This is a genomic window from Tepidamorphus gemmatus, from assembly GCF_004346195.1.
Classification (GTDB): domain Bacteria; phylum Pseudomonadota; class Alphaproteobacteria; order Rhizobiales; family Tepidamorphaceae; genus Tepidamorphus; species Tepidamorphus gemmatus.
Window position 1 is genome coordinate 1 of record NZ_SMAK01000015.1, and the last position, 56,606, is coordinate 56,606.

46 protein-coding genes, 2 tRNA genes, 4 pseudogenes and 1 CRISPR repeat array are annotated in these 56,606 nt (G+C 66.1%); of the genes and pseudogenes, 37 read left to right on the top strand and 15 right to left on the bottom strand.

The annotated features are described in order from the left end of the window. The 9 genes and pseudogenes from EDC22_RS16515 to EDC22_RS16550 all read left to right on the top strand — a co-directional run. Window positions 1–556 (top strand): hypothetical protein (locus tag EDC22_RS16515; RefSeq protein WP_342635151.1); only part of this gene is annotated, 556 nt, incomplete at its 5' end. Further along, complete coding sequence (locus EDC22_RS16520; RefSeq protein WP_132807786.1) at window positions 553–1,227, top strand: hypothetical protein; 675 nt, start codon at window positions 553–555, stop codon at window positions 1,225–1,227. The genes EDC22_RS16515 and EDC22_RS16520, both read left to right, overlap by 4 nt. After that, window positions 1,163–1,342: pseudogene (locus EDC22_RS18240) on the top strand (HGGxSTG domain-containing protein); the annotation flags it as partial. The gene EDC22_RS16520 and the pseudogene EDC22_RS18240, both read left to right, overlap by 65 nt. A gap of 352 nt (window positions 1,343–1,694) precedes the next feature. Beyond that, window positions 1,695–4,139 (top strand): EcoAI/FtnUII family type I restriction enzme subunit R, encoded by a 2,445-nt coding sequence (gene hsdR, locus EDC22_RS16525; protein WP_132807787.1) that lies wholly within the window; start codon window positions 1,695–1,697, stop codon window positions 4,137–4,139. A gap of 3 nt (window positions 4,140–4,142) precedes the next feature. Next, window positions 4,143–5,600, top strand: coding sequence for a type I restriction-modification system subunit M (locus EDC22_RS16530; protein ID WP_132807788.1), 1,458 nt, complete (start codon window positions 4,143–4,145; stop codon window positions 5,598–5,600). Continuing rightward, on the top strand, window positions 5,597–7,291 hold the full coding sequence (locus EDC22_RS16535) for a restriction endonuclease subunit S (RefSeq protein ID WP_132807789.1): 1,695 nt from the start codon (window positions 5,597–5,599) through the stop codon (window positions 7,289–7,291). Before EDC22_RS16530 ends, EDC22_RS16535 begins: the two co-directional genes overlap by 4 nt. Then, complete coding sequence (locus tag EDC22_RS16540) at window positions 7,288–8,007, top strand: DUF3800 domain-containing protein (RefSeq protein WP_132807790.1); 720 nt, start codon at window positions 7,288–7,290, stop codon at window positions 8,005–8,007. The genes EDC22_RS16535 and EDC22_RS16540 overlap by 4 nt, the downstream gene beginning before the upstream one ends. Beyond that, on the top strand, window positions 8,004–8,498 hold the full coding sequence (locus EDC22_RS16545; protein ID WP_132807791.1) for a hypothetical protein: 495 nt from the start codon (window positions 8,004–8,006) through the stop codon (window positions 8,496–8,498). The genes EDC22_RS16540 and EDC22_RS16545 overlap by 4 nt, the downstream gene beginning before the upstream one ends. Window positions 8,499–8,749: 251 nt before the next feature. Further along, window positions 8,750–10,333, top strand: coding sequence for a recombinase family protein (locus EDC22_RS16550; RefSeq protein WP_207903810.1), 1,584 nt, complete (start codon window positions 8,750–8,752; stop codon window positions 10,331–10,333). Here EDC22_RS16550 and EDC22_RS16555 read toward each other — a convergent pair. After that, window positions 10,301–10,374, bottom strand: a tRNA-Gln gene (locus EDC22_RS16555). The two genes, EDC22_RS16550 and EDC22_RS16555, sit on opposite strands and share 33 nt — an antisense overlap. Window positions 10,375–10,688: 314 nt before the next feature. On the opposite strand from EDC22_RS16555, the gene EDC22_RS16560 reads away from it, so the two are divergent. From EDC22_RS16560 to EDC22_RS16570, 3 genes are all read left to right on the top strand, one after another. After that, window positions 10,689–11,555 (top strand): MBL fold metallo-hydrolase, encoded by an 867-nt coding sequence (locus tag EDC22_RS16560; RefSeq protein ID WP_132807792.1) that lies wholly within the window; start codon window positions 10,689–10,691, stop codon window positions 11,553–11,555. 146 nt (window positions 11,556–11,701) lie between these two features. Continuing rightward, complete coding sequence (locus tag EDC22_RS16565; protein WP_245499812.1) at window positions 11,702–12,871, top strand: Ppx/GppA phosphatase family protein; 1,170 nt, start codon at window positions 11,702–11,704, stop codon at window positions 12,869–12,871. Next, window positions 12,868–13,599, top strand: a complete 732-nt coding sequence (locus EDC22_RS16570) for an RlmE family RNA methyltransferase (protein ID WP_132807794.1) — start codon at window positions 12,868–12,870, stop codon at window positions 13,597–13,599. Before EDC22_RS16565 ends, EDC22_RS16570 begins: the two co-directional genes overlap by 4 nt. A gap of 7 nt (window positions 13,600–13,606) precedes the next feature. On the opposite strand, the gene EDC22_RS16575 is transcribed toward EDC22_RS16570, so the two are convergent. Further along, on the bottom strand, window positions 13,607–15,031 hold the full coding sequence (locus EDC22_RS16575) for a DHA2 family efflux MFS transporter permease subunit (RefSeq protein ID WP_132807795.1): 1,425 nt from the start codon (window positions 15,029–15,031) through the stop codon (window positions 13,607–13,609). A gap of 612 nt (window positions 15,032–15,643) precedes the next feature. Here EDC22_RS16575 and EDC22_RS16580 point away from each other — a divergent pair. The 11 genes from EDC22_RS16580 (at window position 15,644) to guaA (ending at window position 25,640) form a co-directional block, all read left to right on the top strand. Continuing rightward, window positions 15,644–16,570 (top strand): ABC transporter ATP-binding protein, encoded by a 927-nt coding sequence (locus EDC22_RS16580; protein ID WP_132807796.1) that lies wholly within the window; start codon window positions 15,644–15,646, stop codon window positions 16,568–16,570. Next, the gene (locus tag EDC22_RS16585) at window positions 16,567–17,328 is read left to right on the top strand and encodes an ABC transporter permease (RefSeq protein ID WP_132807797.1); all 762 of its coding nucleotides are present in this window, start codon (window positions 16,567–16,569) and stop codon (window positions 17,326–17,328) included. The genes EDC22_RS16580 and EDC22_RS16585 overlap by 4 nt, the downstream gene beginning before the upstream one ends. Window positions 17,329–17,429: 101 nt before the next feature. Next, a complete protein-coding gene (locus EDC22_RS16590) occupies window positions 17,430–17,702 on the top strand; it encodes a hypothetical protein (RefSeq protein ID WP_245499813.1) in 273 nt (90 codons plus the stop codon). A gap of 69 nt (window positions 17,703–17,771) precedes the next feature. After that, window positions 17,772–18,596: a class I SAM-dependent methyltransferase gene (locus EDC22_RS16595; RefSeq protein WP_132807798.1), complete on the top strand. Its 825-nt coding sequence runs from the start codon at window positions 17,772–17,774 to the stop codon at window positions 18,594–18,596. A gap of 72 nt (window positions 18,597–18,668) precedes the next feature. Further along, on the top strand, window positions 18,669–19,193 hold the full coding sequence (locus EDC22_RS16600) for a hypothetical protein (protein ID WP_132807799.1): 525 nt from the start codon (window positions 18,669–18,671) through the stop codon (window positions 19,191–19,193). Window positions 19,194–19,647: 454 nt separating this feature from the next. Beyond that, entirely contained in the window at window positions 19,648–21,144 is a 1,497-nt protein-coding gene (gene guaB / locus EDC22_RS16605) for an IMP dehydrogenase (RefSeq protein WP_132807827.1), read from the top strand. Beyond that, window positions 21,144–21,575, top strand: a complete 432-nt coding sequence (locus EDC22_RS16610) for an MAPEG family protein (RefSeq protein WP_132807800.1) — start codon at window positions 21,144–21,146, stop codon at window positions 21,573–21,575. Before guaB ends, EDC22_RS16610 begins: the two co-directional genes overlap by 1 nt. 10 nt (window positions 21,576–21,585) lie before the next feature. Beyond that, complete coding sequence (locus tag EDC22_RS16615) at window positions 21,586–22,893, top strand: RsmB/NOP family class I SAM-dependent RNA methyltransferase (RefSeq protein WP_132807801.1); 1,308 nt, start codon at window positions 21,586–21,588, stop codon at window positions 22,891–22,893. A 162-nt stretch (window positions 22,894–23,055) separates the two neighbouring features. Next, entirely contained in the window at window positions 23,056–23,433 is a 378-nt protein-coding gene (locus EDC22_RS16620; RefSeq protein WP_132807802.1) for a hypothetical protein, read from the top strand. Window positions 23,434–23,440: 7 nt separating this feature from the next. Next, window positions 23,441–23,803, top strand: coding sequence for a hypothetical protein (locus tag EDC22_RS16625; RefSeq protein WP_132807803.1), 363 nt, complete (start codon window positions 23,441–23,443; stop codon window positions 23,801–23,803). A 262-nt stretch (window positions 23,804–24,065) separates the two neighbouring features. Continuing rightward, window positions 24,066–25,640 (top strand): glutamine-hydrolyzing GMP synthase, encoded by a 1,575-nt coding sequence (gene guaA / locus EDC22_RS16630; protein ID WP_132807804.1) that lies wholly within the window; start codon window positions 24,066–24,068, stop codon window positions 25,638–25,640. A gap of 22 nt (window positions 25,641–25,662) precedes the next feature. Here the strand turns inward: guaA and EDC22_RS18145 are convergent. Continuing rightward, a pseudogene (locus tag EDC22_RS18145) lies at window positions 25,663–26,223 on the bottom strand (transposase); the annotation flags it as partial. 483 nt (window positions 26,224–26,706) lie between these two features. Between EDC22_RS18145 and cas4g/cas1g the strand changes: the two are divergent. Together cas4g/cas1g and cas2 are read left to right on the top strand one after the other, a co-directional pair. Further along, window positions 26,707–28,449, top strand: coding sequence for a CRISPR-associated endonuclease Cas4g/Cas1g (gene cas4g/cas1g, locus EDC22_RS16640; RefSeq protein WP_245499814.1), 1,743 nt, complete (start codon window positions 26,707–26,709; stop codon window positions 28,447–28,449). 9 nt (window positions 28,450–28,458) lie between these two features. Beyond that, a complete protein-coding gene (cas2, locus tag EDC22_RS16645) occupies window positions 28,459–28,752 on the top strand; it encodes a CRISPR-associated endonuclease Cas2 (RefSeq protein WP_132807807.1) in 294 nt (97 codons plus the stop codon). A 268-nt stretch (window positions 28,753–29,020) separates the two neighbouring features. Further along, window positions 29,021–32,257: direct repeats of the CRISPR family, unit length 36 nt; unit sequence GCATCCGAGGCGCCCGCGCCTCGGCCTCATTGAAGC. 18 nt (window positions 32,258–32,275) lie between these two features. On the opposite strand, the gene doeB is transcribed toward cas2, so the two are convergent. The 10 genes from doeB to ehuR all read right to left on the bottom strand — a co-directional run bounded on the left by doeB (window position 32,276) and on the right by ehuR (window position 42,436). Further along, window positions 32,276–33,283, bottom strand: a complete 1,008-nt coding sequence (gene doeB, locus EDC22_RS16650) for a N(2)-acetyl-L-2,4-diaminobutanoate deacetylase DoeB (RefSeq protein WP_132807808.1) — start codon at window positions 33,281–33,283, stop codon at window positions 32,276–32,278. 8 nt (window positions 33,284–33,291) lie between these two features. Then, window positions 33,292–34,485 (bottom strand): ectoine hydrolase DoeA, encoded by a 1,194-nt coding sequence (gene doeA, locus EDC22_RS16655; protein ID WP_132807809.1) that lies wholly within the window; start codon window positions 34,483–34,485, stop codon window positions 33,292–33,294. Between the two features lie 39 nt (window positions 34,486–34,524). After that, window positions 34,525–35,517, bottom strand: a complete 993-nt coding sequence (gene eutC, locus EDC22_RS16660; RefSeq protein ID WP_132807810.1) for an ectoine utilization protein EutC — start codon at window positions 35,515–35,517, stop codon at window positions 34,525–34,527. Then, window positions 35,514–36,521 carry a hydroxyectoine utilization dehydratase EutB gene (gene eutB / locus EDC22_RS16665; protein WP_207903812.1) on the bottom strand — a complete coding sequence of 336 codons (1,008 nt, stop codon included), beginning with the start codon at window positions 36,519–36,521 and terminating at the stop codon, window positions 35,514–35,516. Before eutB ends, eutC begins: the two co-directional genes overlap by 4 nt. Before the next feature lie 10 nt (window positions 36,522–36,531). Next, on the bottom strand, window positions 36,532–37,311 hold the full coding sequence (gene eutA, locus EDC22_RS16670; protein WP_132807811.1) for an ectoine utilization protein EutA: 780 nt from the start codon (window positions 37,309–37,311) through the stop codon (window positions 36,532–36,534). A 34-nt stretch (window positions 37,312–37,345) separates the two neighbouring features. Beyond that, window positions 37,346–37,786: a universal stress protein gene (locus tag EDC22_RS16675; RefSeq protein WP_132807812.1), complete on the bottom strand. Its 441-nt coding sequence runs from the start codon at window positions 37,784–37,786 to the stop codon at window positions 37,346–37,348. Between the two features lie 25 nt (window positions 37,787–37,811). Then, complete coding sequence (locus EDC22_RS16680) at window positions 37,812–39,095, bottom strand: TRAP transporter large permease (RefSeq protein ID WP_132807813.1); 1,284 nt, start codon at window positions 39,093–39,095, stop codon at window positions 37,812–37,814. A gap of 12 nt (window positions 39,096–39,107) precedes the next feature. Then, a complete protein-coding gene (locus tag EDC22_RS16685; RefSeq protein WP_245499815.1) occupies window positions 39,108–39,689 on the bottom strand; it encodes a TRAP transporter small permease in 582 nt (193 codons plus the stop codon). Between the two features lie 67 nt (window positions 39,690–39,756). Next, window positions 39,757–40,773, bottom strand: coding sequence for a TRAP transporter substrate-binding protein (locus EDC22_RS16690; RefSeq protein ID WP_132807814.1), 1,017 nt, complete (start codon window positions 40,771–40,773; stop codon window positions 39,757–39,759). Window positions 40,774–41,050: 277 nt separating this feature from the next. Beyond that, window positions 41,051–42,436 (bottom strand): MocR-like ectoine utilization transcription factor EhuR, encoded by a 1,386-nt coding sequence (gene ehuR, locus EDC22_RS16695; protein WP_132807815.1) that lies wholly within the window; start codon window positions 42,434–42,436, stop codon window positions 41,051–41,053. Window positions 42,437–42,501: 65 nt separating this feature from the next. Here ehuR and EDC22_RS16700 point away from each other — a divergent pair, with 65 nt between their 5' ends. From EDC22_RS16700 to EDC22_RS16710, 3 genes are all read left to right on the top strand, one after another. Next, on the top strand, window positions 42,502–43,008 hold the full coding sequence (locus EDC22_RS16700) for an Lrp/AsnC family transcriptional regulator (protein WP_132807816.1): 507 nt from the start codon (window positions 42,502–42,504) through the stop codon (window positions 43,006–43,008). Window positions 43,009–43,148: 140 nt separating this feature from the next. Beyond that, window positions 43,149–44,642: an NAD-dependent succinate-semialdehyde dehydrogenase gene (locus EDC22_RS16705; RefSeq protein ID WP_132807817.1), complete on the top strand. Its 1,494-nt coding sequence runs from the start codon at window positions 43,149–43,151 to the stop codon at window positions 44,640–44,642. A gap of 17 nt (window positions 44,643–44,659) precedes the next feature. Next, on the top strand, window positions 44,660–46,036 hold the full coding sequence (locus EDC22_RS16710; protein WP_132807818.1) for an aspartate aminotransferase family protein: 1,377 nt from the start codon (window positions 44,660–44,662) through the stop codon (window positions 46,034–46,036). 43 nt (window positions 46,037–46,079) lie between these two features. On the opposite strand, the gene EDC22_RS16715 is transcribed toward EDC22_RS16710, so the two are convergent. Next, on the bottom strand, window positions 46,080–46,499 hold the full coding sequence (locus tag EDC22_RS16715) for an I78 family peptidase inhibitor (RefSeq protein ID WP_207903814.1): 420 nt from the start codon (window positions 46,497–46,499) through the stop codon (window positions 46,080–46,082). Window positions 46,500–46,652: 153 nt separating this feature from the next. Here EDC22_RS16715 and EDC22_RS16720 point away from each other — a divergent pair, with 153 nt between their 5' ends. From EDC22_RS16720 to EDC22_RS16745, 6 genes are all read left to right on the top strand, one after another. After that, window positions 46,653–47,231, top strand: a complete 579-nt coding sequence (locus EDC22_RS16720) for an NnrU family protein (protein ID WP_132807819.1) — start codon at window positions 46,653–46,655, stop codon at window positions 47,229–47,231. Between the two features lie 109 nt (window positions 47,232–47,340). Next, on the top strand, window positions 47,341–49,449 hold the full coding sequence (locus EDC22_RS16725; RefSeq protein WP_165926950.1) for a methyl-accepting chemotaxis protein: 2,109 nt from the start codon (window positions 47,341–47,343) through the stop codon (window positions 49,447–49,449). A gap of 121 nt (window positions 49,450–49,570) precedes the next feature. Next, window positions 49,571–51,052 carry an Asp-tRNA(Asn)/Glu-tRNA(Gln) amidotransferase subunit GatB gene (gene gatB / locus EDC22_RS16730; RefSeq protein ID WP_207903815.1) on the top strand — a complete coding sequence of 494 codons (1,482 nt, stop codon included), beginning with the start codon at window positions 49,571–49,573 and terminating at the stop codon, window positions 51,050–51,052. 148 nt (window positions 51,053–51,200) lie between these two features. Then, the gene (locus tag EDC22_RS16735; RefSeq protein WP_132807821.1) at window positions 51,201–51,896 is read left to right on the top strand and encodes a glutathione S-transferase N-terminal domain-containing protein; all 696 of its coding nucleotides are present in this window, start codon (window positions 51,201–51,203) and stop codon (window positions 51,894–51,896) included. Between the two features lie 507 nt (window positions 51,897–52,403). Next, window positions 52,404–52,673 carry an SEL1-like repeat protein gene (locus EDC22_RS16740; protein ID WP_132807822.1) on the top strand — a complete coding sequence of 90 codons (270 nt, stop codon included), beginning with the start codon at window positions 52,404–52,406 and terminating at the stop codon, window positions 52,671–52,673. Between the two features lie 597 nt (window positions 52,674–53,270). Beyond that, window positions 53,271–53,362, top strand: a tRNA-Ser gene (locus EDC22_RS16745). A 4-nt stretch (window positions 53,363–53,366) separates the two neighbouring features. On the opposite strand, the pseudogene EDC22_RS16750 reads toward EDC22_RS16745, so the two are convergent. Then, window positions 53,367–53,888: pseudogene (locus tag EDC22_RS16750) on the bottom strand (integrase core domain-containing protein); the annotation flags it as partial. Between EDC22_RS16750 and EDC22_RS16755 the strand changes: the two are divergent. From EDC22_RS16755 to EDC22_RS16765, 3 genes and pseudogenes are all read left to right on the top strand, one after another. Then, window positions 53,881–54,402, top strand: a pseudogene (locus EDC22_RS16755) (DDE-type integrase/transposase/recombinase); the annotation flags it as partial. The pseudogenes EDC22_RS16750 and EDC22_RS16755 sit on opposite strands and share 8 nt — an antisense overlap. A gap of 213 nt (window positions 54,403–54,615) precedes the next feature. Beyond that, window positions 54,616–55,503: an SMP-30/gluconolactonase/LRE family protein gene (locus tag EDC22_RS16760; RefSeq protein ID WP_132807824.1), complete on the top strand. Its 888-nt coding sequence runs from the start codon at window positions 54,616–54,618 to the stop codon at window positions 55,501–55,503. A 28-nt stretch (window positions 55,504–55,531) separates the two neighbouring features. Continuing rightward, window positions 55,532–56,518, top strand: a complete 987-nt coding sequence (locus EDC22_RS16765) for a sialic acid TRAP transporter substrate-binding protein SiaP (protein ID WP_165926952.1) — start codon at window positions 55,532–55,534, stop codon at window positions 56,516–56,518. The last annotated feature ends 88 nt before the right edge of the window (window positions 56,519–56,606 follow it).

Consider the following 56,606-nt stretch of genomic DNA (forward strand, 5'->3'; position numbering starts at 1 on the left):
CGCCGCATCGGTGTCGACCTCGGTTCGGAAAAGCCGACACCCCATGAATCATACAGGAGTCGCCCTGGGAATCCCCCTTCTCAAACACGCTCTGAGGCTCGGGATCGATGGCGATGCGCTCATGCTTGAAGCCGCTACCGCGCCGCCGCCAAGGGTGCTCGACCTGTTGGGCCGGCATAAGGCCGGCGTCATTGCCCTGCTGCGGCCAGCGAATGACGGCTGGTCGGGCGAGGACTGGCTCGCCTTCTTCGACGAGCGGGCCGGCATCGCCGAGTTCGATGGTGGCCTATCCCGCGAACAAGCGGAGGTCCGCGCCTTCGATTGCTGCGTCGTCGAATGGCTCAACCGCAATCCGGTGCGCTCGCCGTCCGGCCGCTGCGTCGGCTGCGGCGGAAGCGAACACGCGAACGACAAGCTGCTGCCGTTTGGCACCGAACCGACGGGACATGCTTGGCTGCATTCGCGCTGCTGGCCGGCGTGGCACGCCGCGCGCCAGGCCGAGGCGATTGCCGCACTGGCAGCCATGGGAATCGACCAACTGAGGACGAACCAATGACCGGAAAAAAGTCTGCCAAGGAAGCCATGCCGGCGACGGTGGTTGCCAACGATCCCGACGATCTGAAGGGAACTCTGAAGAATATCGGCGGCTCGCGTTCCGACCATTGGAACAACATCCTCGCCAACCAGACCGTCCAGGCCCTTTGGCTGAAGCATTCCGACCCGGCGACGCGAGATAAGCAATACAGCGCCACCATCGCCGCGCTGGTCGGGATCGGACCGAAGGATGAGCTGGAGGGCATGATGGCGGCGCAACTGATCGCCGCCCACAACGCCGCGATGGAATGCTACCGCCGCGCCATGATCGGCGAGCAGACCTTCGAGGGCCGGCGTGAAAACCTCGCCCAAGCAAACAAACTCTCGCGCACCTACGCCACGCTGCTCGAAGCCCTCAACCGCCACCGCGGCAAGGGCCAGCAGAAGGTGACGGTCGAGCACGTCCACGTCCATTCCGGCGGGCAAGCGGTGGTGGGCGTGGTCGAGCCGGCGGGGGGTGGGGATCGCACGAAATCGGAGGATCAACCCCATGCAAAGCCAATTGCCCATGCACCGGAGCCGGCGATGCGGCGCCCGGACGAGGGCCGGGAGGCCGTGCCGGTCGCCGGCGATGCCGAACGGTCGCTGCCGGCTGCACGGCGGGCTGTCGCCGGGCGCGCCGAAGGGCAATAGGAACGCGCTCAAGCACGGCCGCTATACCGCCGAGGCACTCGCACGTCGGCGCGAGGTCGCGGCCCTCGTCCGCGCCATGCGCGCGCTTGCCGGCGCCGCCGAGGAGGGGGAATAATTTTCAAGCGATCGGGCGCCCGAACCGCACGGGGTCTCATGCGCAGCGTTTTTTTTCGGGGTTCTTCCTGCCTATTGGAAGGCAGCGGCCCAGAGCCTAGGGCGGCCATAGGTTCTTTCCGGCGGTCGGCGTATGCGGGCGGCAAAGGCCCGATCAAGCCCTAGCGGCAGAGACGAAAAAGTGGTTCGCGGTTCGCGGGTGCGCACCTCTGGTAAATTCTTGAATTTATTAAACGATTTCAAGATGCGGGCGCGTTTGGCTCGTAGGTGCGCAGTTCGCGGGTGCGCACCTGTTCAACTCGCGGCTATAGTTCGGCCAGATTGTGGGAAACCAAGGATTCGCGTGCGGGGGAATGGACAAACGCGCCTTAAGCGAACGTGACATCTGCACCAAGTTCATCACGCCCGCCCTGCGGCAGGCCGGGTGGGACGAGATGCTGCAAATTCGCGAGGAGGTCGGCTTCACCAAGGGCCGGATCATCGTGCGCGGCAAGCTGGTCACGCGCGGGCAGGCCAAACGCGCCGACTACATCCTCTATTACAAGCCGAATATCCCGCTCGCCCTGATCGAGGCCAAGGACAATTCCCACAGCGTCGGCGACGGGATGCAGCAGGCGCTCGACTACGCCAATACCCTCGACATTCCCTTCGTGTTCTCCTCGAACGGTGACGGCTTCGTTTTCCACGACCGCACCGGCGCCAGCACGCCAAGGGAGGCCAATCTCGGCCTCGACGCCTTCCCGTCCCCGGCCGATCTGTGGGCGCGCTATCGGGCCTGGAAGGGCCTCGATGCTGAAGCCGAGCAGGTTGTGCTTCAGGACTACTATGGTGACGGCGGCGACAAGGCCCCGCGCTACTACCAGGTCAACGCCGTCAACGCCGCGATCGAGGCGATCGCCAAGGGTTGCAACCGCGTGCTGCTCGTCATGGCGACCGGCACCGGCAAGACCTACACCGCCTTTCAGATCATCTGGCGGCTGTGGAAGGCGGGCCGCGCCAAGCGCGTCCTCTACCTCGCCGACCGCAACGTGCTGATCGACCAGACGATGGTCAATGACTTCCGCCCCTTCGGCGGCACGATGGCGAAACTTTCGACCCGGTCGAAGACCATCGAGCGGGACGACGGCACCCGCATCGCCATCACCACCGCGATGGACTCCCGCCGGCGGATCGATACGGCCTACGAAATCTATCTCGGGCTCTATCAGGCGATTACCGGGCCGGACGAACGGCAGAAAATCTATCGCGAGTTCTCGCGCGAGTTCTTCGATTTGATCGTGATCGACGAGTGCCACCGCGGCAGCGCCGCCGAAGATTCGGCCTGGCGTGAAATCCTCGAATACTTCTCGGGCGCGACGCAGATCGGCATGACCGCGACGCCGAAGGAAACCAAATACATCTCCAACATCGCCTATTTCGGCGCGCCGGTTTACTCCTATTCGCTCAAGCAGGGCATCCGCGACGGCTTCCTCGCGCCCTACAAGGTGGTCAAGGTCCATATCGACCGCGACGTGGAAGGCTACCGTCCGGAGAAGGGCCAACTCGACCGCGAGGGCGAGGAGGTCGAGGACCGCATCTACAACGTCAAGGACTTCGACCGCACGCTGGTGCTGGACGAGCGCACCAAGCTTGTTGCCCGCAAGATTACCGAGTTCCTGAAGGAGAGCGGTGACCGGTTCCAGAAGACCATCGTCTTCTGTGTCGATCAGGAGCACGCCGCGCGCATGCGCCAGGCGCTCATCAACGAGAATGCCGATCTGGTCGCCGAGAATCACCGCTATGTCATGCGCATCACCGGCGGCGATCAGGAAGGCCAGGCCGAACTCGGCAATTTCATTGACCCGGAATCGAAATATCCGGTGCTGGTGACAACCTCGCGGCTGCTTTCGACCGGCGTGGACGTTCAGACCTGCCGGGTGATCGCGCTCGATCGCGAAGTCAATTCGATGACCGAGTTCAAGCAGATCGTCGGCCGCGGCACCCGCGTGCACGAGGACACGCATAAATTCTATTTCACGCTGATCGACTTTCGCGGCGCCACCACGCATTTCGCCGATTCGGCCTTCGACGGCGAGCCGGTGCAGATTTACGAGCCGGGCGAGGGCGATCCCGTCGCGCCGCCCGACGACGTGCTGCCGACCGACGAGGACGGCGCACCGCTGCCCGAAACGCCCGGCGCGGACGAAACCATCGTCGATCAGCCCGGCCTGCCGCTGCCGCCGGGCGGCCCGCAGAAAAAGGTCTATGTCGATGGCGTCGGCGCCACCATCATTGCCGAGCGCGTCGAATATCTCGATGAGCACGGCAAGCTCGTCACGGAATCCCTGCGCGATTTCACCAAGAGGGCGCTCAAGAAGCGCTTCGCCAGCCTCGACGATTTCCTGAGGCGCTGGAAGGCGGCGGATCGCAAGCAAGCGATCGTCGAAGAACTGGAGGCCGAGGGCCTGCCACTCGATCCGATCGCCGAGGAATTGGGCAAGAACCTCGACCCGTTCGACCTCATCTGCCACGTCGCCTTCGACAAGAAGCCGCTGACCCGGCGCGAGCGTGCCGACAACGTCAAGAAGCACGACGTATTCACGAAATACGAGGGCCAGGCGCGCGCCGTGCTCGATGCCTTGCTCGCCAAATACGCCGACGAAGGCGTGCTCAATCTCGACGACGCCAACGTGCTGAAAATTCCGCCCTTAAGCTCGCTCGGCACGCCGGTTCAGCTCATCAAGGCATTCGGCGGCAAGGAGCAATTCGTCGCCGCCGTCCACGAAATGCAATCCGCGCTTTATCAGGAGACCGCCTGACCGATGATCGTCCGCACCACCGTCAAATCCATTCAGGACATCATGCGCCAGGACGTGGGAGTCGATGGCGATGCCCAGCGCATCAGCCAGTTGTGCTGGATGTTCTTCCTCAAGATCATCGACGATCAGGACCAGGAACTCGAACTCACCAAGGACGGCTACCGCTCGCCGATCCCGAAGAAATACCAATGGCGCAACTGGGCGGCCGACCCCGAGGGCATCACCGGTGAGGAGCTGCTCGCCTTCGTCAACGACGAGCTTTTCCCGGCGCTGAAGAACCTCACCATCTCCAACAAGCCCGGCGACCGCCGACGCGTGGTGCGCGACGTGTTCGAGGACGCCTACAACTACATGAAATCCGGCCAGTTGATGCGGCAGGTCATCAACCGCATCAACGAGGTGGATTTCAACGACTTGAAAGAGCGTCGCGACTTCGGCGAGTTCTACGAGCAGCTCCTGAACGATCTGCAATCTGCCGGCAACGCCGGCGAATATTACACGCCGCGCGCCGTCACCGCCTTCATGACGCAGATGATCGATCCGAAGCCCGGCGAAATCCTGCTCGATCCGGCCTGCGGCACCGGCGGCTTCTTGACCGGCGCCATCAATCACATGCGCAAAGCTTACGTGAAGCGTCCCGAGCACGAAGCGAAAATGCAGGCGAGCCTGCGCGCGGTCGAGAAAAAGCAGCTTCCGCACATGCTCTGCGTCACCAACATGCTGCTGCACGGCATCGAGGACCCGAGCTTCGTGCGCCACGACAACACGCTGGCGCGGCCCTATATCAGCTACACAGCCTCCGACCGCGTGGACATCGTGCTCACCAATCCGCCGTTCGGCGGGCGCGAGGAGGACGGCATCGAGCAGAACTTCCCGCAGCATTTCCGCACGCGCGAGACGGCCGATCTGTTCCTCGCTCTGATTATCCGCCTGCTCAAGCCCGGCGGGCGTGCCGCGGTGGTGCTGCCGGACGGCACGCTGTTCGGCGAAGGCGTCAAGACGCGGCTGAAAGAGCACCTGATGGCGGAATGCAACCTGCACACCATCGTTCGCCTGCCCAATTCGGTGTTCAAGCCCTACGCCTCGATCGGCACCAATTTGCTGTTCTTCGAGAAGGGGGAGCCCACGAAGGAGATCTGGTTCTGGGAGCACCGCGTGCCGGAAGGCCAGAAAGCCTATTCGATGACCAAGCCGATCCGCTTCGAGCATTTCAATGACTGCATCGAGTGGTGGGGCGGCAAGAGCCGCAAAGGGCGCACGGAAGGCCCGCTCGCCTGGAAGGTGAGCGCCGAGGAGGTGAAGGCCCGCGGCTACAATCTCGACATCAAGAACCCGAATACGGCGTCGGAAGATCACGGAGACCCGGAAGAGCTGCTGGCGAAGCTCACCGCGGCCGAAGCCGAGACGGCGCGCCTGCGCGATGAGTTGAAGGCGATCCTTGCCGAGGCGCTGCTCCGATGAATCCTGAGCGCCTGCTTGCCCATTACGAGACGATCGCCGACGCGCCCGATGCCATCCCGCGCCTGCGCCGCTTCGTGCTCGATCTGGCGGTGCGCGGCAAGCTCGTGCCGCAGGACCCGAACGATGAACCGGCGTCGGAACTGTTGAAGCGGATCGCGGCCGAGAAGGCGCGGCTGGTGAAGGCGGGGGAGATCAAGCGCGAGAAATCTGTGGCTCGTACCAGCGCCGACGATCTTAGTTTCGATTTGCCCGCCGGATGGTCATTTGCTTCTTTGTCGGAAGTCGCGGCCTGCCTTGACCATCGCCGAATCCCGGTCAACAGCACCGAGCGGGAAGCGCGGATCGCGAGCAAGTCGCGGGAAGAGCTTTTTCCTTACTATGGAGCTACGCAGCAACAGGGCTGGATCGACGACTACCTGTTTGACGGCGAGTTCATATTGCTCGGCGAGGATGGTGTGCCATTTGGCGATCCGTTCCGAACGAAGGCGTATCTCATTAGCGGCAAATCCTGGGTGAATAATCACGCCCATGTTTTTCAAGCCATCCTCACGTCGCCTCAGTTCTTGGTTCATTATCTGAACGTGTTCGATTACTCTGGACGGGTCGTAGGCACGACACGCGCCAAGCTAAATCAAGCGCAGGCCGTCACGATACCTTGTCCCATTCCACCGCTCGCCGAGCAGCACCGCATCGTCGCCAAGGTCGATGAGTTGATGGCGCTCATCGACCGGCTGGAGGCCGCGCGCGCCGAACGGGAGGCGACGCGCGACAGGCTCACGGCGGCGAGCCTTGCCCGACTCAACGCGCCCGATCCCGAAACCTTCCGCGACGACGCCCGCTTCGCGCTCGACGCCCTGCCGGCGCTCACCGCGCGCGCCGACCAGATCAAGCAGTTTCGCCAGACCATCCTCAACCTCGCTGTGCGCGGCAAACTCGTGCCGCAAGACCCGAACGACGAGCCGGCCTCGGAACTCTTGAAGCGGATCGCGGCCGAGAAGGCGCGGCTGGTGAAGGATGGGAAGATTAGGACGCCAAGAGCGATCCCGGCGCTTCCTGAACTGCCGTACCCAATCCCTGCGAATTGGCGATGGTCGCAACTTGCAGAAATTGGCGTGTTGAGCCCGCGCAACGAAGCGCCCGATGCTTTGGAGGCTTCATTCGTCCCGATGTCGTTGATCCCGGCTGAGTATGGCGTCGCCAACCACCACGAAGTCCGCCGCTGGGGTGAGATCAAGAAGGGCTACACACATCTTGCCGAGGGCGATGTTGGCCTCGCCAAGATCACACCGTGCTTTGAGAACGGCAAATCAGCCGTATTCCGCAATCTGACCGGCGGGATCGGCGCGGGCACCACTGAGTTGCATGTCGTGCGTCCGCTGTTTGTCGATCAGGATTACATTCTGCTTTTTCTCAAAAGCCCGCATTTCATCGAAACCGGCATTCCGAAGATGACTGGCACGGCCGGGCAGAAGCGTGTGCCATTCGAGTACTTCGCCTATTCGCCCTTTCCCCTCCCGCCGCTCGCCGAGCAGCGCCGCATCGTCGCCAAGGTCGATGAGCTGATGGCGCTGTGTGACCGGCTGGAGACGAGCCTCGCCACCGCCGACGACACCCGCCGCCGCTTGCTCGAGGCGCTCCTCGCCGAGGCGCTCGCGCCGGCCGAGGATCGCGAATTGGAGGCGGCGGAATGACCGCGCCGCGCACCTTCAACGTCTATTGCGACGAAAGCTGCCACCTGGAGCACGACCGCATTCCGGTGATGGCTTGGGGTGCCGTTTCCTGTCCGGCCGAGGATGCGCGCGCCATTGCCGAGGCGGTGCGGGCGCTCAGGGCCGAGCACGGGCTTGCGGCAGACTTCGAGACGAAATGGAGCAAGGTCTCTCCCGCCAAGGCGGCGTTCTATCTCGCGCTCGTCGATCTGTTTCTTAACGACGAGCGGCTGCGCTTCCGCGGGCTCGTCGTGCCCGACAAGGGCAAGCTCGATCACGTGCGCTTCGGCCAGTCACACGACGATTGGTATTACAAGATGTATTTCACGATGCTGCGCCCGATCTTCACCGCGCCGCATCGCTACCGCATCTATCTCGACGTGAAGGATACGCGCGGCGGGCCGAAAACGCGCAAGCTTCACGAGGTGCTCGCCAACAGCCTCTACGACTTCGACCGCGAATGCATCGAGCGCGTGCAGCAGGTGCGCAGCCATGAAAGCGAGCTGTTGCAGCTCGCCGATCTGTTGATCGGCGCGCTGACCTACGCCAACCGCGGATTGACCACGAGCACCGCCAAGACCGCCATCGTGGAACGCTTGCGCGCGAGGCTTGGGCGAGAGGCGCTCACGCGCACATCGGCCTTCGCCGCCGTCAAGTTCAACATTCTGGTCTGGCGGGCGCAGGAGGCGGCCGGATGACGCCGCCGGACCTCTTGCTGTTGGCGGCGTTTGACGGCGATTGGCAGGCTTACGAGGCCGAACTCTACCGCATTTTCCTGATCGAGATCGCGAAGGCCAAGCTTCAATTTCGCGGCTGGCCGGTGAATTGCCGGCGCATCCCCGAGGCACACGGGCGCTGGGCCTCGTTCTGGCATCTCGTGCAGGAAGGCCCGATCGAGGACGACCGCCTGCCCGATCTGCGGCGCTGCGAGCGCATCCGCTGGGTGCGCTGGGTGATTGAGAATGCGGCCACGCATCCCGAGATCGATGAGTGGCAAGAAATTCGCGGCAACGCCGTCGATACGCTCCTCTGGTATCGGGAGGAGTACCTGGTCGTGCTTGCAAAGCGCCGCGATTATTGGCTGCTCAAGACCGCCTATTGCACGACTCAGCGCGGGCGGATCGAAAAGAAGCGCCGGGAGCGCGATGCCTATCTGGCCAAGATCAAAAAGGGAGCCCAAAATAGCTGAAGCCGCCCAAGCAAGCCGGGGCGGCCTCGAACGCTCCTCCTACACATGGCAGGTGAGACGCCGCTTATATGTCGCCGGAAGGCCGAAATGTCAAGGAAAACCGGCATCTGCCTCGTTACGCGTTGCCTTCTTTGGCTCGAAAAGGCTCTGCAATGCAATCGGTTAGCGGGATAAAGGCTCACTCGAAGTCAAATCGACCGGGCATCGCGGCGGCTTGTCAATCGAGTATGTTTAGATTACACTAAACAATCATGAAGAGGCCAACGCAACCCGCCGATCCCACCCGCCGCCAGGCGGTGATCTATGCCCGCGTTTCCTCCAAGGAGCAGGAGAAGGAAGGCTTCTCGATCCCGGCGCAATTGAAGCTGCTCAAGGAATATGCCGCCGCCAACGGCTTTGCGGTGGCGCAGGAATATGTGGACGTGGAAACGGCCAAGCAGACCGGCCGCGCCGCCTTCGGCGAGATGGTCGCCTATCTCAAGGCGCATCCCTCGGTTCGGGTGATGCTCGTCGAGAAGACCGACCGGCTTTACCGGAATCTCAAGGATTGGGTGACGGTGGACGAACTCGACGTGGAACTGCACTTCCCCAAGGAAGGCGTGGTGCTGTCGCGCGAGTCGCGCTCGTCGGAAAAGTTCATGCACGGCATCAAGGTGCTGATGGCGAAGAACTATATCGACAACCTGTCCGAGGAAGCGCGCAAAGGGATGCAGGAGAAGGCCGAACAGGGCATCTGGCCGACCAAATGCCCGCTCGGCTATCGCAACGTCACCGGGCCGGACGGCAAGAAGATCATCGCCACCGATCCGGCGATCGCGCCGCTCATCGTCAAGCTGTTCGAATGGTACGCACGCGGCGACATTTCGCTCAAGGAAGTGGCGCGCAAGGCGCACGCGGCGGGCCTCGTATACCCTAAGACCGGCGCCAAGGTGCCGATGAGCACCATCCACACCATCCTGCGCAACCGGCTCTATACGGGATGGTTCGAATGGAACGGCAAGCTGATAAAGGGTCGGCACGAGGCGTTGATCCCGGTCGAGCTATGGGAGCGCGTGCAAGGCGTGCTCGACGGCCGCTTCGCCAAGAAGACTAAGCGCGGCAAGCATGACTTCGCCTTCTCGGGCCTAATCCAATGCGCGCAATGCGGCTGCGCGGTGGTCGGCGAGATCAAGAAGCAGCGCTACGTCTACTACCATTGCACGGGCTACGCCGATAAGTGCCGGGGCAATCCGGCTTCCTGCCGGCGCAAGCACGTGCGCGAGGAGGCGCTCGAAGCGCAGTTCACCCAGCTTCTTGGGCGGTTACGGTTCGACGACGAGGTGCTCGAATGGGTGCGCGAGGCGCTCCACGCCAGCCACGCCGACGAACGCCGCGAGCACGAGGAGGCGATCCGGCGCCATCAGGCGGAGTACAAGCGGCTCGATGAGCGCATTCACGCGATGTACGTGGACAAGCTCGATGGCCTCGTCGATGCGGCGTTCTTCGAGCGCATGTCGAACCAGTGGCGTGAGGAGCAGAACCGCTGTCTGCGGGAGATCGAACGCCTGCAAGCGGCCGACCGTTCCTACATGGACGAGGGCGTGCAACTTCTCGAACTAGCCCGCAACGCGCAGAGGCTATTCGCAAAGCAGAAGCCGCGCGAAAAACGCCGCCTGCTCAATTTCCTGCTATCGAACTGCACCTGGGAGGATGGCAAAGTGATTGCCACCTTCCGCCAACCGTTTGATCTGTTGGCGGAAACCGCTCTGACTGCGGCGCGCGCCGCAGCCGCTGGGACGCCGAGAAAGGCCAAAACTGAGATTTGGCTGGGGGACCTGGATTCGAACCAGGACTAGCGGAGTCAGAGTCCGCGGTTCTACCGTTAAACTATCCCCCAGCGGGGACGAGCGTTCAGATAGCCCACCTCTTCCGCTTTCTCAACCCCCTCGCTCGACTTTGCCGCAGCGTTCGTCCGGACGCAGCGATTGCGGCGCTGCGGCGCGTTGAACGCGGCGGTAGGGGGTGCTAGAGCGGTTGATCGTTAACGGGTTCGATGATCCGCCCCGACGATCTATCCTGCAGCAATTCCTGACGGAAGGCCGGGGTCCACGTCGCCGCGAATTGCGCGAGGCAAAGCGCGATGGGACTGGGCATGGCCGGTGGCGGCTTGCCTGCGGCGGTGCGATCCGGTCGAGCGGGGAGGCGCGTACGATGACGATCAGCCGTCCGGAGGTCACCGGCTTCTTCCACGAGCCAACCTGCTCGATCGCCTATCTGGTGGTCGATCCGGCGACCGCGCGGGCGGCGATCATCGATCCAGTCCTCGACTTCGACGAATGCGCCGGCAGGGTATCAACCCACTCGGCCGACGCGATGCTCCACGAGGTGGACCGCCGCGGCCTGGTCGTCGACTGGATCCTCGATAGCCATCCTCATGCCGACCACTTCTCGGCGGCCGCCTATCTGAAGGAGCGGCTCGGCGCTCCCACCGCGATCGGCGAGCACGTCGTCGAGGTCCAGAAGCTGTGGAAGGACTTCTACAATCTGCCCGACTTCCCGGCCGACGGCTCGCAGTGGGACAGACTGTTCGCCGACGGGGACATGTTCCGGATCGGCAACCTCGAGGCGCGGGTCATGTTCTCGCCGGGACATACGCTTGCCTCGATCACCTATCTGATCGGCGATACCGCCTTCGTCCATGACACGCTGTTCCAGCCGGATTTCGGAACCGCCCGCGCGGATTTCCCGGGCGGCAACGCGGCCATGCTGTACCGGTCGATCAGGGCGATCCTGGCATTGCCCGATGAGACCCGCCTGTTCACCGGACACGACTATATGCCCGGCGGGCGCCCGCTCGCCTATGAATCGACGGTTGCCGAGCAGAAGCGCGCCAATATTCATCTGAAGGACGATCCCGACGAGGCGACCTTCGTCGCCCGACGCCAGGCACGAGACCGGACATTGCCGATGCCGAGGCTGATCCTGCAGGCGTTGCAGGTGAACATGCGCGGCGGCCGTCTACCGGAACCGGAAGACAATGGGCGAGCCTATCTGAAGATCCCGCTCGGACTTCTGTAGGGATCGGCGCGCCGCGCCTGCGATCCAGGGCTATGCGCGCCCATTGCGCTGAGCGCGCAGCTTGATAACCTGTCGCCAACTTGGGCATCAGTCCGCACCGGGCGCGCCGGCATATGCGCGACCTGCGGCGATACGGGACCGGGACATTGGACAGGAACGGCAGCGGTGCCGGCGTGGTCGCACGTGGCCCGACGACGGGCCCTCCTTCGGGCGCCCGCGGCTCCCGGCGGGCAGCGCGAGACGGGCAGGGCGCCCAGATCTACGCGGCGCTTGATCTCGGCACCAACAACTGCCGCCTTCTCGTCGCCGAGCCGACCCGGCGGGCCTTCCGCGTCGTCGATGCGTTCTCGCGCATCGTCCGTCTGGGGGAAGGCGTCAGCCACAGCGGCCGGTTGGCGGACGATGCGATGCGCCGAGCCGTCGACGCGCTTGCGGTGTGCCGCGACAAGATGCTCGCGCGGGGTGTAACCCGGCATCGGCTGATCGCCACCGAGGCATGCCGCATCGCGGAAAACGGCGCCGAATTCCTGGCGCGGGTGCGTGAGGCGACGGGCCTCGAGCTGGAGATCGTCAACCGCGAGACCGAGGCGCGCCTCGCGGTCTCGGGCTGCGCTTCGCTGGTCGATCCCGCCGCCCGCAGCGTCATCGTCTTCGACATCGGCGGCGGCTCGACCGAACTGGTTCTGCTGCAATCGGGGGAGGGCGGATTCGGCAGTCCGTTCACGGTACAGCGTCACGTCGCGGAGTGGACCTCCCTGCCGATCGGAGTCGTCACGCTGTCTGAGCGCTTCGGCGGCGTCGAGGTCGACCGCGACACGTTCGAGGCCATGGTGGAACATGTGCATACGGCGCTGACGCCATTTGCCGCGCGGGTCGCCCACCATGCCCGGTTCGACCATGAGGCCGTCCACCTGCTCGGTACCTCCGGGACGGTCACCACGATCTGCGGCGTCCATCTCGGGCTCGACCGCTACGACCGGCGGCGCGTGGACGGTTCGTGGATGCGCCGCGCCGATGTCATCGCCGTCACCGAGAGGCTGCTGGCGATGAGCTATCGCGAGCGGGTCAGCAATCCCTGCATCGGTGCCGACCGTGCTGACCTGGTGCTGGCGGGATGCGCGATCTTCGAGGCGATCCGCAGGTGCTGGCCGTGCGAACGCGTCCGTGTCGCCGACCGCGGTCTGCGCGAGGGCATCCTGATAACGCTGATGACCGATGATGGCGTCTGGCGCCACTTTCGCCGCGGGCGCGGATATCGCGGACGCAATGCCGCGGCGCGCGTTGGCCAAGGCGGGCTGCGTGGGAGCCGCCCGTGACCCGGAGCGGTGGTTCGGGGCGGACCGGACGCATCAAGGTCCGTGTCAGGACGGCCAGGCGTCGCTCGACCTCCTCGACGCGCTGGCTCGAGCGGCAGCTGAACGATCCCTATGTGGAGAAGGCTCGTGCCGAGGGCTACCGGTCGCGCGCCGCCTACAAGCTGATCGAGCTGGACGACCGCTTCCATTTGCTGAAGCCCGGCGCGCGCGTCGTCGATCTCGGCGCGGCACCCGGCGGCTGGTCCCAGGTCGTGGCTGCCCGGGTCGGATCGCCCGGCGGCAAGGGCAGAGTGGTGGCGATCGACATCCTCGAGATGGCTGCCATTCCCGGCGTCGAGGTGCTGCACCTCGACTTCCTGGACGCTGCGGCGCCGGAACGGCTGACGGCAGCGCTCGGCGGCCCGGCGGACGTGGTGCTGTCCGACATGGCGCCGGCCACCACCGGCCACCGCCAGACCGACCACATGCGTATCATGGCTCTGTGCGAGGCCGCGCTCGAATTTGCCCGCCAGGTGCTGGTGCCCGGCGGCGCATTTCTCGCGAAGGTCCTGCGCGGCGGCACCGAAGGCGCCCTGCTCGCCGACATGAAGCGCGACTTCGCTGCCGTCCGCCACGTCAAGCCCCCGGCGAGCCGGGCCGATTCCGCCGAGCTCTATGTGCTGGCGACGGGATTCCGGGGAAAGGGAATCCGGCCCGTCGCCGGACCTGCCGTTGCAGATGACGATTGAGCCGCGCTCACCGCTCGCGTGCTGTCGTCACCGGATCGGCGGGCAGCTTGCGACGGTGGCCGCTGACCTCCTGACCCGCATCCTTCGGCAGGGTAACGAAGATCAGGACTGAGGCGGCGGTCGCCAGGCCGACGACGATGAAGGCGGCGGAGAAGTCGGCGACGGCGAGCGCGCCTCCGCCGCGCGCCAGCCGGCTGAATTCCAGCGTCATCGCCGCCACCGAGATGCCGACCGAGATGGACAGCTGCTGCACGACGCTGGTCATCGAGGTCGCCTTGCTCATGCGGTCCGGTTCGATGTCGGCGATGGCCAGGCTGTTCGATCCGGTGAACTGCAGCGAGCGGAAGAAGCCACCGATCAGGAGAACGAGCGTGAACATCGCCACCGGCGTCGACAGGTCGAACAGCGCCGGCAGTCCGATGAACAGCGCACAGATCAGCCCGTTGACGGTGAGGATGGTGCGGAAGCCGAGGCGCCGGAGCACCGGAGGCGCAGCGAACTTCATCGCGATCGCCCCGATCGCCGCGACGAATGTGGTCATGCCCGAGGCGAACGGCGTCAGTCCGTAGAGCAACTGCAGCATCAGCGGTATCAGGAACGGCGTCGCCCCGACCCCGATGCGGAACAGGGCGCCGCCCAGCACGCCGGCGCGGAAGGTCGGGATCGAGAACAGGCCGAGATCGAGGATCGGCGCGGGGTGATTCCGGGCGTGGACCCAATAGCCGGCGAGCAACAGCCCGCCGATGCCGAGCATTGCCAGGATGACCGGCCCCGGCAGCACTGCGAGGCCGAGATTGGTTGCGCCGGTGACGACGAGCGCAAGTCCCAGTCCCGACATCAGGAACCCGGTCAGATCGAACCGGACCCGCATCGCGCCACGCACGTCGGGAATGTAAAGGGTCGCGAAGATCAGCCCCAGCGCGCCGATCGGGACGTTCACCCAGAAGATCCAGCGCCAATGGAAATAGGTTGTGATGAAGCCGCCGAGCGGCGGTCCGAGTACCGGCCCGGTCAGCGCGGGAACCGTCAGCCAGGCCATGGCCCCGATAAGCTCGGCCTTCGGTATCGTCCGCATCACCACCAGCCGGCCCACCGGCACCATCATCGCGCCGCCCATGCCCTGAACGACACGGGCGACCACGATCTCGGGAACCGACTGCGACAGGCCGCAGGCGATCGAGCCGAGCGTGAACACCAGGATCGCCAGCCGGAACACGAGGCGTGTGCCGAAACGGTCGGCGAGCCAGCCACTGGCCGGGATGAAGATGGCGAGGCTGATCAGATACGAGGTCAGCGCCAGCTTCAGGCGGATCGGATCCTCGCCGAAATCTGCCGCGATCGCCGGAAGCGCCGTCGAGAGAACCGTCGAATCGAGATTCTCCATGAACAGCGCACAGGCGACGACGAGCAGGACGAGGGTGCGAGGCTGCATGGGCGATCCCAGACCGGGAGCAATGACCGGAGGCGTGGAAACCGGTTCTCCGTCAGGCCTTGCGACAAGGCAGCGAGCCGGATCGGATCATCGAGTCCCTGAGACGACGATCCGCTCTAACAGACCCTGTGCAGCGAGGCGACCCCGGCGAGGGTGTCGTTCGGCCCGAAACCTTGAGAACCGGGTCGGCCGATCCGAAGATCAGCGTCAGGCGGATCACCGTCATGGCGAGCCCGCGCAACGCGCCGCTGCCGCAGAACCTTGGAACATGTCAGCGGGCAGGCGGCCATCGGTCGCTGTCCGGTACACTGCAACAGGTCGCAGCAGACGGAGGATTTGCCGTTCGGCCTGAATGCGCGCATCGAGAGGCGTCGCGACGCGGCGCTGGCCGGAACCATGTGATGGGGGGGGCGCTTGCGAAGCGGACTGCGTCCCGGCTTTGCGTCGGCGGCGCGCTGCGATCCGGCACATGCCGGCCTTGCCGCCGCTTCCGCCCGCACCAGATATCCGCTGCCTCCAGTCCCGAGCCCTTCCGCATTCCGCCGGCGTGTGCCGGTCGAGGGGCCCGACGACCCGCCCACGTCCCAAGGATCTCCAGCCCTGCGTCCGATCATGCAGCCGATCATCTCCGTCTCCGGTCTGACGAAGACCTATGCCAACGGATTCCAGGCGCTCAAGCGCGTCGATCTCGACATTCGGCGGGGCGAGATCTTCGCCCTGCTCGGACCCAATGGCGCGGGCAAGACGACGCTGATTTCGATCGTCTGCGGCATTGTCACACCTACCGGCGGGCGCGTCAGCGTCGGTGGCCACGACATCATCGAGGATTACCGCGCGGCCCGCTCGATGATCGGGCTGGTGCCGCAGGAACTGACCACCGATGCCTTCGAGACGGTTTGGGCGACGGTTTCGTTCAGCCGTGGGCTGTTCGGCCGCCGGGCCGATCCCGCCCATATCGAGAAGGTCCTCCGGCAGCTGTCGCTGTGGGACAAGAAGGACCAGAAAATCATGACGCTGTCGGGCGGCATGAAGCGACGAGTGATGATTGCCAAGGCGCTGTCACACGAGCCGCAGATCCTGTTCCTCGACGAGCCGACGGCGGGCGTGGACGTGGAACTGCGGCGCGACATGTGGAACCTCGTGCGCGAACTGCGCCGGGGCGGCGTCACCGTGATCCTGACCACCCACTATATCGAAGAGGCCGAGGAGATGGCCGATCGGGTCGGCGTGGTGAACCGGGGCGAGCTGATCCTCGTCGAGGAGAAGGCCGAACTGATGCGCAAGCTCGGCAGGAAGGAACTGGTCCTGCACCTGTTCGAACCGCTGACGGCGATTCCGCCGGACCTCGCCGCCTACGGGCTGGTGCTGTCGGACGACGGCACCGCACTGACCTACCGCTACGACACCCGGGCCGAGCGCACCGGCATCACCTCGCTCTTGCGCGATCTCGCCGCAGCCGGCATCCGATTCCGCGATCTCCACACGAGCCAGAGCTCGCTCGAGGAGATCTTTGTCAGTCTTGTGAGCAAACGGCAATGAACCTCGTCGCGATCCGCACGATCTACCGGTTCGAGATGGCGCGCATGCGCCGCACGTTGTTGCAGAGCGTCGTCTCTCCGGTGATTTCCACCTCGCTCTATTTCGTCGTGTTCGGCGCGGCGATCGGTTCGCGCATCACCGAGATCGACGGGGTCAGCTACGGCGCCTTCATCGTGCCGGGTCTGATCATGCTGATGCTGTTCACCCAGAGCCTGTCGAACGCCTCGTTCGGCATCTATTTCCCGCGCTTTGTCGGGACGATCTACGAGATCCTGTCGGCGCCGGTCTCGTATCTCGAGATCGTTATCGCCTATGTCGGCGCGGCGGCCACCAAGTCGATCATTCTCGGCCTGATCATCCTGGCGACCGCCAGCCTGTTCGTACCGCTGCACATCGAGCATCCGGTCTGGATGCTGGTGTTCCTGGTGCTGACTGCGGTCACCTTCAGCCTGTTCGGTTTCATCATCGGCATCTGGGCGGAGAATTTCGAGCAGCTCCAGCTCGTGCCGCTGCTGATCGTCACGCCGTTGGCCTTCCTCGGCGGGACCTTTTATTCGATCGAGATGCTGCCGCCGGTCTGGCAGCAGATCTCGCTCGCCAATCCGGTCGTCTATCTGGTGTCCGGCTTCCGGTGGAGCTTCTACGACATGTCGGATGTCAGCTTCGGGGTGAGCCTCGCCATGACCCTCGTGTTTCTCGCGATAGGACTTGCGATCGTGGCCTGGATCTTCAGAAGCGGCTACAAGCTCAAGCAATGAGCCGTCGATCGATTCAGAGGTTGATCGCTTCAGAGATTGCCTCGGGCGGCCGCATTGGCCACGCTGGGCCATTGCCAGATCCGGAATCCTGGGAGATCGCGATGCCCATATACGCTGTAACGGGCCTTGGCCTGGCGCTGTGCGCCTTTGGCCTCGCAATGCCCGCGCTTGCACAGGGCGCAGACACGCCGCCGGGCATCGTTGCCGACCAGATCCGCAGTCAGGGCTTTACCTGCGACACCGTCGAAGGCGCCAGCCGCGACGGGGCCGACACGACGCCGGGCGAACAGGCCTGGATCCTGACCTGCTCCAATGCGATCTACCGCGTGAAGTTCGTTCCCGACCAGGCAGCGCATGTCGAGCAGATCGACTGACGCTGGTCGGGCGCCGACGGCCGCGGCGGCCCGATCCGCGCAGCGAAGCGAACAACAGCGAAAAGCGCGATGATCAGCCTTCAGACCTTCTACGACGAGCACCCGATCAACGCGAGCGAGATTATCGAGAAGGTCGAGGCAGACGGCATCGCCCCTGACCAGATCCGGCCCGAGCATCTGTCGCGCCACGACCAGGATCACTACGGCGGAACGGCGGCCACCGACATGCTCGTCGCGGCGCTGCGCATCATGCCAGGCATGCGCGTGCTCGACATATGCTCGGGGCTCGGCGGCACCAGCCGCTATCTTGCCTACCGGCACGGGGTGAGCGTCCACGGGATTGACCTGACCGAGTCCCGTGTCCTCGGCGCGCAGCGGCTGACCGAGATGGTCGGGCTCGGCGACAGGGTGACATTCAGCGTCGGTGATGCCACCCGACTCGACCTCGGCGAGGCCCGCTTCGACCGGGCGATCAGCCAGGAAGCGTTCCTGCATATCGCCGACCGGGAGAGCCTGTTCGCCGGCTGCTTCCGGGTGCTCAAGCCCGGCGGCGCCCTCGGCTTCACGGATTGGACCGCGACGGAGACGCTCGGGCCGGATGCGCGCGCCTTCTTCGCCGAGACCTTTGCGGCGCCCAAGCTCGTCAGTCTGTTCGACTATGTGGAGCTTATGAAGGGCGCAGGCTTCGTCGACGTGCAGGCCACGGACCTGTCGGCGGAATGGCGGGGCATTCTCGTCGAGCGGCTCGAGATGTTCCGCTCGCTCGAGCGCGAGACCGTGGCCCGCTTTGGCCGGGAGCGTTTCGACACCTATATCCGCAACTACGAGTTCTTCGTCGAGGCGATCGGCTCCGGCGTGCTCGGGGGAGGCCGGCTGATCGGCTGGAAGCGCTGAAGCGAACCTGACCCGCCCCTGCGCGTTTGCCGAGGACGACGGGATCATCAACCACAGGAGGACCGGCAGACGATGGCGATATCGCAGAAGGTTGAGGCGCGGGCGCTCAGCGCGGACGAGCGTGAACTCGTCGAGAAATCCCACCACCCGATGCTGCAGGAGATTCCCGACGCCGAACTGGCAAGCCTCGTGAAGCTGGTGCGCGAGCGCCGCGACAAGGCACAGGCGCAGGCGAACCGGCGCCGCCGCGAGATGCGCGGAAAGGGGGCGCCGAAGGGCGCCACGGCATCGGCCGTCGACGATGGGTCCAGGCTGAAGTTCGCCGTGCTGGCGAGCACGGTGCGCAGGCTGAACAGCGAGGTCGAGCGGCGCCGGCGCCTTGCCGCGCGCGCCGAGCTCGCCGACAATGCCCGCAAGGCGCTCATGATGAAGCGCGCCGCCGCGGCCGATCAGGGTCCGGACTTCAACCGCCGCCATGCCCGCGAGGGCATGCGCAACATCGCCAATCGGCGCGCCGAGAGCCTCGTCAATCCGATGGAGCGCGGCCGCCAGCGCAAGGCCGGGGCTGTCGCCCAGGCAAGGCGCGACGCGAGGTAGAATTGCCGGGGTGCGGCGCGCGGTGCGCTCCGGAACAAACAGGGGAGGGGCTTCAGTGAGACCGCGATAGCAGGGCGGTCGGGGTGCTTGTTTCGGCGCGGCTGGGACGTGGATTGCCGACAGACAGCATCTCGCCCCGGCCATCCTGCCGACGTTGCGGGATCGCGATGCCAGATCGGCGTCGCCGTCCGCGATGACCTGCGGAGAGCAGGTTCTTTGCTGACCGCGATCAGGCCTCGGAGCCGGGAACGGTGCAGCAACCGACGGGCGCTGAATTGACGCGCACCACGCCCATTCGGGAATGCGACGCCCTTCCGCCCGCGCCGTCGACGTGCTAATCACCGGCGCCAATCTTTTCCGACACGATCCGACTCGCCCCCGGCAGGTACCTGCCGAGGCCGCCGGGTCCCGCTTTCCGGAGTTGGCGATGATCGACACTGGCCCGACGGATCCGATGCGGGGGCTTGCGACCCACGCTTTCGGCAACGTGGCGCTCACCTTCGATGACGTGCTGCTGCGGCCGGGGCATTCGACCGTGATGCCCGGCGAGGTGGACACCTCGACCCGGCTGACGCGCACGATCCGGCTCAACATTCCCGTCCTGTCCGCAGCGATGGACACGGTGACCGAAGCGCGGCTTGCCATCGCCATGGCACAGGCCGGCGGCATCGGCGTCATCCACCGCAATCTCGATCCCGAACGGCAGGCCGAGGAAGTCCGCCAGGTCAAGAAGTTCGAGTCGGGGATGGTGGTGAACCCGCTCACCATCACGCCCGACGCGACCTTGGCCGACGCGCTGGCGCTGATGCGCGACCATGGCATTTCAGGCATCCCGGTGGTCGAGCGCAACGGCAACGGCGAGCAGACTCGCCTTGTCGGCATCCTGACGAACCGCGACGTGCGATTCGCCACCAATCCCGACCAGCCGGTGTCCGAACTGATGACCCGGGAGCGACTGGTCACCGTCCGCGAGACGGTCAGCCAGGAGGAGGCGAAGCGTCTGCTGCACCAGCATCGCATCGAGAAGCTTCTGGTGGTTGACGAGCACTATCGCTGCATCGGTCTCGTCACGGTCAAGGACATCGAGAAGGCGCGGCTGCATCCCAATTCGGCAAAGGACGAGCAGGGGCGGCTGCGGGTTGCGGCCGCGACAACCGTCGGCGACAGCGGTTTCGCCCGCTCGGAGATGCTGATCGACGCCGGCGTCGACGTCATCGTCGTCGATACCGCACACGGCCATTCGCAGAGCGTGCTCGACACGGTCGGCCGCATCAAGCGGCTGTCCAACGCCGTCCAAGTGATTGCGGGCAATGTCGCAACCGGCGAGGGCACGCAGGCTCTGATCGACGCCGGCGCCGACGCCGTGAAGGTCGGCATCGGCCCCGGCTCGATCTGCACGACCCGCATCGTCGCGGGCGTCGGCGTGCCGCAGCTCACCGCGATCCTCGAGGCGGTCGAGGTCGCCCGCAAGGCCGACATCCCGGTGATCGCCGACGGCGGCATCAAGTATTCGGGCGACCTCGCCAAGGCGATCGCGGCGGGCGCCGAATGCGCCATGATCGGCTCGCTGTTCGCCGGCACCGAAGAGAGCCCCGGCGAGGTGTTTCTCTATCAGGGCCGCAGCTACAAGGCCTATCGCGGCATGGGCTCGGTCGGCGCCATGGCGCGCGGTTCGGCCGACCGGTATTTCCAGCAGGAAGTCAAGGATTCGCTGAAGCTCGTGCCGGAAGGCGTCGAGGGCCAGGTGCCTTACAAGGGGCCGTTGGCGAGTGTCATCCACCAGCTGGTCGGCGGCCTGCGCGCGGCGATGGGCTATACCGGATCGGCCACCATCGCCGAGTTCCATGCCCGCGCCAGGTTCCTGCGCATTTCGCCGTCGGCGCTGCGTGAAAGCCACGCCCACGACGTCACCATCACCCGCGAGAGCCCGAACTATCCGGGCGCGATCTGATGCCGCTCAACACGACCCTCATCCTGTCTGCGCTGCTCGCCCAGGTCATCCTGACCATCGTCGTCTATGCTGTGCTGGTGCGCGCGCGGTACGCGGCGGCGCGGCGTGGCGAGGTGACGGTCTCGCAGTATGTCGTGGTCAGGGACGAACCGGAGTACCTCGGTCGCATCACCCGCAACGTCGCCAATCAGTTCGAGTTGCCGGTCCTGTTCTATGCGCTGGTGCTGATGCTGGTCGCGGTCAACCGGGTGACGATGTTCGATGTCATCGTCGCCTGGGCCTTCGTGGCGGTTCGGGTCGTCCACGCGGCCGTCCACATCCGCACCTCGGATGTCATGCTTCGGTTGCGCGTGTTCGGGGTCGGTCTCGTCCTGATCGGCCTGCTGACGGCGCACGGTGTGCTGATCGTCCTCGGCAGCCTTGCCCGATGAGATGCCGGAGATGAAACACGGCGGCATCATCGCGGCGGCGATCGACGTCCTCACCGATATTGAGACCCACCACCGTCCCGCCTCCGAGGCGCTGAGGGACTGGGGCACCAGCCACCGCTTCGCCGGGTCCGGCGATCGCGCCGCGCTCGGCAGCCTCGTCTTCGACGCGTTGCGCCGCCGCGCCTCGATCGCTTGGCGCATGGGCGAGGACACGCCCCGCGCGCTGGTGCTCGGCGCCTATCGCTTCGTTTGGGATGTGAACCCCGATCGGCTGGACGTGGTCCTTGCATCCGACCGCCACTCCCCGCAGCCCCTGACCGACCGCGAGCGCGTGGCACTGCGTACCGCGACGCTCGAGGGTGCGCCGGATTGGGTGCGGGGCGACTACCCGGAGTGGTTGGCACCCGCCTTCGCCCAGGCCTTCGGCGGCGAGGCTGCCGCTGAAGGCGCGGCGCTCGCGGCAAGGGCGCCGGTCGATCTGCGCGTCAATACGCTGAAGGCCGATCGCGCCAAGGTCGTGAAGGCGCTCGCCCGCTTGGCGCCGGCGCAGACTCCGCTGTCGCCGGTCGGGCTGAGACTGGAGCCCGGGTCGGGGCCGTCGCGCCAACCCCATGTTGAAGCGGAGGCCGGCTACCGCAAGGGCTGGTTCGAACTTCAGGACGAGGGATCGCAATTGGCCGCGCTGCTTGCGGGCGCTGCGCCCGGTCTGCAGGTCGCCGACATCTGCGCAGGCGCCGGCGGCAAGACCCTGGCGATGGCAGCCGCCATGCAGAACAAGGGGCAGGTCTACGCCTGGGACAGCGACCGCCGTCGTCTCGCCGGCATTCACGAGCGCCTGCAGCGGGCGGGCGTACGCAACGCCCAGGTGCGCGAGGCGGGTGATCCGGCAGTTCTCGGCGACCTTGTCGGCCGGATGGACGTGGTGCTCGTCGATGCCCCGTGCACCGGAACCGGTGTCTGGCGGCGGCGGCCGGATTCGAAATGGCGGGTCGGCGAGACGGCGCTCGCGATGCGACTCGCCGAGCAGGACGCGACGCTGGCAACCGCAGCGCCGTTGCCGAAGCCGGGCGGCATTCTGGTGTATGTCACCTGTTCCGTGCTGCCAGTCGAGAACGACGGACGCATCGAGGCGTTTCTGGCCGGCCATCCCGACTTCTCGGTCGTGCCTCCGCTCGATCTGGTCGCAGCTGCAACACTTTCCGACGCGGGACGAGCCCGGTTCGCCGACCCTTCGCTGGCCACCCGCCACGGCCTGCAGATGACACCGCGGCGCACCGGTACGGACGGATTCTACGTCGCCGCCTTGCGCCGCAGCTGAGCGCGCCGGCCGGCGCCGCGCATGCCGATCAGGCTTGCAAGGCGCGTCGCCAACCGGCTGAATCCGTCTGCGAGAAACCTGTGGCAAGCCGGCACGCCGATTCGCTTTGCCGGACCTGCCGCAGCTGCAATGGCTGTTGACTCGTTACAGGAAGGAGGCGCCATGCCATTTCCCCGCTTCGCCTTCGCCGCAGCGCTCTGGATCGGCGTGGTGCCGGCTCTCGCGCATGGGCCCTTCGACGGTTTCTGGGCATTCGACCCCGAAATCTGCGGCAATGAGCGCGGCACCACCGACCTGGTGCCGATCATGATCGACTTCCCCCACATCGAGGGTTACGAGAGCCAGTGCACCTTCGACGCGATGGAGCGGATCGGCGAGGGTGATGCCTGGCGTGTCGAGCTGACCTGCTCGGGTGAGGGCGAATCCTCGACCCGCAAGGCGATGTTCGCCCTTGACCGCGATGTCGAGGGGAACATCCGCCGCCTGATTGAGATCGACCTCGACGACGGGCTCGTGATGGTGTTCGAGCGGTGCGACTGATCCGGCCATGAGCGCCCTGCGCCCCGGCCGCATCCACTGGCCGTCACGGCTGCTCTGGCCTCTTGCCGCGACTGTGCTGCTGGCGGCCGCGACATTTCTCGTCTCGGCGCTGCCGGGGACCCTTCTGTTCCTTCTGGTGAGCCATGCGCTGTCCGGGCTCGGCTACCTGCTGGCTCCGCCGGAGAGCTGGTGGCTGCCAGCGGCACTGGCGAACCTCGCCATGGCGGCGGCGATCCTGCCGTCGTCACTGCTGCTCACCTTCGCCTGCCCGACGCTGCGCCTCTGGCTGCATGTGGCGATCGTCGCGGCGGTGGCCGCTGCGGCAGGGACGGCCGCCGCACTTGGCGCCTATGCCTGGTGGTTCGCCTGAATGCTCAGCATATGGTCGGCGGGGGAACCGGTTCGCAGGCCGATGCCGAGCCGGTACGGTGGCCGCCGCGAGTCCGGCGGCGATTGGTTGCTGTCCATGCGATGATGACCGTCATGGCTGTCGTCTCGTCGCCGTGACGGGCCGGACCACCGCCGGTCGGTCCCGAGGTCGGCGCCAGTCGGCGTGATCGAGCATGCCGCTGCCGATCTCAATACCTTCGCAACGGCTGGACAGCGTGCCAGGTCCGTAATATGTGCCCGCGATGGCGAAACATTCCCACGATTCCATCCTGATCGTCGATTTCGGCAGCCAGGTCACGCAGCTGATCGCAAGGCGCGTGCGCGAGGCCGGGGTCTACTGCGAGATCCATCCGTTTCAGAGCGCGGCGGCGGCCTTCGAGCGGATGCGGCCGAAGGGCGTGATCCTGTCCGGCGGACCGGCCTCGGTGCTGGACGCCAATGCGCCGGCCGCGCCACCGGAGATCTTCGCGGCCGGATTGCCGATCCTAGGCATCTGCTACGGACAGCAGACGACGGCAAAGCAGCTCGGTGGCACTGTCGAAGGCGGTCATGCCGCCGAATTCGGCCGCGCCTTCGTCGAGATAAGGGAGCCTTCGGCGCTCTACGAGGGAATCTGGAACGTCGGCGAGCGCCATCAGGTCTGGATGAGTCACGGCGACCGGGTGACACGCTTGCCGGACGGCTTCGGCGTGCGTGCGGTCTCCGAGAACGCGCCTTTCGCGGTGGCCACCGACGAGACGCGCCGCATCTACACCACCATGTTCCATCCCGAGGTCTCCCACACGCCGGACGGCGGGCGACTGCTTGCCCGTTTCGTGGTTGACATCTGTGGCTGCCGTCCGGACTGGACCATGGCCGCCTATCGCGACGAGGCGATCGCCCGCATCCGCGAGCAGGTCGGCGAGGGCAGGGTGATCTGCGGCCTGTCGGGGGGCGTCGATTCCTCCGTCGCGGCCGTTCTCATCCACGAGGCAATCGGCGACCGGCTTACCTGCGTCTTCGTCGATCACGGGCTGATGAGGCAGGACGAGGCGCGCCAGGTGGTCGACCTGTTCCGCGGCCACTACAATATTCCGCTCGTGCATGTCGATGCCTCCGACACCTTTCTCGCCGCGCTCGAGGGCGTCACCGATCCGGAAACCAAGCGCAAGACCATCGGCCGGCTGTTCATCGACGTGTTCGAGGCGGAGGCCCGCAAGATTGCCGCGGACGGCAAGGGTCCGCCCGAATTCCTCGCCCAGGGCACGCTCTATCCCGACGTGATCGAATCCGTCTCCTTCATGGGCGGACCTTCGGTCACCATCAAGTCGCATCACAATGTGGGTGGCCTGCCCGAACGCATGAACCTGAAGCTCGTCGAGCCGCTGCGCGAGCTGTTCAAGGACGAGGTGAGGGCGCTCGGCCGCGAGCTCGGCCTGCCCGAGGCCTTCGTCGGCCGGCATCCCTTCCCGGGCCCGGGCCTTGCCATCCGCTGTCCCGGCGCGATCAGCCGCGAGAAGCTCGACATCCTCCGCAAGGCCGATGCGATCTATCTCGACGAGATCCGCAAGGCCGGCCTCTATGACGCGATCTGGCAGGCCTTTGCCGTGCTGCTGCCGGTCCAGAGCGTGGGCGTGATGGGCGACGGCCGCACCTACGACTTCGTGCTGGCCCTGCGCGCGGTCACCTCGGTCGACGGCATGACGGCGGATTTCTATCCCTTCGACATGACGTTCCTCAGCCGCACGGCGACGCGGATCATCAACGAGGTCAAGGGCGTGAACCGGGTCGTCTACGACGTCACATCAAAGCCGCCTGGCACGATCGAGTGGGAGTGATTCAGCTCCCGCCCAGGCTGGTCCGCGTGCGGCGGCGCCGGCGCTTCACCGCCAGCCCTTCCTCCCGGTAGAGCCGCCTCAGCTTCCCGTGGTTCAGGCGCGCACCTTCCAGCTCGAGCAGCAACCGATCCGGCGGTAGCCGAAGCGCCGCCGCTCGGCTGCGATCTCGCGCATGCGCGCACGGATCTCCAGGCGGTCTGAAACCCACTCACGTCGCACCGTCTTCCGATCGACGCCGACCAGCCGGCAGGCACGGCGCTGGGTGACAGCGAACCTCGATATCGCTTCAGCGCCGCGTCCTGCCTCTCCAGGGGCGTCGTCAGCCGTTTCCCGGGAGGTCCTTCAGGACCGTCTTGTCCGCCTCGGCCTCCGCCAGGAGCCGCTTGAGCCGGGCGTTCTCCGTCTCCAGCGTCTTCAGCTTGCGCGCGTCCGACACGTCCAGACCGCCGGACTTCGCCTTCCACGTGTAGAAGGTCGCCGAGCTGATCCCGTGGCGACGGCACACCTGCGCCGTCGCCATCCCGCGTTCCTGCCCAGCGAGGTTCGCGATGAACGGTTCCTCGGTGAGCCTGCTCTTCCGCATCGCCCGTCTCCCTTCTCGTTTGACGGACACCACAGTCAAATGAGGGCCACCACGGGGCTCGGACCACAGTCGCGCCAGCCATTGCGCATCGGTCAACGCGTGACGCGGCGCCAACCGTTACCTCCAGCCAGCATCAGGTTGCGGACCCCGGAACGAGCAGGCCGGATGGCGTCAATCCCGGATGTCGATCGGCCCGGCGCAGGCAGTCTGTTCGACGCCGCACGCCGTATGCGCGCTGCCGCGCCAATGGTCTCTCGCGGTGCAGAGCGGATGCGCAACTGTCGCGTGCATTACGGTTCGGAGGCGCTACTATTCGAGGGCGTTCCCTCCTTCGAACGTGGTCATCACCGGTGCGGAGGAGGTGTCGGGGCGGATCGTTGTCGGCGCCAGCCGCCAGATCGGCCTCGGGAGGCTTGCTGCTTTGGACTGATGAATCCCGGGCGTGCCTTGCCGGTGTCTCGAACTTGCGGGGAGGCGCTGAGATTGCCGACCGATGCACAGCTGGAACTTCACCTTCCCGCGCCGCCGGTCAGCGGCGACATGCCGCTGATCCCCGCGCGAATGGTCAACGAGTTCGTCTATTGCCGGCGACTTGCCTACCTGATGTGGACGCAAGGCGAATGGGTGGAGACGGGCGATACGGTCGAAGGCCAGCGCGTACACGCGCGCGTCGACAGGCCTGGCGCACCGCTTCCCCTGCCACAGGCGCTTGAAGGAGATGATGTAAAGGAAACCAGCAGGATCGTCAGTCGCTCGCTCACGCTCTCCTCCACGACGCTCGGCGTCATCGCCAGGCTCGACATCGCGGAGGCCCAGGATGGCGTCGTCACGCCTGTTGATTACAAGCGCGGCAGACGCCCGCATGTGGCGCAAGGCGCCTACGAGCCGGAGCGCATCCAGATCTGCCTGCAGGCGCTGCTGCTCGAGGAGCATGGCTACCGCGTCGAGGAGGGCGCCATCTACTATGCCGAGAGCAGGGAGCGTGTGCGCATCGTGTTGGACGATGCGCTCCGCACGGCGACGCGAACAGCCGTCAGTGAGTTGCGCCTGATGGTGATGCAGAGCCGCATCCCGCCCCCGCTGGCAGATAGCCCGAAATGTCCGCGCTGCGCGCTCGTGACAGTGTGCCTGCCGGATGAGGTGCGCGCCCTGTCAGGCGCTTCGCTCGCGCCGCGCATGATTGCCGTTCCGCCCGACGAGGCGCTTCCGCTCGTCGTCCAGTCCCAGCGGGCGAGGATCGGCAAGGAGGGCGAGACACTCAAGATTACCGACGAGGAGAAGGGCGAGACGCAGGTGCGCCTCATCGACATTTCGGATGTCGCGCTGTTCGGCAATGTCTCGATCACCACGCCGGCGCTGACGGCGCTGCTCGAACGCGAGATTCCCGTCACCTTCCACAGTCACGGCGGCTGGTTCCGCGGCGTCGCCCACGGTATCGGTCACCGCAACGTCGAGGTCCGTACGGCACAGTATCGCATGAGTTTCGACGAGGCCGCGTGCCTCAGATTCGCAAGGGAGCTGGTTGCGGCGAAGATCACCAACCAGCGGACCATGCTGCGCCGCAACTGGCGCGGGACGGCAGCGGAGCGGCAGGCGGTTCTGGACCGACTCTCCGCCGCCCGAAGGGCCGTCGGCGCGGCGACCACGCTGACGCAGCTGCTCGGCATCGAAGGGGATGCTGCGGCCGTCTATTTCCGGGTTTTTGCCGGCCTGTTGAAACCTCCGGAGAACAGGCAAGCCACGGGCGCGCTCGCGGCGTTCCGCTTCGAGGCGCGCAACCGTCGGCCGCCGTCTGATCCGGTCAATGCGATGCTCTCGCTCGGCTATGCCATGCTGACCCGGCACTTTACGATTGCGCTGGCCTCGGTCGGTCTCGATCCCTACCGCGGCTTCTACCACGCGCCGCGCTACGGGCGCCCGGCATTGGCCCTTGATCTCATGGAGCCGTTTCGCCCGATCATTGCCGATTCCGTCGTGCTGGCGGCGGTCAACACCGGCGAAGTCGGACCGAACGATTTCGTGGTGGCGGTCACAGGCACCGCGCTCACCCAAGCCGGGCGCCGCCGCTTCCTGGAAGCCTTCGAGCGCCGGCTTTCGCAGGAGACGACCCATCCTGTCTTCGGCTATCAGGTCAGCATGCGCCGCATGCTTCTGGTGCAGGCGCGATTGCTCTCGCGCTTCCTGCTGGGCGAGTTGTCAAGCTACCCGCATTTCCTGCCGCGCTGATGGGGCCCGATGACGGACGAACATCTTTACATTGTCACCTACGACATTTCCGACCCGAAGCGCTGGCGTCGCGTCTTTAAGGCCATGCATGGCTATGGCGCGTGGCTGCAGCTTTCCGTCTTCCAGTGCAGGCTCACACGGCGGCGCCGCGCCGAGCTCGAGACGCGGCTGCGCGAGCTGATAAGGAACGGCGAGGACCACGTGCTGCTGATCGATGTCGGGCCGGCGTCGACGATCGACCTGGCGATCGAGAGCATCGGCAAGACCTTCTCCAAGATGGAGCGCCGAGCTACTATCATCTAGCGGAATCTGATACGTTTGCCGATGACTTGGCACAAGCCGGGGAGAGATCGGCCGAAGGGAATCCCGCCGCCGGCTACGTTCGAGCGGCGGCGTGCTGCGCGGAACGCCGGACTCGCTCGAATCTTGCCAGGTGATTGATATGAAACGCTGTTTGATATCGTAAGCATGATCACGTCCACATCGATCAGTCGGCTTTGCGCGCCTATGCCTGCAACCGGTCGAAAGCTCAGCGAGATTGCGTGGGTCTCCAGAGCCTTGTAGGATGGCAGCATCCGAGGCGCCCGCGCCTCGGCCTCATTGAAGCACGTACCCCGTCGCATCTTCGACCGAGACGATGGTGGCATCCGAGGCGCCCGCGCCTCGGCCTCATTGAAGCGCGTATCGGACCCGGACATGTACGGCCCTGATATTGAGCATCCGAGGCGCCCGCGCCTCGGCCTCATTGAAGCCGTAGAAGTGTGAATGTAGCCGCAGTAGCTGCTGAATAGCATCCGAGGCGCCCGCGCCTCGGCCTCATTGAAGCAATGGTCCGCTTGGCGCGGATCGGATTGGTCGCCGTGCATCCGAGGCGCCCGCGCCTCGGCCTCATTGAAGCATATCGTGGCTCCTTTCAGCCTGCCATCAATTGATCGGCATCCGAGGCGCCCGCGCCTCGGCCTCATTGAAGCTGCCTCAATCGCCTCGATTGCCGCGACCTTGTTCATGGCATCCGAGGCGCCCGCGCCTCGGCCTCATTGAAGCGGCCCGATCAGGTACGAGCCCGCGCAGATGACCTGGGCATCCGAGGCGCCCGCGCCTCGGCCTCATTGAAGCGAGAATGTCGAGGGGCTGAAATCGGTGCTCGGCAGGGCATCCGAGGCGCCCGCGCCTCGGCCTCATTGAAGCACGAAAGAAGTAAGGCTGACGAATGAAGTTATTCCGGCATCCGAGGCGCCCGCGCCTCGGCCTCATTGAAGCGTCCGCCCGCCAAGTATCAATCCGGCTAGTGGCCATGCATCCGAGGCGCCCGCGCCTCGGCCTCATTGAAGCTTCCGGATTATCGGAATCTCAGCCTTGGCGGCGGCGCATCCGAGGCGCCCGCGCCTCGGCCTCATTGAAGCCGGACAATATTAGAATTGATTTCCAACGTGACCGCAGCATCCGAGGCGCCCGCGCCTCGGCCTCATTGAAGCATGCGGGGGCGACTGATGGAGCTGGATCGTCAGCGGGCATCCGAGGCGCCCGCGCCTCGGCCTCATTGAAGCACCATCGCTACCGCTCATCCTGCCGCCGCCGTCTCGCCGCATCCGAGGCGCCCGCGCCTCGGCCTCATTGAAGCTCTGTCATATACCGCCATGATGGCGCGGCCGTGATGGGCATCCGAGGCGCCCGCGCCTCGGCCTCATTGAAGCGGCGTGCGCCCGATTGACCGCGAATACGAGCGTCGGGGCATCCGAGGCGCCCGCGCCTCGGCCTCATTGAAGCCCGTTAGACGTCTCAATATTGGAGATCACGTCCCCGCCGCATCCGAGGCGCCCGCGCCTCGGCCTCATTGAAGCGTGTCGTACGATCCTCGCCTCCCGGAATCCATGCGGAGCATCCGAGGCGCCCGCGCCTCGGCCTCATTGAAGCTCGTCCGGCGGCGACGACGCCACAGAGGTCCACGCCTGCATCCGAGGCGCCCGCGCCTCGGCCTCATTGAAGCCGGTGCTGATCTGCATCACGGCGGGCTCCTGCCCGACAAGCATCCGAGGCGCCCGCGCCTCGGCCTCATTGAAGCGCTGCAACAACACCGAGCCGACCGGCGCTATCTCGCCGCTTCCGAGGCGCCCGCGCCTCGGCCTCATTGAAGCCGCACAATCGAAATGCGCGTCGATCAGACGGCGCTGCGCTTCCGAGGCGCCCGCGCCTCGGCCTCATTGAAGCGCCTGTCCGGCCGGGAGAAACCTGCGGCGCCGGCCAGCTTCCGAGGCGCCCGCGCCTCGGCCTCATTGAAGCATATAACCAAGAATTATCGTAACTCGCTTCCATCTACTTCCGAGGCGCCCGCGCCTCGGCCTCATTGAAGCCTGGCAACCCCGGCGGCTGTGCGGTTCGTCTCGGCGGAGCTTCCGAGGCGCCCGCGCCTCGGCCTCATTGAAGCCCACAATATCCATTTCGATATAATTATCACCTTTACATTCTTCCGAGGCGCCCGCGCCTCGGCCTCATTGAAGCGAGGATCCGGCCGGTAATTTGTCGTCTGACGGCTGGAGCTTCCGAGGCGCCCGCGCCTCGGCCTCATTGAAGCCCGGCGACGATTGCCCCAGCAGCCAGTTTGGCGGATGCTTCCGAGGCGCCCGCGCCTCGGCCTCATTGAAGCGCCCGCAGCCGCTCGATTTCGTCGCTTCCCTGCGCCGCTTCCGAGGCGCCCGCGCCTCGGCCTCATTGAAGCCGGGATGGCCGTCAGATAGATCGGGTCTTCTCCCGTGGCTTCCGAGGCGCCCGCGCCTCGGCCTCATTGAAGCCCCACAAGATATATTTAACTTTGCTCAAGATAAAATGCTTCCGAGGCGCCCGCGCCTCGGCCTCATTGTAGCGCCGAGGCGCGTAAGCATTGGTCGAAGACCCGCGGCGGGCTTCCGAGGCGCCCGCGCCTCGGCCTCATTGAAGCGTGGCAGGCTGCGTCTGGCCTGCTTGAACTCGACGCGGCTTCCGAGGCGCCCGCGCCTCGGCCTCATTGAAGCGCCGTAGACCCACACATCGCCGAAAATTTGCGCATTGCTTCCGAGGCGCCCGCGCCTCGGCCTCATTGAAGCTCCACGCCGATAGCGCGCGCCAAATCAGCGAGCCTCGCTTCCGAGGCGCCCGCGCCTCGGCCTCATTGAAGCGATTTCTGACTGGCGGACTGGCTGCTTTGGCATCATGGCTTCCGAGGCGCCCGCGCCTCGGCCTCATTGAAGCGTGATAAGAGAACCCACCACCACCAGATGTAACTGTTAGCTTCCGAGGCGCCCGCGCCTCGGCCTCATTGAAGCTTCGACGCGCTATTCGGCGGTCGCGCAGCAAGGCAGGCTTCCGAGGCGCCCGCGCCTCGGCCTCATTGAAGCTTGGAGGCGCACGTCGTCTTGCGGAATGCCAATACCGGGGTTCCGAGGCGCCCGCGCCTCGGCCTCATTGAAGCGTCATGTCACTCTCCCGTGGTTGATGCTGACTATGTAGCTTCCGAGGCGCCCGCGCCTCGGCCTCATTGAAGCAATATAATGATGGTTCCTTCTCGGATATTATCGAAGGCTTCCGAGGCGCCCGCGCCTCGGCCTCATTGAAGCTGTCCTTGTGGCACTGCACATGGACCGGATAGCAATTGCTTCCGAGGCGCCCGCGCCTCGGCCTCATTGAAGCTTTTAATATCAATCAAATCATCAAATTCTTCTGATACGCTTCCGAGGCGCCCGCGCCTCGGCCTCATTGAAGCCCGGGCGGTCGGTTGTTCGGGGCGCGTTTCAGCGGCGCTTCCGAGGCGCCCGCGCCTCGGCCCGTGTGGCGCGTCTGATCGAAATTCCGTTCAGGTCACGCGGACCGCGATCACCGAGGCGCAGTCGCCGGCCTTGATCAGGCCGGGGAAGTGGCGCGCGACCAGAAGGCCGGACATCCGCGCGCGGATGTCGAGGGGGGCGAGACCCGTGCGGCCGACCGGATGGATGCGGGCGATCAGATCGCCCTCGTTCACGGGATCACCGAGGTCGATCATCGTCTCGATCATGCCGTCGTCCTCGGCGAAGCAGAAGCACGCGTCCGACGGCATGTCGAGCCAGGTGGTCTCGCCGGCTTCCGGCTGCCCGGCGACGATGCCGGCATGGCGCAGGAAGTTCATCGCGCCGCGCCGCGCGATCCGCACGGTCGCGGCGCGGGCGGTGCCGCCGCCGCCGAGTTCGGTGGTGATGAAGATCTTCCCCATCTCCTCGGCCGCCGTGTCGAACATGCCCATGGCGTCGATCTCGAGCATCCTGACCGAGTAGGGCGCCGCGAATGCCGCGACCGCCGCGAACGCCTTCTCTTCCTGAGTCTTGTCGTCCAGCACATGCGCCGCGCAGAACGGCAGGAAGTCGAGCGTTCGCCCGCCAGAATGGAAGTCGAGCACGAAATCGGCGCGCGGAAGCAGATAGCGCTGGACAAAATCGGCGATCTTCTCCGTCACCGTTCCGTCCGGCCGGCCCGGGAAGCTGCGGTTGAGATTGCCCTTGTCGATCGGCGAGGTGCGGGTGCCCGCCCGGAACGCCGGATAGTTCATCGCCGGCAGGATGATGACGGTGCCGCTCACCGTTCCGGGATCGAGGGTACGGGCCAGATCGAACAGTGCCAGCGGGCCCTCGTACTCGTCGCCGTGATTGCCGCCGGTCAGCAGCGCGGTGGGACCCGCAGCGTTGCGGATCACCGCGATCGGAATCATGACTGATCCCCAGGCGGACTCATCGCGGCTGTAGGGCAGGCGCAGGAAGCCGTGCTGGACGCCGTCGGCGTCGAGGTCGACGGTGGGCACGATCGGCGAGGGGCGCATGGAGGTGTCGTGCATCCGCTACCTCAGTCCTTGACGAACAGTCTGCGCGGCACGTTGGCGAGACATTCGACGCCGGTCTCGGTGATCAGGATCGATTCCGTGATCTCGAGCCCCATCGTCTCGAGCCACAGGCCGGTCATGAAATGGAAGGTCATGCCTGGCTTCAGTTCGGTGCGGTCGCCGGGGCGCAGGCTCATCGTTCGCTCGCCCCAGTCCGGCGGGTAGGACAGGCCGATCGGGTATCCGGTACGGTTGTCCTTGACGATGCCATGCCGCGCCAGCACGGCGAAGAAGGCGTTGGCGATGTCCTCGCAGGTATTGCCGGGCTTCGCGGCCTCGAGCCCCGCCTCCATGCCTTCCAGCGTCGCCGCCTCGGCATCGAGGAAGGCCTGGCTCGGCTTGCCGAGGAACACGGTTCGCGACAGCGGGCAGTGGTAACGTCGATAGCAGCCGGCGATCTCGAAGAAGGTGCCTTCACCGGCCTTCATCGGTCGATCGTCCCAGGTCAGATGCGGCGCCGAGGCATCGGCGCCGGACGGCAGGAGCGGCACGATCGCCGGATAGTCGCCGCCGATGCGGCCGTCCGGCCCGTCGACGCCGCGGATGCCGGCATCGTAGATTTCCGCTACGAGGTCGCACTTGCGCATGCCGACCTCGATCCTGTCGAGAATGCGCGCGTGCATGGCCTCGACGATGCGGGCTGCCTTGCGCATGTAGCCGATCTCGGCAGGGCTCTTGACGGCCCGCTGCCAGTTCACAAGTGCGGTCGCATCTGTGAACCGGGCATTGGGCAGGTTTCGCACGAGAGCTGCATGGGCGGCGGCAGAGAAGTAGTAGTTGTCCATCTCCACGCCGATGACCAGCCGGTCCCAGCCGCGCGCGGCGATGACCTCGGCGAGAAAGTTCATCGGGTGACGCTCGGTCGATTGGACGTAGTGGTCGGCGTAGCCGATGATGTTGTCATCGCCGAGATAGGCGGTGCGCCGCGCGCCGTTCGCGTCCTGACCACGGCCGTACCAGACCGGCTCGCCGTCCGGCGGCACGATGACTGCCTGGTGCACATAGAACGACCAGCCATCGTAGCCTGTCAGCCAGTTCATGTTGGAGGGGTCGCTGACGATCAGGAGATCGATGCCGCGCTCGGCCATGGCCCTCCGCGTGCGGGCGAGACGGTCGGCATATTCCTCGCGGGTGAAGTGGAGTTGGGACAGGCTCATGATCGTTCGCATTTCCTCGTGGTGCCGCGGCCTCGGGCCTCAGCTTTCGAAAATGGTTCCGGCGCCGGCGGCGCGAGCGCGGTCGCGTGCCAGCGTGGCGATGGCGGTGTCCTGGACGCCCGTTCCGGTCAGGTCGCAATAGGTGATGTCCTCATGCCTCGCTCGACCGGCCGCCGTTCCGGCGATGATTTCGCCGAGCTCGGGGAACTCGGCCTGCGGCCCGACCAGTCCCGCCGCGATGGCATGGTGCAGTTCGCCGAGCCGCCGCGTCTGTGACAGCCGGTCGGCGACATATCGGTCGGCGCGCAGGAGTGCCGCGGGATCGATCTCGTTCTTGTGTTCGGCGTCAGAGCCCATGGCGGTGAGGTGCTGGCCGGGCTCCAGCCAGTCCGCCATCACCAGAGGCATCTCGGACGGCGTGGTGGTGACGATGATGTCGGCGCCGGCAACCGCATCGCGCGGGTCGGCGACCGCGGTTACCGTCATCCCGAGCCGGTCGGACATGTCGCTGGCCGCCGCGTGCGCCTTTGCCGCCTCCCGTGCCCAGACGCGCGCCTCACGGATCGGTCGCACCAGCGTCAGCGCCTGAAGCTGCAGCCGCGCCTGCACGCCGGCGCCGAAGATCGTGGCAATGCCTGCATCGCTGCGCGCCAGATGCCGTGCCGCCACCGCCCCCGCCGCCGCGGTGCGCACGTCTGTCAGGTAGCCGTTGTCGAGCAGCAGCGCCTCGATGAGGCCCGTCCGTGCCGACAGCAGCACCATCATGCCGTTGACGGAAGGAAGGCCGAATTTCGGATTGTCGAAGAAGCCAGGGCTGATCTTGATCGCGAAACCGTCGATGCCGGGCACATAGGCGGTCTTCACGTCGACCTCGCCTCGGTGGTCGGGAATGTCGAGCCTGAGAATCGGCGGCATCGCGACGGCCTGTGTCGCCAGCGCGCGGAAGGCCCCTTCGATGCATTCGACCGCGACCAGGTCGAGCGGAACGAGCCGCCGCAGTTCGGCCTCGGTGAGGATAGTCATCCGGTTCATGGGGCCTCCTCGCCAAACGGGTTCTCGCCGCAGACGATCCGTCGGTGCAGCTCCATGTCGATGTTGCGGCCCGAGATCACGGCGACGACGGGACCTTGCGGCCGCACACGCCCCGACAGCAGCGCCGCGACGCCGACGGCTCCGGCACCTTCTGCGATCTCGCTCTCGTGCCGGTAGAGATGGCGGATGCCTTCCGCGATCTCCGCCTCGTCGAGCAGCACCACCTCGTCCAGCAGCGCGCGGCACATTGCGAAGGTGAGGCGGTTGTCGAGGCCGATGCCGCCGCCGAGCGAATCCGCCAGCGAGGGATATTCGCGCACCTGCACCGGCCGTCCGGCATCGAGACTCGCCTTCATCGCCGCCCCGCGCCGCATCGTGATGCCGATCACGCGGATCGAGGGCTTCAGGGCCCTGGCGGCGACCGCAATGCCGGCCGCGAGTCCGCCGCCCGAGAGCGGCACCAGGATCATCTCCGTGTCTGGGGCCTGCTCGACAATCTCGAGGCCGATCGTGCCCTGGCCAGCGATGATGTCAGCATGGTCGAAGGGCGGCACCATCACCATGCCCTCCTGCGCGACCAGCCGGTCGACCTCCTCCTGCGCTTCGTCCTGGCTGGACCCGACGATCCGCACCTCGGCGCCCAGCCGACGGATTTCGGCGAGCTTGTTCTCCGGCACGAGCCGCGACATGCAGATCACCGCCCGGATGCCATGGCGGCGTGCGGCTTGGGCGAGCGCCCGGCCGTGATTGCCGGTCGAGGCCGCGACCACGCCGCGCGACCGGTCTGTCTCGGGCAGCAGGGCGACCGCGTTGGCGGCGCCGCGCAGCTTGAAGGAGCCGGTCACCTGCCTGTGCTCGAGCTTGAGCAGGACGGGGACACCACACTGCTCCGTCAGGCTCGCCGAGGCAGTCATCGCCGTGTGCTCGACGATACCTGCGATGCGCTCGCGGGCTGCCTCGACGTCGGCGAGGCCAGGCGCGGGGATGGTTGCGGCAACTGGCACGGCGCCGTCCTCAGGCCGCTGGCAGGGGCAGGGTCATCAACCGCCCCCAGTCGGGCCGCGGTGTCTCCTCGCCGCACAGCCGCAGGCAGTTCCAGGCAGTCGCCAGATTGCTGGTGACGACCGGACGGCCGATCCTCGCCTCGATCTCCGGCGCCACAACCGCCGCGCGCATGGCGGTACAGGAGATGAACAGCGCGTCACTGGCGTCCGTGATCGCCGCCGTTGCGAACTCGACGATCTCCTGCAGCCGGATGCGGGCCATCTCGCGGTCGTCATCGAGACCAAGGCAGGTGAAGGCGTCAATGGCGAAGCCCTTGGCGGCAAAGTAGTCGACCATCGGCAGGCTGGTCTCGACGGTATAAGGGGTGAGGATGCTGATCCGCCGCGCTCCGCTCGCCGTCAGTCCCCGCGCGGCGGCAAGCGCCGGCGTCACCACGGGCACCCCGGGCTTCGCCGCCTGGATCGCCGCTTCCACCGCGCTGTCGCCGATGACCACGGAGGCCGACGTGCAGGAATAGCAGATCGCATCGAGGGTCTCGCCCGGGAGGATCAGTCCCGCGCCCGCGCTCAGCGCCGGCTGCATGCGACGGAGGTTCTGCGGCGTCGTCGGGTTGGCGTAGGCGATCCGGGCGACATAGACGCCGATCCTCTCATTCGCCACCATGCGACGGAAATCGGGTTCGCTGGTGTGGTCCGTCGCGAGCGCGATCAGGCCCACGCGCCGCGCGAGGGGGCGGGGATCGAGCTCTGGTCGGCGGGGTGCCAGAATGGGGCGGATCGCAGCGTTCATGTGGCCTGTCCCAGGGGGTAGCCTGTGTGTGGCGTCACTTGACTGTGAGACACGGGCAGTCGGCGAGGCTCGTCACCTTGTGGGAGACGCTGCCGAGCAGGAAGCCCTCGACATCGCCGAGCCCGCGGCTGCCGAGCACGATCAGGTCGATGGCGTTGTCGCGCGCATAGGCGACGATGGTGCGGGCCGGATGACCGCGCTTCACGACGGTGTGCACGTTGACGGCTCCGAGCCGGTCCAGTTCGGCCGCCGCCGCCTGTACGACCTCGTGAGCGAAATCGGACAGCGCCCGGTCCGGCGGGACCGGATCCGACGGCCGGACCATCGACAGCGAGCTTTCGAGCGGACCGTGATGGCGATAGACACACAGCACCGTCAGCGCCGCGCCGTAGCGTCCGGCGACGTCCGCGCCGACCCTCAGTGCGCGCATCGCCGGCTCGGAGCCGTCCACAGGGAGCAGGATCTTCCGGAACATTGCCGTGGGCTCTCCTCCGGCTCTCTCAGCGGAACGCGAGGTCGCGCAAGAAGAGCGCGATCTGGGGGAAGAAGATCAGGGCGACCGAGACCCCGAGCAGCATCGCGAAGAACGGCGGAGAGCCCCTGACTACCTCCCAGTACGGCCGCTTGAACACGGCGATCGCCGTGAAGATGTCGCAACCGAATGGCGGCGTCGCCGAGCCGATCGCCACCTGCAGCGTGATGATGACACCGACCAGCACCGGGTCGAGCCCGGTCGAGGCGACGACCGGTGCGAAGATCGGCACCAGGACGAGGATGACGACGATCGGGTCGACGAACATGCAGGCGATGAAGAAGGCGATGGAGATCACGAACAGGACGCCGATCGGGCCCATTTCGGCGATTCCGACGGCGGTCAGGATCTGCTGCGGGATCTGTGCGAACGAGATGACCCAGGAGAACGCAGAGCCGGCCCCGACGAGGATGAAGACGACTGCAGTGATCAGCCCGGTCGATTTGGCGATCGCGTAGACGTCGGCGATGCCGATCGAGCGGAACACCACGAGTTCGAGGAGGAGCGCATACAGCACGCAGACGGCAGCCGCCTCGGTGGGGCTGAACACACCGCCATAGATGCCGCCGACGATGATCGCCGGAAAGCCGAGCGGCCACAGCGCCCGGTAGACCGCGACCGACCGCTCCCGCCAGCTCGCCCGCGGCTCGGTCGGCACGTCGTTGCGGATCGCATAGATCACCGAATAGGCGGCGAACACGACGAGGATGAGCAGCCCCGGGCCGATGCCGGCGATGAACAGTTCGGCGATCGAGGTACCGGACACCACGCCATAGATGATCATGCCGATCGACGGCGGGATCAGGAAGGCGATGTCGGAGGCATTGACGATCAGTGCCAGGATGAAGCTGTCCTTGTAGCCGGCCTTCAGCATGCGCGGCCTGAGCGGCGTGCCGACCGCCACCACGGTCGCCTGGGTCGATCCGGAGACGGCGCCGAACATCGTGCAGGCCGCCGCGGTGGAAACGGCCAGTCCGCCGCGCACATGGCCGACGAAGCTCATCACCATGTCGATCAGCCGGCCAGCCGACTGGCCCCTGGTCATGATGTCGGCTGCCAGGATGAACATCGGAACGGCGATCAGCGAGGCCGGCCTGATGCCGGCCAACATCTGCTGCACCATCGTCTCGATCTGCCCGAGACCGCCGAACAGGGCATAGAAGCCCGCAAAGGCGGCAGCGATCAGCGGGATCATCATCGGAAAGCCGATCAGCAGCAGCACGATCATGATCGCGAACAGGGAGAGTGCCATCGCGCCTGCTCCTCAACCGTGTCCGGTCTCTTCCTCGTAGCCTTCGGGCACGAGGGTGGAGAGCCAGACGTCCCGCGAGATGAGGTTCTTGAAGCCCGTCAGGGCATACTGCAGGCTCGTCATGAAGAAGCCCATCGGCACCCACGCATACATCCACCAAACCGGGATCTGCAGCGCCGGTAATACGCGGCCTCGGCCGGCCAGCGTCATGACATAGCTCGCCGCATACCAGCACAGACCGAACATGAAGATTGCCGTGACGAAGGCGATCAGCACCATCGTCGCCCGGCGTGCCGGCACGGGCAGATTGTCGAAGATCGCCGACATCCTGATATGGCGGCCGTGCCGCGCGGCGTAGCTGATGCCCGCGAAGGTGATCAGCACGATCAGGATGCTGTTCAACTCTTCCGAGAAATAGATGCTCTTCATGAAGACGAAGCGGCCGACGACGTTGGCGATGGTGTTGCCGGCCATCAGCAGCACCCCCACCGCAAGCATCACCGATTCGATCCGGGCGATGATCCCGTCGGCGATGCCCAGCAGGCCGGGCAGGGAGGATTCGGCCTGTGCGCCGATAGCTGCGGAGTCGTTCACGAGCGCCTGTCTCCAGACATGAGCGGATACGACGCGCCCGGCGGCGGGGCCGGGCGCGCCGGTCAGCCTAGCGCACCGCTGCGAGATCCGCCTTAATCTGGTCGAGGATGGCTCGGCCGCTGTCACCGGTCATCTCGATGAAGGTCGCCTCCACCTCGGCGGCTGCCTCCATGAACGGCTGGCGCTGCTCCTCGGTCAGGATGTTGATGACCATGTCGGGCTTGGCCTGCTTGATCTTCGCGAGGGACTCCTCGTGCAGGCCGCGCTGATAGTCCAGGATGTAGTCGAAGGCGTGCCGGATGGCGCTGCGGATCAGTTCCTGGTCTTGCGCCGCAAGCGCATCGAAGAAGTCCTTGTTGGCCATCACCGCCGTCGTGAAGTTGTTGTGGCCGAGGCAGGTGATGACGTTGGTGACCTCGTAGATCTTGGTCGATTCCAGGAAGAATCCCGGGTTCTCCTGACCCTGGATGATGCCGGTCTGCAGCGCGCCATAGACTTCACCCCAAGGCAGCGGCGTCGGGGTTGCGCCCCAGACGTCGTAGGCGGCGACCAGCAGGGGGTTGGTCATCACCCGGAACTTCACCTCGTTCAGGTCGGCTGGTGTCATTACCGGCTGTTGTGTGGTCAGGCAGACCTCGCCCTCCGGGAACATGGTGAGGAGCTCCAGACCCTGACGGGCATAGAGCTCCGGAAACATCTCGTTGATCGCCTTGGAGGTGCGGAAGAACTCGAACAGCTGATCCTCGTCCTGCGGCAGCAGGTAGGGGACGAAGAACACTTGCGCCTCGGGGATCAGTGCGCCGGTGAAGCCGGGTGACTGATCGACGAACTGCAGGATGCCGGCCTGCGTCTGTTCCATGATGTCGGTGGATTCCCCTAGCGTGCCGAACGGGAACAGCGTCACCGTGTGGTCGGAATGCTCCTCGATGTATTCCTTGAACTTGGTGGCGAAGACGCCCTGCACCTCGTGCAGCGCTTCCTCGAAGGCATAGCGCCACTCAGCCGCCTGCGCCGCAAGGCCGAATGCCGACAGGACGGTGCCAAGCGCCAGCGCGCGCATGCCCGTTCTCAACAGATCTCTCATCGAATGTTCCCCTTCGTCTTTGTCGGATGGTCGCGGATGGCCCATCTCGATGGTCGCCGAGCCATGCAGATCAGTTCATGCGAGAACAAAAATCATGTCAATCTGGAAAATAATATCATGACAATTTCGTCGATTGCCCGCCCGCAACCTGCACAACCCGCCCGCAACCTGCACAATGAGGCGGCACCGGCAGCTGCATCCGGCTGTGCCATGGGGCATTCGCGCAAAGGGCGCGCGCCCGCGACGGGGTGGCGCGATAGCCAGTCTCGAACGGCTCTCAGATCGCCAGCAGCAGGTGTTCCGGATCGGCGAGCAGCAGCTTGGTGACGACACCGAGCCCGGCTCGCAGGTCGGCCTCGTCGGTCGAGCCGAGCGAGATGCGCACCGCCGGCCGCCACGGCGCATCGGAAATGCGGAATGAGATCCCGGGTGCGATCGCCACGCCCTGGAGGCGGGCCTGGGCGACGAAGCCTTCCTCGCTGCGGGTATCGGGCAGTGGCAGCCAGACGTGAAGTCCGTTGCGATGTGCCTGATAGGGTGTGTCGCCCAGGATCTCCGCCGCGATGGCGTTTCGTTTGCGCAGGGCGTCACGCTGCCAGGCGACCAGTTCGGCAGCCGTGCCATCGCTCACCCAGCGCGTGGCGATCTCCGCCACCATCGGCGTCGCCATCCAGTTGGTCACCAGCTGCCGGTTTGCGACAGCGGCGACGTAACGGTCCGGCGCAAGCAGGTAACCGATCCTGAGCCCCGGCACGGTGATCTTGGTGAAGCTGGTGACGTACAGCGTCCGCTCAGGCGCGATCGCCGCGACTGGCGGCGGCCGGTCCTCTACCAGTGGGCCGAGGATGTCGTTCTCGATGATCGCGATGTCATAGCGGCGGGCCACATCTGCAATTGCCGCACGACGCGCCTCGCCCATCAGCGTCGCCATCGGATTGATGACAGACGGCTGCAGGAACAATGCCCGGACGGAGTCCCGCCGGCAGGTCTCCTCGAGGGCTTCCGGTAGCAGACCCTCTTCGTCGATGTCGAGTCCGATCAGGTTGAGACCGAGATAGCTCGCAAGCGGCACCAGCGTGTGATGCCCGATCGCCTCGGCAACAATGGTCGATCCGGGCGGCGCGACACTCATCAGCGCGACCGTCATGCCGGCCGTGGCGCCATTGGTCAGGTTGACGTTCTGAGGCGATGCCCGCAGGCCGCAATGGCGCAGCCACTCGACCGCGACCGTGCGGTGACGCGGAAACACGACGTTCGGTCGGAACGACAGCGCCGCGCTTTCCGACAGAGAATCGCCGAGCCAGCCGAGCGCCTGCCGCAGGCGCTCAAGGTGAAGCGCCTCGCAGACCGGCTTGAGGATCGACAGGTCGATCACCTCGCCGAGCCGCTCGGGCAGATAGGGTTGCGGCGGCTCCGGGCGCCGGGTGTTGACGAAGGTGCCGCGGCCGATCTCGCCGGAGATCAGCCCGCGGCGGATCAGTTCGTCGTAGGCACGGCTGACGGTCTGCACGGACAGGCCGAGATCCTCAGCGAGCCGGCGATGGGTCGGCAGGCGGTCGCCGGCGGCGAGCCGTCCGTCCTCGATCGCTCGAGCGAACTGTTCGGCCAGCGACAGATAGGCGGGACGTCTGAGAAGCGAGCGGTCTGGTTGCCACAATGTCATGATTTTACAGCATGGCGAAATCAGTCCAATTGACAACGGAAATCTTGCAGCCGCATGGTGCGGTCATGACCCGACGTCCGACGATGCCGCGCCTCGACGCGATCGACCTCAGGATCCTCGAGGCGATCCAGCGCAATGGGCGCATCACCAAGCTGGCGCTGGCCGAAGCGGTCGGATTGTCGGCGACACCCTGCTGGATGCGGCTCCGCCGGCTCGAGCAGGCCGGCATCGTCACCGGTTATCATGCGCGGGTCGCGCCTCGCGCCGTCGCCCCGGTGGCGGTGGTGCTGATGGAGGTGACGCTGGCGAACCACCGCCAGGCGGATTTCGACCGCTTCGAGCGGATCGTCCGCGAGATCCCGGAAATCGTCGACTGCTGGTCCGTCGGTGGCGGCATCGACTATCTGCTGCGGGTGATGGCACGCGACATCGATGCATATCAGCGTCTGGTCGATGGGCTGCTGGAGCGCGAACTCGGCATCGACCGATACTTCACGTACATCGTTACCCGGACGGTCAAGGAATCGGTCGCGCTGCCGCTCGCCGAACTCCTGCCGCGCGCCGACGCCTGAACGCCGCGGACATTCGGGGAGATTCGGTCTGCCGAGCCGGCCCGACGCAGACCGTCTTTCTACCCGGACTGTGGGGAACGGACTCTTTCTCCGGTACGCATCGCTAGACTCGGCGGCGTGACACCGCAGGGGAGAGACTGATGCCAGCCACCTTCGCCCGTGCCGACCGACACCAAGCGCTCGTCCTGATGTCCGACAGACGGCTGCTGCGCGAGCACGCCTATGTTGGCGGTCATTGGGTCGCTGGCGCTGGAAATCGCACGTTCGAGGTTACCGATCCCGCCAGCGGGGAGTCGCTTGCCTGGGTTGCCTCGCTCGATGCGGACCAGGCCACTGCCGCCATCGACGCCGCCAGCGCGGCCTTCCCCGCGTGGCGTCGGTTCCTGCCGCAGCAGAGGTCAGTGCTCCTCAGGAGATGGTACGAGGCGATCATCGCGGCCAGGGAGGATCTCGCCGTACTGATGACGCTCGAGCAGGGCAAGCCGCTGAGCGAGGCGCGCGGCGAGATCGACTATGCCGCCTCCTTTGTCGAATGGTATGCGGAGGAGGCGAAACGCGTGAACGTCGAGAGCGTCACCAGCCATCTGTCGGGCGCGGAGATGAGTGTGCGCCGCGAGCCGCTGGGCGTTGTCGGCCTCGTCACGCCGTGGAACTTCCCCTCGGCCATGCTGACCCGCAAGGCCGCTGCTGCGCTCGCGGCAGGCTGCACGGTCGTCGCTCATCCGGCCAGCCAGACGCCGTTGTCGGCCCTGGCGCTGGCCGAGCTCGGCGAGCGGGTGGGTTTGCCCGCCGGAGTCCTCAATGTCGTGACCGGCGATGCCGCGACAATCGTCGGCCGCTTCTGCGCCGATGCGCGCGTGCGGGCGCTGAGTTTCACCGGTTCGACCGGCATCGGCCGGTTGATTGCCGCGCAATGCGCGCCGACGATGAAACGTCTTGTCATGGAGCTGGGCGGCCACGCGCCGCTGATCGTTTTCGACGATGCCGATATCGACCGGGCGGTGTCGATTGCCGTCGATGCCAAGTTCGCGACCTCCGGTCAGGACTGCCTCGCCGCCAACCGGATCTACGTGCAGCGATCCCACTACGACGGGTTCTGCACGGCCTTTGCCGCCCGCATCGCTGCGCTTCGGGTCGGTCACGGGCTCGCCGAGGACACCCAGATCGGCCCGCTGATGCACGAGGCGGCCCTTGCCAAGGTGGCCGGGCATGTCGAGGACGCGCTGGCGCGTGGCGCGCGGCTGCTCGCCGGCGGCCGGCGGCACGAGGCCGGCCCGCTGTTCTTCCAGCCGACCCTGCTTGCCGACGTACCGGACGAGGCGCGGATCATGCGCGAGGAGACCTTCGGACCGGTTGCTGCCGTGACGCCCTTTGACACCGAGGCGGAGGTCGTCCGGCGCGCCAACGACACGGAATACGGCCTCGTCGCCTATGTCGTCACCGAGAATGGCGCGCGCCAGCGGCGCCTGGCCGCCGCGCTCGACTACGGGATGGTGGCGGTCAACCGCGTCAAGATCACCGGAGCACCGATTCCCTTCGGCGGCATCAAGCAGTCCGGTCTCGGCCGAGAGGGCGCCCGCCACGGGCTCGAAGCCTTCACCGACCTCAAATTTGTCTGCCTCGACGCAGCCTGACGCACGGGACACCTGAAATGCTCGACCGCAACAACGAACTCGACGCCTTCGACCGCGACCACTTCTTCCATCCCTCCACCCATATGGGGGCGCATGCGCGCGGCGAGACGCCGAACCGGATCATCGCGGGCGGCGAGGGAGTCTACATCACCGATACCAACGGGCGCGTCAGCCTCGACGCCTTCGCCGGGCTCTATTGCGTCAATGTTGGCTATGGCCGCCGGAAGATCGCCGATGCGATCGCCGCGCAGGCACGAGAGCTCGCCTACTATCATGCCTATGTCGGGCATGGTACCGAGGCCTCCATCCGGCTCGCGCGGATGATCGTCGAGCGGGCGCCCAAGGGGATGAGCCGCGTCTATTTCGGCCTGTCCGGGTCCGATGCCAATGAGACCAACATCAAGCTGATCTGGTACGCCAACAACGTCCTGGGGCGGCCGGAGAAGAAGAAGATCATCTCGCGCTGGCGCGGCTATCACGGCTCTGGCGTGATGACCGGATCACTGACTGGGCTTGATCTGTTCCACAAGGCATTCGATCTGCCGCGCGCGCCGATTCTCCATACGGAGGCGCCGTATTATTTCCGCCGCGCCGACCGGTCGATGAGCGAGGAGCAATTCTCTCAGCATTGCGCCGACCAGCTCGATGCACTGATCGTTGCGGAGGGACCGGAGACGGTCGCCGCCTTCATCGGCGAACCGATCCTCGGCACCGGTGGTATCGTGCCGCCGCCGGCGGGCTACTGGCAGAAGATCCAGGCGGTGCTGAAGAAGCACGACGTGATGCTGGTTGCCGACGAAGTGGTCACCGGCTTCGGCCGGCTCGGCTCGATGTTCGGCTCCGACCACTACGGTATCGAGCCCGACCTGATCACCATCGCCAAGGGGCTGACATCCGCCTATGCGCCGCTGTCGGGTGTGATCGTCTCGGAGAAGCTCTGGGAAGTGCTTGTCATGGGCTCAGACCGGCTAGGTCCGATTGGCCACGGTTGGACCTACTCGGCGCATCCGATCTGCGCAGCCGCCGGCATCGCCAATCTCGAGCTGATCGACGAGCGGGACCTCGTGCGCAATGCCGGCGTGACCGGGGCCTTCCTCCGCGCCGAACTGGACCGCGCCGTCGGCGGTCATGTCCATGTCGGTGAGGTGCGTGGCGACGGCCTGATGGCGGCGATCGAGTTCGTGCGCGACCGCGACGACCGAGTCTTCTTCGACCCGTCGGAGAAGATCGGCCCGCGCATCGCCGCCGCGCTGGCGGATCGGGGCGTGATCGGCCGTGCCATGCCGCAGGGCGACATACTCGGCTTTGCCCCGCCACTCTGCCTCACCCGCGAGGAGGCCGTGCGGATCGTCGAGGCCACCGCCGGCGCCATCGGCGACGTCTTCGGCAGGTGAGGGCCGTAGCCAGGGCACGTAGGTCTGCGGGCCGCCCCCGGCGCTACCAGCAGGTGACCTCGCGCACCACGCCGCCCTCATCGACCAGGACGTTCAGCCGGTCGGGACTGTATTCCTGCGTGACCGCCATGTCCGGCCGGAGCACGCGCACCAGTCGGGCGCCGGCTGCCTGGCGGGCGCTTTCGATCAGCGCGGGAGTCGCCACGCGGCCGATTGCGAACTGCGCGGGCGCGGGATTGCAGCCCTCGCCCGTGGCCGGCGGGGTCTGACCACTGCCCGGCGAAGACCCGATGCTGGCGCCGGGCGGAGATGTGGAAATGCCGCCTTGCGGCGGCGATGCCGTCGTGCCGCCCGGCTGCTGCGGGGTGACCGATCCGCCAGGAGGCGGCTCGTCGGACCCGTTACAGGCCGCGGCCATCAGGGCCGTGGCGAGCAAGCCAGCGGCTGCGCCGATCGATCTCATCGCCTGTCTCCCCTCCAAGTCTCTCGCCCGGATCCCGGGACCTACGGACCATAGGATGAACGCCGCCGCATGGCGACTCCAAGGCAGGTGCCGGAATCGCCGCGATAATGCTGTAATCGTCCACGGTCGTGTCACTTCGCCGGAGGCTTCGCGATGCTGGTTCTGCTCATCGGTCTTGTGCTGTTCCTCGGTGTGCATTCGGTGCGGATCGTCGCCCCGGCATGGCGCGAGGCGACGATCGCGCAGCGCGGCGAGACAGCCTGGAAGGGAATCTACTCGCTCGTCGCCGGCCTCGGGCTGGTGCTGATCATCTGGGGCTACGGGCTGGCACGTGCCGAGCCGGTCGTCCTCTATAGCCCGCCGATCTGGGCGCGGCACCTTGCGCTCGTCCTGATGATGCCGGTCTTCGTCATGCTCGCGGCCGCCTATGTTCCCGGTCGGATCAGGACGGCGCTGAAGCATCCGATGCTGGCGGCGGTGAAGCTGTGGGCGCTCGCGCACCTGATCGCCAACGGCACGCTCGCCGATGTCGTGCTGTTCGGCTCGTTCCTGGCCTGGGCAGTGGCCGACCGCATCTCCGTGAAGCGCCGCCCTGCTGATGCAGGAGGCGTGGCCGGTCTGCCGCCGGCCCCCGCCAACGATCTGATTGCCGTGGTCATTGGTGCGACCCTCTATGTCGTCTTTCTCCTGTTCCTGCACCGCTGGCTGTTCGGCGTCTCGCCCTTGGGCTGAGGCCTCGGAAGCCGCTTTAGTATTGGGTAAGTTTCGTCGCCTATCTTCCCCAGCTCTTGGAGGGACCAGTCTGCTGCCGCTCCTGGTAGGGGGCGCGCGGCGACCCAGAATGGGGAAGATCGAGATGTTCGGACGTCTGTCCGTCGTTGCGCTGATGCGCGGTATCGTGTCTGTGCTTGGCGTCCTGCTGGTGGCGCTGGCGGCCACGGGGTTGTGGAGCGCCATCGAGCGCTATTCGGTCGCAACTCGGGTGAACCAGATCAACGCGATTTCCGATGCCCTGCTGCTAGCGACCGAAAACCTCGCCATCGAGCGCGGTACCACCAACACTGCCTTGCGGGCAGCCGAGCCGGCCAGCGACGACACGATCCGCTCGATCGCCGAGCGGCGGCAGACGTCGAACACGGCGCTGAATGCGGCGATGACCGCGCTCGAGGCGCAGAGCTTTGCGGGCAAGGACGATCTCGTTGCCCGTGTCAGAGATGCCCTGGCGAGCGTCGAGCGGCTGCGGGCGGACGCCGACCGCGATCTGACGCGGCCGCGCGGCGAACGCTCCGAGGAGCTGGTGCAGGGCTGGATGCCCGCGATCGTCGCGCTGATGGACAGCGTTGCGCAGCTGTCGAGCGCCACCGGCTTCCAGATCAAGCTGGCCGATCCCTTCGTCGCCGAGCAGACGCTGGTCAAGGAAATGGCCTGGCAGGCGCGTGACTTCGCGGGCCGCGAACGAGCCGCCATCGGTGGCGCGATCGCCGCCGGCGAGGCGCTCACGCCCGACCGCCGTGTCGCCATCGCCGAGTTCCGGGGTAGGGTCTCGGCAGCCTGGGAGGAGATCGAGAAGATCGCCCGCCGCGAGGGCATTCCCGCCGCCTTCACCGCTCAGGTGGCCGACACCCGCAGGGTTTACTTCGAGGAATTCAAGCCGGCCGCAGACAAGGTCTATGCGGCGCTGGCCGAGGGCGCCGCGCCAGGCATGACCGGGCCGCAGTGGTACGATCTGTCCAATCCGCCGCTGGCCTCGATCATGCGGGTCAAGGATGCCTCGGTCGAAGTGACGCAGGCCCATGCCGACCGGCAGGTCGCGGCGGCCCAGCTCGCCATCGCCGTCAATCTCGGCGCCCTCATCGTCGCGCTCATCATGATCGCCGGCGCGCTGGTGCTGACCAATCGCCGCTTCGCCCGGCCGTTGGCGCTGCTGACCGGGGCGATCGGCGCGCTCGCCGAGAAGCGCTACGACACCGAGATTCCCGGAACAGAGAAGACCGACGAGATCGGCATGATGGCTCGGGCGCTCGAGACCCTTCGCGACCGGGCGCGCGACGCCGACAGGTTGCAGGCCGAGCGCGAGCGATCGCAGGAGGAGCAGATCCGGCGCTCGCGCCGGATCGAGGAACTGTGCGCGGAGTTCGACCGCCAGGTGCGCGAGGCCCTGGATGCCGTGGCATCCGGTGCGGACCAGATGGAGAGCAACGCCGACAGCCTCGCGAGCCTCGCCGAGCGTACCTCGTCGCGCGCCTCGACGGTCGCCTCGGCGGCGGAGGAGCTCAGTGCCAACGTCCAGATCGTCGCCTCTGCCACCGAGCAGCTGTCGAGCGCCATACAGGAGATCAACCAGCAGATGGGCCAGTCGCTGGCGATCACCCGCCAGGCAGTGGACGAGGCCGATCGCACCAACGGCACCATCGGCGGCCTCGCCGACGCGGCCAGCCGCATCGGCGAGGTGGTCAGCCTCATCAACGACATCGCCGCCCAGACCAATCTGCTGGCGCTCAACGCCACCATCGAGGCGGCGCGCGCCGGCGAGGCAGGCAAGGGCTTCGCGGTCGTCGCCAATGAGGTGAAGTCGCTTGCCACCCAGACTGCCAAGGCGACAGAGGAAATCTCCGCCCAGATCGCCGAGGTTCAGGCCACCACCGGCAGCGCCGTGGATGCCGTGGCCACCATCGGCAAGACAATCCTGCGGGTCAACGAGATCGTCAACGCGATCGCCGCGGCCGTCGAGGAGCAGGGCGCGGCGACCCGCGAGATCGCCGAGAACGTCCGCCATGCCGCGAGCGCCACTGACGAGGTATCGACCAACATCGTCGCGGTGACGACCGATACCCAGGAAACCGGCCAGCGCTCCAGCGAGGTGCATGCCACCTCCGGCGAGCTGAGCCGCACCGCCGAAATACTGCGCCAGCAGGTGGCGACTTTCCTCGGCGGCGTCCGCGCCGCCTGAACGGGCATCGCCGCTGACATCTGGGGGGGGGCGGCCGGCGCGATGGCGTCGTCCCGCCCTCCCATTTGCGCGTCAACTGGTCTATGAGGAGCCCGACGATCGGACTGCGGGACCCATGAACATGAACGAAGCTGTGCGCGCGGCGATGAAGTCGAAGCTCATCGAGGGGGAGACCGGGCCCTGGGAGGTGGTGATCGGCATGGAGGTCCATGCCCAGGTCACCTCGAACGCCAAGCTGTTCTCGGGTGCCTCGACCGAGTTCGGCGGCGAGCCCAACAGCCATGTCAGCCTGGTCGATGCGGCGATGCCCGGCATGCTGCCGGTGATCAACCGCTTCTGCGTCGAGCAGGCGGTCCGCACCGGCCTCGGCCTCAAGGCGAAGATCAACCTCCGCAGCGTCTTCGACCGCAAGAACTACTTCTACCCGGACCTCCCGCAGGGCTATCAGATCTCCCAGTACCAGCATCCGGTGGTCGGCGAGGGCGTCGTGCTTGTCGACATGCCAGACGGCGAGACGATCCGGGTCGGCATCGAGCGCATCCATCTCGAGCAGGATGCGGGCAAGAGTCTGCACGACCGGCACCCGACGCGGTCCTACGTTGATCTCAACCGCTCCGGCGTCGCGCTGATGGAGATCGTTTCCAAGCCAGACCTGCGCTCCGCCGAGGAGGCACGCGGCTACATCACCAAGTTGCGGGCGATCCTTCGCTATCTCGGCACCTGCGACGGCAACATGGAGCAGGGCTCGCTGCGCGCCGACGTCAACGTCTCGGTCCGCCGGCCGGGCGAACCGTTCGGCACCAGGTGCGAGATCAAGAACGTCAATTCGATCCGCTTCATCGCCCAGGCGATCGACTACGAGGCACGCCGCCAGATCGGCATCATCGAGGATGGCGGCACGATCGAACAGGAGACGCGGCTATTCGATCCGAAGACCGGCCAGACGCGCTCGATGCGCTCCAAGGAGGAGGCGCACGACTATCGCTACTTCCCCGATCCGGACCTTCTGCCGCTCGAACTCGATGCAGCCTGGGTGGACGCGATCGCGGCCTCGCTGCCGGAGCTGCCGGACGACAAGAAGGCGCGCTTCATCGCGGAATTCGGCCTGACACCCTATGACGCCGGTGTGCTCGTCGCCGAGCGCGAGACGGCCGACTTCTTCGAGCAGGTCGCCGCCGGGCGCGATCCCAAGGCCGCCGCGAACTGGGTGATAAACGACCTGCTCGGGGCGCTCAACAAGGCGGGCAGATCGATCGGAGACAGCCCCGTCTCCGCCGACCAGCTCGGCGCCATCATCGACCTGATCAGCGAGAAGGTGATCTCCGGCAAGATCGCCAAGGACCTTTTCGAGATCGTCTGGTCAGAGGGCGGCGACCCACGCGCCATCGTCGAGGCGCGCGGCATGAGGCAGGTCACCGACACCGGGGCGATCGAAAGGGCCGTCGATGAGGTGATCGCCGCCCATCCCGACAAGGTCGAACAGGCGCGGGCGAAACCCTCGATGGCCGGCTGGTTCGTCGGTCAGGTCATGAAGGCGACCGCCGGCAAGGCCAATCCCCAGGCCGTCAACGAGCTGGTCAGGGCGAAGCTCGGGATCGAGTGAGGCCATCGACCTGTCGGAACGGAGGCCCGACGCCCGGCCCTCGCCGCCGGCATCGCCGGGACTTGTCCGATCCGGTCGCGGCGACATATCTGCAGGCGGTCCGCTGGGGCGTCGGCCGGCGCTCCATTCCGCAACGGAGCGCCAAGCCATGCCGAATCCCATCGAACTCTATTACTGGCCCACCCCGAACGGCTGGAAGATCACCATCTTTCTCGAGGAGGCCGGGCTTCCCTACGTGGTGAAATACGTCAACATCGGCCGCGGCGAGCAGTTCGATCCGGCCTTCCTGGCGATTTCCCCCAACAACCGCATGCCGGCGATCGTCGATCCGGACGGCCCGGACGGCCGGCCGATCTCCGTGTTCGAATCCGGCGCCATCCTCCAGTATCTCGGACGCAAGACCGGGAAGTTCTATCCTGCCGACGAGCGCGCCCGGGTCGAGGTCGAGGAATGGCTGATGTGGCAGGTGGCGGGCCTCGGCCCGATGCTCGGCCAGAACCACCACTTCCGCAACTACGCCCCCGAGAAGATCCCCTATGCGATCAGGCGCTACGAGGACGAGGCGAACCGCCTCTACGGCGTCCTCAACACGCGCCTCAAGGGCCGCGAATACGTGGCCGGCGACTATTCGATTGCCGATATGGCGATCGTCGCCTGGACGCGCGGCTGGCAGCAACAGGGCATCGACATCGCCGAATTCCCCGAGGTCGGGGCCTGGCTCGGTCGCATCCTGGCGCGTCCCGCGGTCCAGCGGGCGCTGGCAGTGGGCGAGGACAAGCGGATGAACCTCGCGGAGGACAAGGAGGCTCAGAAGGTGCTGTTTGGCCAGCGCGCGCGGGGCTGAGGCGTCACCGGGCAGTCGGTCAGTGACAGCACCTTGCTGCGGGCAGCCGCCGCGGAGCCGCAACCACGGGCTGTCGATCACCCGTCAGCCCGGAAGCTGCGTTGACGGCTATCCGGCATCGGGACGCAAACGCGCTTGAGGATGCCCCGTGCAGCGCGCTCAACACCTGCGACCGACCCAGTCCGCCGCGATGGGCGCGGCTCGAGATGAAGCGGCCCGGCCCGACGCGTCGCCAGTGAGTCCTGGTGACTGTCCGGTAAACACCGGATGGTAACGCCCCGGCAACCTGATGCCGGATTGACCGGAATCCCTGGGCCGCAATGGCTAACCATCGGTCAATTCACGCTCTGTTGGTAGAATTTTCGGCGAATATTCATCAAATCGCTTTACCCCGGATTCAAGCGGGCGAGTCAGTCTTGTGTCCGACGGTGGAGGCCGTCGGATGGATGAGCCGGTGGAACCGGTTCTGGGGACATATGGACATCGCGAACGAGGGAGTAATTCACGATGGCCCGCTTCGACATGCAGTCGCATCATGAGGCAGGACTTGCCCAGGGCGCAGACAGTGCAGACATCTTCTTCCGTCTCGGGATGATGTATTCGATCGGCCGTACGGTCGAACCGGATCTCGTCGCGGCCCACAAGTGGTTCAACATCGCCGCCGCCAAGGGCCACGCGGTTGCCGCCAGCTATCGGCAGGAGATTGCTGCCGAGATGTCGGCTGCCCAGGTCGCCGACGCCCAGCGCGCCGCCCGCGAATGGCTGAACCTGCATTGAACCGTTGCCCCGGCGCAGACCCGTGTTGCGCCGGCTGGCGGATGCCGGATCGCTGGCGGTCAACCGCGCACAGCCGGACGGTGCAACGTCTCGCACAACCGCGGGCGTGGCCTCAGCCACCCGGGCCGCCCCATGCACCGCGGCCGCGCGCCTCGCTCACGCCGGGGTCAATGTCCGCGTTGCTGGCATTGATGCCGCCATTTCCGCCGGCGGTCTGTTCGCGGGTCTGATCGCCAGGGTGGGGAGGTCCGGCACGCAGCGCCGGTCCATCTGACACACTGGCCGTCACGCCGGCGCGTCGGACGAGAGGCCCGGCCGGACGAACCGACGGTCATCAGCTGGGGAGGCGCCGCGGCAGTGGCGCGGGCGGCGGCACAGGCTCCGGCCGCCGGGATGGCCATCCCACACGGCTTGACCGGATCGGTCCTGCCGGATTGCCCCAGGCGCGGATTGCCGCCATGCGGCACCTCGCCACTGGAGACTCCGTGGGCGGCGTCCGCGATCGCGCGGCGAATCGTGATTGTTCGCAGGCTCAGCGCGTACTGCGCGATCAGCCGTTGACCTGAAAGCCTTTGGTCTGTAGGCAGGTCGCCCAGCGGAGACGTGGCCGAGCGGTCGAAGGCGGCGGTTTGCTAAACCGTTATACCGGGAAACCGGTATCGAGGGTTCGAATCCCTCCGTCTCCGCCAGAGGTCATGGGTACGATCCGGAGACATGGGTAACAGTTCGTACCTGAGACATGGCTGACACCCTCGTGCCGAACGGGGTGTCGATGGTCTGCAAGGTCCTCCGTTCCAGGTCGATGTATCCCAGATCGTCGTGCATGAGGCTGACGAGCCAGATGCCGTCGTCGACTTCGGTGAGTCCCAATTTCTGGCCGGCGAGCACGGTCGAGACGTTGATCTTCCTTCTTGCCATGCAGATGCGGCCGCATGCGGTGACGAGGATGTCCCTGTCGTGGAAGGGATACTCGATATCAGGCAATCCCTGATAGGGCCTTGAAGACGGTGCATAGGCTTCGGCCGGCGTCTTCATGGCGAGCGCCTCGTGGGGACGTTCGTCGTTGACCTGGCTGACGAAGTCGTCGAAGCGGCCCTGCTGCTTCAGCGCGTTCATGCCGGGCGGGCGCGCCGTCTCGGCCTTCAGCGTACGGTGCATGCGCTCATGGCGGCCGTTCTGTTGCGGGTTGCCTGGCTTGATCCTCTCGATGGCGATCCGGCAGGGGCCGAACCAGCGCTGGTCGCTGGACTTCGTCGCCGATGCCCTTTCCTGGGACCGCCGGTTCCGGGTGCTGGCGGTGGTCGACGACTTCACGCGCGAGGCGCTCTGCCTGGTCGTCGATACTTCGATCGGTGGCGAGCGGGTCGTGTGCGATCTCGAGTCGGTGATCGCCAGGCGCGGCCGACCGGCGACGATCGTCTCGGACAACGGGACCGAGCTGACCTTGAAGGCCGTGCTCGACTGGACCAACCGCAGTGGCGTCGAGTCGCACTACATCGCGCCCGGCAAGCCGACGCAGAACGCGTTCGTCGAGACCTTCAACGGCCGGTTGCGGGACGACAACCAGGTGCGGCCGCACTCGGCCCACGGTGGTCTGACACCCCAGGCAGCGCTCCTCCGGTCCGCGGGCGATCGGCTGCGCAAACCCGACCAGCTCCTCCGCTCGCCCGCTACCAGCCCGCCAGCGGACGAGGCACTATCAGCCACCCAGGACTCTCATTATCCGTGAGGGGCCGACGGGGAGCAGGTCGGCATCGATCGCCACCGTCAACAGCGTCTCGGCCACAGCTTCCGGAGTGGTCTCATCATCAGACCCCGTCGCATTGGATATTTGGCATAATTCATTTCAGCCGTGATAATCAGGAATATCAGGTAAAATCCAAAACAGCGGTTGAAAAAGCGTGGAGGTCCCGATAAGCCTGTGCGCACCGAGGGAGCAGGCATGCCGGGCACCAGCACGACACCGCGGATTGAGGTCGCCTTTGCCGCGCGTGACCGGCTTGGCGAGACGCCGATCTGGTGCGACCGGACGCAGCGCCTGTGGTGGGTCGATATCGAGGATCCGACCCTGCATTGTCTCGATCCGGTGACCGGTGTGCACTGGTCCGAGGCCCACGAGGGACAGTACCTGGGGTCCTGCGGCTTGCATCGCGATGGCGGGCTCGTGCTGGCCCGGGATCTCAGCCTCGTTCGGCGTCGGGACGACGGACGGCTGGACCAACTGGCCGAGGTCGAATCCGGGATCGACAATCGCCTCAACGACGGGCGCGTCGATGCGCGCGGACGGCTGTGGATCGGCACGATGGACAACGCCCTGCACCGGCCGTCCGGATCGCTGTATCGCGTCGATCCGGACGGCACGGTGATGCGCCAGTTCGGCGGGGTCATCGTCTCGAATGGCATCGCCTTCTCGCCCGACGGGCGCACCCTGCATTTCACGGACACGCGGCGATACATCAGCTGGGCCTTCGACCTCGATCTCGACGAGGGCACGCTGCGCAACCGCCGTGTCTTTGCCGACTTCACGCAGGGCCGCGACCGGCCCGACGGCGCCTGCGTCGATCAGGACGGTTGTCTCTGGATGGCGATCTTTGCGGGTGGCAGGATCGTGCGCCTCACCCCGGACGGGCGCATCGACCGCACGGTCGTACTGCCGGTAACCAATCCGACCTGCCTGTGCTTCGGCGGGGCCGACCTCAGCACCCTGTTCGTCACCACGGCGCGCAAGTTCCTGTCCGAGCAGCAGCTGGCCGCCGAGCCGCTGGCCGGCAGTCTGCTGGCGATCCACGGGCTTGGCCGTGGTCTGCCCGAGCATCGTTTCGGACCATGACACAAACCTCGACCCTGGGAGGATCCCGATGACTGGCACCATGACCCGACGCAGCCTTCTGATCGCCGTCGGCCTGAGTGCGGCAATGCCGCACCTGGCATCGGCGCAGGACCCGATCACCTTGCGGTTCTCGGACGTGACGACGGCAGATGCGCCGCGCTCGGTCGCCCTGACCACGATCTTCGCGCCCGCGCTCGAGCCGGATTTCCGGTTCGAGCCCTATTTCGGCGGCACGCTGTTCAGCCAGGGCAGCGAGCTCGTCGCGGTGCAGCGCGGCAATCTCGACATGGCACTGCTGCCGCCGTCGGATTTCGCTACGCAGGTGCCGGCCTTCGACATTCTGGGCGCGGCCTATGTGGTGCGCGATGCCGACCATCTGGCCCGGATCTTCGATAGCGAGGTGGGCGAGACCTTCCGCCGGATGGCGCGCGAGCAGCTGGGGGTCGAGATCCTCGCCCCGGCCTATTACGGGGCGCGCCATGTCAACCTGCGCGGCCGCCGGCCGATCCGCACGCCGCAGGACCTGAACGGCGTCCGCCTGCGCATGCCGGGCGGCGAGAGCTGGCAGTTCCTGGGGCGGGCGATCGGCGCCAACCCGATGCCGGTCGCCTATGCCGAGACCTATACCGCGCTCCAGACCGGTGTGATCGACGGGCAGGACAACCCGTTGCCGAACAACCGGTTGATGAGCTTTCACGAAGTCACCGACCAGATCGTGCTGACGCGCCACAATATCGGTTTCGGCTTGCTGATCGTGCGGGCCGAGCTGTTCGACTCGCTGTCCGCCGAGCAGCAGGAGCGCATGCGCAAGGCAGCGCGCGACGCCTTCGCATGGAGCACCGCGGAATATCTGCGCCAGGAAGAGGAACTGGTCGAATTCTTCCGCGAGGCAGGACTGGACGTCTACGAACCCGATGTCGAGGCGTTCCGCGCATATGCGCAGGAGCAGTACCTGAATTCGCCCCTCTCCAAGTCGTGGCCCGAAGGAATGCTGGACGCCATCAACGCCCTGTGAGATGCCGTCACGTTGCGCAAGCGGTTTTCGCGATCCGACATGGCGCGGGCGGCGTCGGGATGTGTGGCCTATGCCGCCCGCGCCGTGT

What these genes read in the sequence shown, in the direction of transcription:
- EDC22_RS16520 (WP_132807786.1), top strand. Translation starts at nt 553, where the DNA reads ATGACCGGAAAAAAGTCTGCCAAGGAAGCCATGCCGGCGACGGTGGTT.
- hsdR (WP_132807787.1), top strand. Translation starts at nt 1,695, where the DNA reads ATGGACAAACGCGCCTTAAGCGAACGTGACATCTGCACCAAGTTCATC.
- EDC22_RS16530 (WP_132807788.1), top strand. Translation starts at nt 4,143, where the DNA reads ATGATCGTCCGCACCACCGTCAAATCCATTCAGGACATCATGCGCCAG.
- EDC22_RS16535 (WP_132807789.1), top strand. Translation starts at nt 5,597, where the DNA reads ATGAATCCTGAGCGCCTGCTTGCCCATTACGAGACGATCGCCGACGCG.
- EDC22_RS16540 (WP_132807790.1), top strand. Translation starts at nt 7,288, where the DNA reads ATGACCGCGCCGCGCACCTTCAACGTCTATTGCGACGAAAGCTGCCAC.
- EDC22_RS16545 (WP_132807791.1), top strand. Translation starts at nt 8,004, where the DNA reads ATGACGCCGCCGGACCTCTTGCTGTTGGCGGCGTTTGACGGCGATTGG.
- EDC22_RS16550 (WP_207903810.1), top strand. Translation starts at nt 8,750, where the DNA reads ATGAAGAGGCCAACGCAACCCGCCGATCCCACCCGCCGCCAGGCGGTG.
- EDC22_RS16560 (WP_132807792.1), top strand. Translation starts at nt 10,689, where the DNA reads ATGACGATCAGCCGTCCGGAGGTCACCGGCTTCTTCCACGAGCCAACC.
- EDC22_RS16575 (WP_132807795.1), bottom strand. Translation starts at nt 15,031, where the DNA reads ATGCAGCCTCGCACCCTCGTCCTGCTCGTCGTCGCCTGTGCGCTGTTC.
- EDC22_RS16580 (WP_132807796.1), top strand. Translation starts at nt 15,644, where the DNA reads ATGCAGCCGATCATCTCCGTCTCCGGTCTGACGAAGACCTATGCCAAC.
- EDC22_RS16585 (WP_132807797.1), top strand. Translation starts at nt 16,567, where the DNA reads ATGAACCTCGTCGCGATCCGCACGATCTACCGGTTCGAGATGGCGCGC.
- EDC22_RS16590 (WP_245499813.1), top strand. Translation starts at nt 17,430, where the DNA reads ATGCCCATATACGCTGTAACGGGCCTTGGCCTGGCGCTGTGCGCCTTT.
- EDC22_RS16595 (WP_132807798.1), top strand. Translation starts at nt 17,772, where the DNA reads ATGATCAGCCTTCAGACCTTCTACGACGAGCACCCGATCAACGCGAGC.
- EDC22_RS16600 (WP_132807799.1), top strand. Translation starts at nt 18,669, where the DNA reads ATGGCGATATCGCAGAAGGTTGAGGCGCGGGCGCTCAGCGCGGACGAG.
- guaB (WP_132807827.1), top strand. Translation starts at nt 19,648, where the DNA reads ATGCGGGGGCTTGCGACCCACGCTTTCGGCAACGTGGCGCTCACCTTC.
- EDC22_RS16610 (WP_132807800.1), top strand. Translation starts at nt 21,144, where the DNA reads ATGCCGCTCAACACGACCCTCATCCTGTCTGCGCTGCTCGCCCAGGTC.
- EDC22_RS16615 (WP_132807801.1), top strand. Translation starts at nt 21,586, where the DNA reads ATGAAACACGGCGGCATCATCGCGGCGGCGATCGACGTCCTCACCGAT.
- EDC22_RS16620 (WP_132807802.1), top strand. Translation starts at nt 23,056, where the DNA reads ATGCCATTTCCCCGCTTCGCCTTCGCCGCAGCGCTCTGGATCGGCGTG.
- EDC22_RS16625 (WP_132807803.1), top strand. Translation starts at nt 23,441, where the DNA reads ATGAGCGCCCTGCGCCCCGGCCGCATCCACTGGCCGTCACGGCTGCTC.
- guaA (WP_132807804.1), top strand. Translation starts at nt 24,066, where the DNA reads ATGGCGAAACATTCCCACGATTCCATCCTGATCGTCGATTTCGGCAGC.
- cas2 (WP_132807807.1), top strand. Translation starts at nt 28,459, where the DNA reads ATGACGGACGAACATCTTTACATTGTCACCTACGACATTTCCGACCCG.
- doeB (WP_132807808.1), bottom strand. Translation starts at nt 33,283, where the DNA reads ATGCACGACACCTCCATGCGCCCCTCGCCGATCGTGCCCACCGTCGAC.
- doeA (WP_132807809.1), bottom strand. Translation starts at nt 34,485, where the DNA reads ATGAGCCTGTCCCAACTCCACTTCACCCGCGAGGAATATGCCGACCGT.
- eutC (WP_132807810.1), bottom strand. Translation starts at nt 35,517, where the DNA reads ATGAACCGGATGACTATCCTCACCGAGGCCGAACTGCGGCGGCTCGTT.
- eutA (WP_132807811.1), bottom strand. Translation starts at nt 37,311, where the DNA reads ATGAACGCTGCGATCCGCCCCATTCTGGCACCCCGCCGACCAGAGCTC.
- EDC22_RS16675 (WP_132807812.1), bottom strand. Translation starts at nt 37,786, where the DNA reads ATGTTCCGGAAGATCCTGCTCCCTGTGGACGGCTCCGAGCCGGCGATG.
- EDC22_RS16680 (WP_132807813.1), bottom strand. Translation starts at nt 39,095, where the DNA reads ATGGCACTCTCCCTGTTCGCGATCATGATCGTGCTGCTGCTGATCGGC.
- EDC22_RS16690 (WP_132807814.1), bottom strand. Translation starts at nt 40,773, where the DNA reads ATGAGAGATCTGTTGAGAACGGGCATGCGCGCGCTGGCGCTTGGCACC.
- ehuR (WP_132807815.1), bottom strand. Translation starts at nt 42,436, where the DNA reads ATGACATTGTGGCAACCAGACCGCTCGCTTCTCAGACGTCCCGCCTAT.
- EDC22_RS16700 (WP_132807816.1), top strand. Translation starts at nt 42,502, where the DNA reads ATGACCCGACGTCCGACGATGCCGCGCCTCGACGCGATCGACCTCAGG.
- EDC22_RS16705 (WP_132807817.1), top strand. Translation starts at nt 43,149, where the DNA reads ATGCCAGCCACCTTCGCCCGTGCCGACCGACACCAAGCGCTCGTCCTG.
- EDC22_RS16710 (WP_132807818.1), top strand. Translation starts at nt 44,660, where the DNA reads ATGCTCGACCGCAACAACGAACTCGACGCCTTCGACCGCGACCACTTC.
- EDC22_RS16715 (WP_207903814.1), bottom strand. Translation starts at nt 46,499, where the DNA reads ATGAGATCGATCGGCGCAGCCGCTGGCTTGCTCGCCACGGCCCTGATG.
- EDC22_RS16720 (WP_132807819.1), top strand. Translation starts at nt 46,653, where the DNA reads ATGCTGGTTCTGCTCATCGGTCTTGTGCTGTTCCTCGGTGTGCATTCG.
- EDC22_RS16725 (WP_165926950.1), top strand. Translation starts at nt 47,341, where the DNA reads ATGGGGAAGATCGAGATGTTCGGACGTCTGTCCGTCGTTGCGCTGATG.
- gatB (WP_207903815.1), top strand. Translation starts at nt 49,571, where the DNA reads ATGAACGAAGCTGTGCGCGCGGCGATGAAGTCGAAGCTCATCGAGGGG.
- EDC22_RS16735 (WP_132807821.1), top strand. Translation starts at nt 51,201, where the DNA reads ATGCCGAATCCCATCGAACTCTATTACTGGCCCACCCCGAACGGCTGG.
- EDC22_RS16740 (WP_132807822.1), top strand. Translation starts at nt 52,404, where the DNA reads ATGGCCCGCTTCGACATGCAGTCGCATCATGAGGCAGGACTTGCCCAG.
- EDC22_RS16760 (WP_132807824.1), top strand. Translation starts at nt 54,616, where the DNA reads ATGCCGGGCACCAGCACGACACCGCGGATTGAGGTCGCCTTTGCCGCG.
- EDC22_RS16765 (WP_165926952.1), top strand. Translation starts at nt 55,532, where the DNA reads ATGACTGGCACCATGACCCGACGCAGCCTTCTGATCGCCGTCGGCCTG.